The sequence below is a fragment of the Limosilactobacillus ingluviei str. Autruche 4 genome, assembly GCF_000312405.1.
Taxonomy (GTDB): Bacteria; Bacillota; Bacilli; order Lactobacillales; family Lactobacillaceae; genus Limosilactobacillus; species Limosilactobacillus ingluviei.
On the sequence record NZ_HE997173.1, the window covers coordinates 459,762 to 500,601 of the forward strand.

Below are 40,840 nucleotides of genomic sequence, written 5' to 3' on the forward strand. Positions count from 1 at the left end.
GCGTGGGCCGGGGCCATCGTTGGTGCATAATGCTGCCCCAGTTTGCTTAACTGCGCTAATTCAGCCGGGCTGGACCAAAAATCCACGGCTAAGCCGGCCAAGTAGGCCGCCCCTAAGGCGGTGGTTTCTTCAATTGCCGCCCGGACCACGGGCGTTTGCAATAAGTCCGCCTGGAATTGCATCAGGTAATTATTGCGACTGGCGCCCCCATCAACGGCCAGCTGGGCTAACGGCAATTGCGTGTCCTTGACCATTGTGTCCACCACATCCCGGGTCTGGTAAGCAATCGCCTGCAACGTCGCCCGGATAATGTTGCCCCGGTCGCTGCCGCGCGTAAGCCCAAACATCGCCCCGCGCACTTCTTGATCCCAATACGGGGCCCCTAAACCGGTAAAGGCCGGCACGACATATACCCCGCCGGTTGTTTCCGCGGCAACGGCCATTGCCTCCGATTCACTGGCCGACTTAAAGAACTGCAAGCCATCGCGCAGCCATTGAATTGCCGAGCCAGCCACAAAAATGCTGCCTTCCAAGGCATAGTTGACCTGACCATCGAGGCCATAGGCCACCGTCGTCAGCAAACCATTTTGCGACAAAACGGGTTCAGTCCCGGTATTCATCATAATAAAGGCCCCGGTCCCGTACGTATTTTTAACACTCCCCTTTTCAAAGGCCGCTTGCCCAAACAGCGCCGCCTGCTGGTCACCAGCCATCCCAGCAATCGGCACCTGGACACCAAAGAAGTGATAGTCATTGGTGTAGCCAAAAATCGAGGAGGACGGCTTAACGGCTGGCAACATGGCCCGCGGAATGTCCAACCGGTCTAAAATCGATTGATCCCAATCCAAGGTGTGAATGTTAAACAGCATCGTCCGCGAAGCGTTTGAAACATCCGTGGCGTGAACCCGGTGACTGGTCAAATTCCACAATAACCAGGTATCAATCGTCCCAAACAATAAATCCCCCGCGGCTGCTTTTTCCCGCGCGCCAGGGACATGATCCAAGAGCCACTTGATTTTGGTGGCCGAGAAGTATGAATCAATCACCAACCCAGTCTTTTGGTGAATTTCGGCCGTCAAGCCCGCTGCCACCAGCTCTTCGGCAATCGGCGCGGTCTGCTTAGATTGCCAAACAATCGCCCGGTGAATCGGCTGACCGGTGTGCTTATCCCAAATCACCGTCGTTTCGCGTTGGTTGGTAATCCCAATGGAAGCGATCTTGTAGGGCTGAATCTGGGCCTTGATCATGACATCGGCAATCACGGCTTGGACCGCATCCCAAATCTCTAAGGCATCGTGCTCCACCCAACCCGGCTGCGGAAAATACTGGGTAAACTCCCGCTGCGCAATCGCTACGACTTGGCCCGCGTGATTAAAAATCATCGCCCGGGCACTGGTGGTTCCTTCATCAATGGCCATTACATATTGTTCTTCATTCACGTCCCTCAGTCCTTTCTTCCATCAAAAAATCCCTCCCCAACCGGGAGGGATTCCAGCAGACTAGCCTTCGCTCTTCAGCGTCCCGCCCACTGCGTAGTGATCGGGCTTCATTTCACTTAACACAATGTGGATTCGTTCTTCGGGCACGTTCGCGTTCTTGGCGATCGCAGCCGTAACATCTTGAACTAAGCCCTTGAGTTGTTCGGGTGTCCGCCCTTCCAATAATTCAATGTGTACCAGTGGCATGGTTTCTTCCTCCTTATGGCCATTGTTTAATAAGCGTATTTTACCATATTTCCGCTTACAACGAAAAGCATCCGCCGAAAAATTACGGTTTGCCCCCGAAAAAAAGGAAAAATCGGCCAGCCCGGGTGGGCCCACCGATTCCAACGTTAATTTTGCTTCCGCAGCTGGCGCCGAATTTCAGCTACGTCGTCACGTTTTCCGGTAAAGATCAACCGGTCGTTGTATTCCAAAATCGTCGACCCGTGGGGGGTAATCCAATGGTTGCGCCGCCGAATTCGACTGACGGTAATTTTGTCGATAAATGGCAATTCCATCAGTTGGCGGCCGGTAAAGCGGTGGTTGACCACCCGGACTTCGTACAACCCAGCCTCCGTGTCGGTCAGCATCCCCATTACGGATGGCGACTCAATTAAGGCACGCAAGACACTGGTTTGCACGTTAAAGGCATTAAAAATTTCAACGCCTTCGCCGATTAAATGATCGACCCGGTCGTTATCCACCGCCCGATTATTTTGAAAGGCGATGATCCGTGGCACCCCGGCTTCTAAGGCCACGTGGGCATGGTCAAAGTTGGCTTGGTCATCCAGGTAGCTGGCCACGAAGATGTCCACGTCCAGCAAGCCGGCTGCTTGCATCGTCGCCGTCGTGATCTCGGGCAGGAAGGTCAAATTGTCGACCTCACTGTCGTAGGTCTCATAATTGGTTTGCTGCGTGGTAACCACATGCACATCGTACCACTCCTTGGATAATTGCTGGGCAATCGGAATCGTTAACATATTGGCCCCCACCAACACAACCCGTTGCTTGAGCAGGTCCTCTTTGGACAGCCGGTACACCGAATTAAAGAGGGTTGGCGCAAGGACACAGACCAAAACGGCCGCCAGGATAAAGGCGTCGGACTGACTGCTGGAAATGACGTGCAGCCCCCGTGCCACGGCTAAGGTCGGCAGCACCAAGGTAATCGTCGTCGCCGTCAAAAAGCCCCCGGCAATTGCATTGCGCGTGGAGAAACGGCGCCGGTACACCAGAATCGGGACCAGCTTGGCCAGGAAGAAGCAGGCCATCAAAATCGGGATCAAGACCAAGGCAGCTGGATTGGCAAACAATTCTCGTAAATTCAGTTTTACCCCGGTCATGATAAAGAAGATCGGGATAAAGAAGCCATAGCCGATGGAAGTCAGCTTTTCCGCGGTGGATTCATGCGGCTCTAACAGCTTCATCACCATGCCGGCTAAAAAGCCCCCTAAGATCGTTTCGGCCCCCACCTGTTCGGCAATAATGACCAAAGTGAAGATCAAAAAGAAGGCCAAGCGAATATCCAACTGGGTCGTCGCTTTGGTGACCTTATTAAACCAAATAAAGGGTTGTTTGAACCGGTACAGCAACACCAAGGCCGCCAGCAGCAACAACACCAACAACCAGAGCTGGCTAGCGTTGCCCCCATTGATCGAAGCATACACCGTCAAGCCAAACATCGGGACGATTTCGCCCAACACCGCCGTCAGCAGGATCGTTTGCCCCATCGGTTTGCTTAATATCTCCTTTTCCTTGAGAGTCGCGATCACCACTCCTAACGCAACGGTCGAAAACAGAATCGTTGCCAACAGGGGATCACTGAATAGGCCGGCCACCTTCAAGGCATAGCTCAACAACGCCGCCATGGCCAAGACGCCCGCAAAGGCCACCGAGGCCAAGCGCACGGGCGAGGCGGTTGCTTGTTCATCATTGCTGCCGGGCTTAAAGAGGCCAAAATCAATTTCCATCCCGGATAAGAACATCAATAAGATGACCCCGAGGTCTGAAAGCAACGTCAGGGTATCAGTTTGGTGGACCAAATTCAGGCCCGACTGCCCCAGAATAATCCCGACCACGATTTCGGCCACGGCCGTGGGCACGCTGGTGATTTTAAAGCGGGCCATCATAATCGGAATTACTAGGGCGGCTAACATGACGATAAACATCGATAACTGAGTCATGTTTTCCCTCCATCATCGTTTAGTTTGCAAGGTTAAAAGTTTTCTGACCTAGGTTAGCGCAAATTGGCGCAAAATACCACCCTTTCGCTTGCACTTCATTCACGAAAGATAGAAAAATTGACAAAAAGTCCAAATTTACGGACATTTTCGGGCGAATATTATACAATAAAAGGAAACGAAACCACTTTCAAGGAGGCAATCCTGATGATCAAAAAATTATCAGCCTGCACAAGTATCCTAATCGGTAAAGCCGCTTCGATTGACGGCACGATCATGATTGGCCGCAATGAAGATGCCAAAGCCGCCTGGCCGAAACGCTTTGTCGTACATCCCCGTGGTAGTGTCGGGAGGCGTTTTACCTCGAAAGACACCGGCTTAGTTCTTGATTTGCCCAAGGATAGCTTCAAGTACACCGCCACGCCCGAATGGACTGATCGCTACGGTTTGTTTGAAGAAGCCGGGATCAATGAGTATCACGTGGCCATGAGCGCCACCGAAAGCGCCTATACCAACGAACGGGTCTTAGGCTTTGATCCGCTGGTGGAAAACGGCTTGAACGAAGAAGCGATGGTCACCGTGGTGCTCCCCTTTGTCAAAAGTGCCAAGGAAGGGGTTAAGCGCTTGGGCAACCTGATTGCCAAGTACGGGACCGGGGAAACCAACGGGGTCTTATTTGCTGACGACGATGAAGCTTGGTACTTTGAATCTGGGGCGGGGCACTACTGGGTAGCTCAGCGGATTCCCGATGATGCCTATGCTGTAGTTGGTAACCAGTTGGCAATTGAAGAAATTGATTTTGATGACCAGGCTAACTTCTTATACCACCCCCAAATTCGTGAATTTGTGGCTGATCACCATTTAAATCCCGCCACCAGTGGCTTTAACTTCCGCCAGATTTTCGGAACCCAGACGCGCTCGGATGCCATTTATTCCACCCCGCGGGTCTGGTATGGTCACCAAATGTTCAGCCCGAAGGCCGCAGCCTTGGAAACACCCGAAAGCCAAGCCCTGCCCTTTATCATGAAGCCTGAGCGTAAGCTTTCCATTTTTGATGCCCAAGACTACCTGGCCAGCCACTACCAAGGCACCCCGTACGACCCGATTGGCGCTTTGGGAACGGAAGAAGAAAAGCACCGCTACCGGCCGATCAGCTTGGCGAAGACCCAGGAATCACACGTCTTGCAAATGAATCGACCGGAAGGTAACGACATACACTGGCTAGCGATGGGGGTTGCCAACCAAAGTACCTTCGTGCCCTTCTTTGCCGACATCACTGAAGTACCAGCTGCCTACAAACGGGGTAAATTACCGGCCCAATTAAACGCCGCCTACTGGATCTTTAAACACGCCAGCGTCTTAGTTGACAGCCATTTACACGACTTCTTGCCACTCTTGCGCGACGTGCAAAAGGAACAGCGGATCAAAGCGACGGAAATGGTGGAAAAAACTGACCAAGCCTTAGCCCTGTTAGACCCCAGCAAGCGGGCCGCTTATTTAACCCGGCAAAGTACCAATTTTGCCATTGATGTGCTTAATGCTTACAAACAGCTGAGCCTGGATTTAATCGTGAAAATGACCGATTACTCTGCGTTAAACTTTAATACGGACGAAAATCTCTAGACGAAAAGACAGCCACGGAGAACGAAGTAAACGTTCTACCGGGGCTGTCTTTTTCCGTTTTCTTCTCCCTTGCTATTCGCTTCCTTTCGTGAGGGTCGGTCGTTTGCCCCGCTTGAGGGGTTGCTTGGTTGAATCCATCAAATACTGTTCAATCAGCTTCACGATCTGCTTATTCTGCAGCAAGTTGGAGTGTTGCGCTTGCTCGCCAGTCACCGTCATGGAAGTATAGCTGTGAGCGCGTTTTTGATAGATATACTTCCCCGCTAAGACCGAATCAGCTGGGACCAAGCCATCAGAAGTATAGGAATCTTCGTTGCCGACCACGGCAATCACATCCAGGCTGCGCGGAATCTTGGTGCGGTGCTTGACAAAGTCGGTAAACATCTGGGTTTTATTTTTAATCGAAGTTTCGGCTAAATTAAAGGGCGAGGCCACCGTCATCAAGACCCGTAGCTTAATGTCATCTTTATAATCATCGTAATAAGTCTCAATCCAGCGAGTCCAAATCAGCCCCCCGTTGGAGTGCCCAAAGGCCTTAAAGTTGTTGAATTGGTATTCTTCACTTAACTGGGCAAAGGCGGCATCAAACATGGTGGCTTGCTTCTTGATGTTGTCGTAGCCATCGTGATTATTCTGAAAACCGACGACAATAAAGGGTTCGCGATCTCCTTTATTGATTTTACCGCTGTACGTGATTTTGCCATTATTGTAAACTTCAACTTTTAGCAAGCTATGCTTTTGGTGGGTATCGCGATTCAACAGGTTGACTAAGCGATTAAACCGTTCCTTGGTAGCCGATGAACCAGGAATCATGATGATTGGTGACATTGTAGCCCGTTGCCGTTGCGCCCGCAGTTGGTTCGAACTGTGCATCTGAAAATAGGCAGGAATCGTCAGCAAAATAATGACCAGTAAGGCCGCCAAGGCAAAACGCCAGGTCCGCTTTTGCTGGGGATCCATGAATTTAAGCTTCATCCGTTTTCCCTCCCTTGATCAGTTGCTGGCAGCTGGTCGTTAAGCCGCAAGGCCAACTTGACAAACGGCAAGTAGCCCACAACATCAACGGCCAAGAGGACCAATGAAGTCAACAGGGCCCACCAGTTGCCATTGGTCCCAAAAAAGGCATAGAGAATGCCCGGCGTACCAGTTGGGACTGGGTAAACCGGGGTCGGAAACAGGTGCAAAGCCAACAAGCCACTGGCTACCGCCAGATTAAGCAAAGGCAACCCTAAAAAGGGAATCAAGTACAAGGGATTCAGCAACACCGGTAAGCCCACCGCCAGGCCATAATCACTGTTAAAGAGCACCGGGACTAGGTTGGTCCGCACTAGCCGGTGGTAATCCCGCTGGTTGGTGGCTAAAATCAGGGCAATCAACAGGGCCAGGGTCAGGCCCGGGCCACCGAAATTGGCGAAGGCTTTTTGCAAAACCGAAGCCAAATACGGGTACGGTAAGTCACCTTGCCCGTGATGGGTCAGTAAGTAATTTAAATCCGCCGCAACTTGGCTGCCGTCCAAGTCCAGCTGGCCATTGTAGTATGGCCCATTTAAACCACCCCAGGCCAAGATATTGGTCAAACAAATTACCGCAAATTTCAGCCAGACCGGCTGGTTGCCATTGCCGATCCCCTGCAATGAGCCGTAAAATTGCGAAAGTAAACTGTAGTAAGAAGCCAAATTTAACAAGCCTTGGCACACTAAACTGATGGTTAAGACAATCAAGATCGGCCGTAACGCCGCAAACATCCGGTAAAAGATTTCGCTTAAAGCCACTTCCCGGGGCAGATAGGCGGGCTGCCCCCACCGGCGAAAGGCCCGGCCAACCAAATAGCCAACCAGAAGCGCTAATAATAAGGTCCCATACGAGGTCAGCATCCAATCGAGGTTAAAGCGCCCATTGTTGCCATGCCGCAACGCCAATAAGAGATAGGCGCTCAATGCCGTCAGCCCCGCCATCTGCTCATCGCGCTGGTAGCTTCTGGCCGTGTATTTAGCCATGGCAAACGCCGCCGCTAATCCAACCATCCCTAAGGTCACCGCGCGTAAAGCCATTAAATTGCTGCTCAAAACTTGCATCACGCCAGGTGTCGTCCACGCATCTAAGGCCAGAACCCCGTATAAAAAGCCACTGGGATTGAGCAAGCTGTCCTGCAGCCATTGACTAACGGCCCCGACTAAAACAAAGGGAAAAATGACCACTAAGGTCCGCCGCAGTGCGCGGGTAAAGGTGCGGTGGTGCAGGGCTGCCACTCGCGCTCCCAACCAATTTTGCATCTTGGTCCCCTTCTTTCTGATTTTTCCTTATTGTCGCGTGCTAACCACTGATTTGCAAGCCCTTTTCCAAAATAAAACCACCCCTTTTCCGCGCGAAAAAGGGTGGTTCGGACTTACCAACTAGCTTTTTTGACGCCCGGCAGCTTGCCTTCATGGGCTAAGCGCCGGAAAGTTAACCGCGACATCCCAAATTGCCGCAAATAGCCCCGCGGTCGACCATCATATTGATCCCGGTTGCGCAGCCGAACTGGGCTGGCATCACGGGGCAGCTGAGCTAACCCAGCATAATCATGGGCGGCCTTAAGCGCTGCCCGCTTGGCCGCATACTTGGCCACCATTGCTGCTTGGCGTTGGGCCTTGGCAATTTTTGCTTTCTTTGCCATAAAAACTCCTTATCAGCCTACTCAAGTTGTCCCCAGGTGAGGAGAGTCAATTCACTGATGTTAGTGTAGCGAACGGGGTCCCAAAAAGCAATTAATTTAGCTCACAAAAAGTAAGTTATTTATTGTGGGCGAATTGGGCTTGGTACTGTTGGCATTCGGCGACGTAGTTATACTTTGCATTCGCCGCAGCCAGCATTTCTTGGTTGTGCGTATACACCCGCCCCGTCTTTAAGTGACGGTGATAAATCGCCAAGTAAGGCAGTTCGGCCGCTTGCGCCGCTCGCCACTCGGCCTTACGATCATAAGCCACGTGCCGGAAGTTCAGGCCCGCCAAGCCCTGCTCATCGACTTGCAAGATGAGGTACTGAGCGCGGGTATCCGCTTGCAGTTTTGCCTGCCCATTAAAGGGTTCTCCCACCGAACCGGGATTTAAGATAATCCGCTCATCTGACCCATAGCGCAATAATTGGTGATGCACGTGGGCGTATAAGGCCACGTCCGTTTCTGGTAAGAAGAGCTGGTCAAACTTGCGACTGGAATTGGTCGGAAAGAGGGCCTGGCCCATGTTGAGCTTGGGTAAATTATGCGACAAACTGAAATTCAGCTTGCCAACGGTTACGGTTTGCCGTAAGGGCCAGGCTGCCATCGTCGCCAAGGCCGATTTGGGCAGCCGTTCGGCGACAAACTGGGCCAGGCGGGCAAAGTAAACGTGGGAAGGCTTTTTTAAATCAATTTCGCCCCGCGCACCGTGAATTACTAAATCATCCCAATTGCCCCGGACGAGCTGACTGGGGTGGATGGCTTCCAGCAGGTCCCAAATTTCGGCCACTCCCGGGCCGGGCATCAAGAGGTCCCCTAAGAACCAGTAATCCGTCGCCCCTTGAGCCTTAGCATCTGCGAGCATCGCTTTGAAGGCGGTCGCATTTCCGTGAATATCTGAAAAAATGGCAATTGTTTGCATCGCACCGTTCCCTGCTTTCCACAAAAGTTAAGTTAATCTTACCCCACTGAACCGAATTTAAAAAGTCAAGCGCCCGCAATTATGGTATTCTAATTACTATTAGTAAAAAGAAGGAGTATTTTTCAATGTCTCAAATCGCAACTGACGAACCTTTCCCCGCGGGCTGGCGCCGCGCCTTCATCGTCTTATGGCTGGGCTGCTTTATCACCGGGATGGGCTATTCGATGACGATGCCCTTTATTTCTTTGTTTATTAACGAGTTGGGAACCTTCACCCATTTCCAGTTAAACCTCTTTTCAGGCCTGGCCTTTGCGATGACCTTCATCTCGCAAGCTTTGGTCTCCCCCTTTTGGGGCAGCCTAGCTGACACCAAGGGGCGGAAATTAATGTGTTTGCGGGCCAGTGGCGTAATGGCCATCACGATCTTCGTGACGGGGCTGGCCACCAACGTCTGGATGATTATTTTCATGCGTTTCTTACAGGGGGCCTTTTCGGGCTACATTAACAACGCTACAGCCCTGATCGCTGGTGAAACACCTCATCGCAAGTCCGGCTGGGTGATGTCAACGATGATGACGGCCGGCGTCTCGGGCAACCTGGTTGGGCCCTTGCTGGGCGGCGCGTTGTCGGATTGGTGCGGCTACCGGATCCCCTTCTTTATTACCGGGGGTTTGATGTTATTAACCTTTCTGCTGACCTTAACCTTAGTGGACGAACACTTTACCCCAATTCAGCCGACAGAACTCAAGCCGATGCGGGAGCTGTTGCATTTGATTCCAAATGTCAAGCTAATCTATGCCATGTTTGTCACGACTTTGATTGTCCAAGCCTCGGTCATGAGCATTGACCCGATCGTTTCCCTGTATGTGCGGGACATGATTGGCAACCACCGCAATTTAGCCTTAATTGCCGGAATTGTGGCCGCCGCCCCGGGGCTGGGCAATCTCTTATCCGCCTCTAAAGTCGGCCACTTGATGGATCACGTCGGCCCCGAGCGGATCTTGCAACTTGGCCTGGCCATTGCGACCCTGCTCTTTATTCCGATGGCCCTCACCCATTCGCCCGCTTGGCTGGCCGGGTGGCGCTTTATCCTGGGGTTGGCCAGCGCGGGCTTAATGCCAGCGGCTCAAACGATCCTCACTTTGGACGTTCCCCACGAAGCCTTTGGCCGGATCTTTTCTTATAACCAGTCCTTTCAAGCCGCCGGTTCCGTCTTGGGCTCGCTGATGGGGTCCTTAGTTTCCGGCCTTTTTTCTTACCCGGCCGTCTTTTGGCTGACTGGCGCAACCCTCTTAATCAACCTGTTGATTGTCATGGTCACCCGAACGCGAACTGCTAAATAGACTAAGTAATTAATGCTTGGCACCCCTAATTATGGGGGTGCTTTTTTGTCACGGGAGCCCTTCGGTAAGTTGCTTGAGCGTTAACGTAAGGGGCATTTTAAGTCACGCACTCCGTTACAGAGTGCGATTGGGAGACAGTCTCAGCTGTTCTTTTACGCCTGCAGTCAGGGAAAAGGCATAATAAAAACGGCTACCGCATTGGTAACCGTTAAAGTTTGATTAAGTGTTTCTTGATCTCAGCGATTAAACGCTGTTTGTCTGCTGGAGTTAACATTGGTGGGACTAGTTCGTCGATTGAATCGACGTAACAACAACCATCGTTTGGCTCGAATCCGATCGTTTGATGATCTATATCGTAACCTAATGGGAAGTCAGCCCAGTTTGACCAAAAAGTTGAAATAATCTCCATTTCGTCTTGAGAATATTTGCCTTTAACGATTTTACTCGTAAAGCAAAATTCATAATGAACAGAATCTATCTTGAACTTTTTAGCCATTCGACTACCTCCAAATTAAGGACATTTAGTGTCGCTCCCATTTTAATAATATCATATCCACTTAAAATGCCTACGATTTCATGATTGTAATCCATTACTGAATTTTTGTCAGTAATATTTTCAAGATTTGCAAGCATTTTTGATGAATCGATAATATCAAGTACTTTAGCTTTAGAATTAATTCCCCATTCCGTAACCTTAGAATTTGCGCCGCGCAACGAATGCATTTGCGCTTGAAAATCATCTTCAGAAAAATAAGCTCCTCGGCCTTTCGAAGAACTATCTGCTCCCGAAATCATTAATGATGTGGTTTTAAGCTTCTCAATAAATTCATCGGCTGTTACCCCGTCGCTATCGTGAACCCCACGGTAAACAATTTGCCCACTATACTGATCAACCGGCGTTGGAATCGTATTATACCCGTTCCGAACCACCAGCCACTTAACAAATTTTACTTTCTCATCATCGTATAGATTACTCTCATCGATGAATTTTCCGGCGCCATCAGCTTAACTACATCAATACCAGTCTCTTTACGATATTGCGAAATAGCATGATCATAACGGGCTTGAATTACTTTAATATCAGTAGTAGGTTTGGACCGATCATTTCAATCCACGCACTCCGTTGCAGAGTGCGATATGATCACTACTATGCCCATTTACACGTCCGCGTATTTCAATCCACGCACTCCGTTACAAAGTGCGATTCGTTAAATAGACTTACATACCGGGCTGTAAATATTTCAATCCACGCACTCCGTTACAGAGTGCGATGATAAGCTGCCAGCCGACTACAAGGTCACAAAGACCATTTCAATCCACGCACTCCGTTACAGAGTGCGATAACCAAGCGGCGATTGTCCATGCTAAAATGGTATTAATTTCAATCCACGCACTCCGTTACAGAGTGCGATGTACTGGATGGACATATTTTTGTTTATCCTAAAGATATTTCAATCCACGCACTCCGTTACAGAGTGCGATGGTACGTTAGCGATATTTCAACCGATTCAAAATTATTTCAATCCACGCACTCCGTTACAGAGTGCGATCGGATTATAAGACTTTGCTTAAACTACGCACTAATTTCAATCCACGCACTCCGTTACAGAGTGCGATGTGGTTGGAGCGCTTGAGGCTCTAGGAATTGTGGGTATTTCAATCCACGCACTCCGTTACAGAGTGCGATTGGTTTGATGGCTCCAAAGATCCGTTCCTGGTTAATTTCAATCCACGCACTCCGTTACAGAGTGCGATCATTGAGTACGTTAAGTCATTACAGAAAGGGACGATTTCAATCCACGCACTCCGTTACAGAGTGCGATCCAAATCAAGGGCGTGCGCCGAGATCTGTACAGCACGATATTTCAATCCACGCACTCCGTTACAGAGTGCGATGATGTAGGCGTCTTTCTTTTGCATTTCATTCAGCATTTCAATCCACGCACTCCGTTACAGAGTGCGATCCCAAGGCCGTGGCGGTAAAGGCTTCGTTGTTAGATTTCAATCCACGCACTCCGTTACAGAGTGCGATAGTGGCCTAGTTCATGCGCCACAACTTCATTTTCACATTTCAATCCACGCACTCCGTTACAGAGTGCGATCATCCGGTTGTGGTTCCGCCAATCTGGCTAACCGCATTTCAATCCACGCACTCCGTTACAGAGTGCGATACCCGCAAGAGCTGCGTGGTGGCCACGTATGGATTATTTCAATCCACGCACTCCGTTACAGAGTGCGATCCAAGCCCACTCTTGTTGAGTGAAATGACCATTAGTATTTCAATCCACGCACTCCGTTACAGAGTGCGATCGCAAGATATTGTGGTTCAAGTCTAAAATACAGCTTTTCTATGTAATCTTGCGACTAAAAATGACAAACCACGCAAGCCAAATGTCTCCCAATGAGACTTAATCGCATGTTTTGTTGGTGCGAATCTTCCGGGCAAAATATGTTTACCTAAGGTTCGCACCTCTTTTCTAAGGAAGCAGCAGAGTATCTACGAGGGAAGCCTAACATTTACTTAATAGTTGGCTTAACAATTCTTTTCTAGTCCCTACTAACTTAGTTTAAATTATTGTTAACTAGCCCCACTTACTTAGTTTCCTCACACATTAGCAGATATTATCTTAATCGATTCAATTCACGTTTCTAATGCTTTAATTGCTAATAAGTGATGAGATAACTTGGCCAGCAACCTTGATTACTCAAACCCCAAGATTGCTTTTACCAGTTGATCCACCTCTACCGGCACATCAGTATGTTCAAGGAAACTATAGTAACGATGGACAACATCAAGCGTTGTCAATTGATCGCAAAGTAAAGTTCCATATGTTTGGGTTCCCCGCTCTGCTGCTAACCACTCATAGACAAGCGGGTATGATCGATCTGTTGTCGTAAACGGAACTGCCCAAACAAACGGCGATACTTCATTCAAAGCCTGCTCACTTAGAACCAACCATGGTCGCAGCCCTTTTTGCTCCCGATTGTGATGTGGCTTTGGATCATTTGAAACCAGGATAATGTCGCCTTTAGCCAGCGGCTTTTGTACACTCACATGGACACCTCCATAAATTTATTATTCGTATTAAAGCGCATTGGCGCAGCTTATCAGAACCCATCATTTAATAAAGTTCTTCACCCACTGCGCCCCCTTTGTCAACCACTTCCATTGGGTATGGCTGACTACGGTCATATCCAGCTAGAAGCTTATCAATCGCTTTCGTTTCTTTGACTGGCTTCAAAATAATCTCATTATCAGTAGCCTTAAACTCAAACTTATCATTTTGTTCCAGCCCAAATTGATTTAATAACTTTTGTGGTAAACGAATCGACAAACTATTCCCCCACTTGCTAAGCGTTAACTCCCCTTGGTTCATCTTGTCGCCCTCCTTTGGTAAATCATAACATTTTGCTAGTACCATAGTAACATTTGTATCAACTAGTATCAACGTAAAAGGGAATGGTCTGACTATTTTAAACCGCGCACTCCGTTACAGAGTGCGATTACTACATATTAATTTCCGTTTTCTGGCACGCCATTTCAATCCACGCACTCCATTACAGAGTGCGATGATCCGGCAAAATATATCCGATGCCTGCGAGCCATTTCAATCCACGCACTCCATTACAGAGTGCGATGATTTTATCGATCGGGTCAAAGCAGACGCTCGCAAGATTTCAATCCACGCACTCCATTACAGAGTGCGATCAGAACGCCGACCGTCTTGCGATGGTGCCACGCCTGGATTTCAATCCACGCACTCCATTACAGAGTGCGATTTGCAAGATGAGCGATATTGCCTATTACGCTCCGATATTTCAATCCACGCACTCCATTACAGAGTGCGATGATTAGCATCATATTAGGAGGTAAAAATGGCAGATATTTCAATCCACGCACTCCATTACAGAGTGCGATAAGCGACCAGTATCTAAATTAAGCTGCATTTGTATTTCAATCCACGCACTCCATTACAGAGTGCGATGATAGAGAGAATGTACATAGAGGGCCATATTGTAATTTCAATCCACGCACTCCATTACAGAGTGCGATCTCATTGCGAAATCCTGTGTGAGTATCGATGGGTATTTCAATCCACGCACTCCATTACAGAGTGCGATACCTACAGAGTTAGTGTGTGGTGATTGCTTAGTAATATTTCAATCCACGCACTCCATTACAGAGTGCGATATTAGGTAAGTCTTACCCTGACCACGGGCCACTGAGAATTTCAATCCACGCACTCCATTACAGAGTGCGATGAGCTGGTAAGCGGCCGACCCATCATCCCAAGCCGTATTTCAATCCACGCACTCCATTACAGAGTGCGATTCCTTCTAGTTTCGATTTTCTAAATTTTAAGGGTAATTTCAATCCACGCACTCCATTACAGAGTGCGATGTGGTCCAAACCGGACGGCTGGACCTTCTACTATATTTCAATCCACGCACTCCATTACAGAGTGCGATATGGATTTCGAGGTCCTCAAGCTCGTAGGCTTCGGCATTTCAATCCACGCACTCCATTACAGAGTGCGATTATTAACTCCTAACCGATATATTGAAATGAAACAAATTTCAATCCACGCACTCCATTACAGAGTGCGATTGTTAAAAGTAGGCTCAATGCCATAGTTTTTATAGATTTCAATCCACGCACTCCATTACAGAGTGCGATTGTTTATTGTTTTCAATTAGGGGATCGCTAGAGTTATTTCAATCCACGCACTCCATTACAGAGTGCGATGCGTAGGCTTGACGATATTGAGATACATGCCCCGATTTCAATCCACGCACTCCATTACAGAGTGCGATAAGGTTCTCGTTATCGCGCCAGCCGAATAGTTGGCATTTCAATCCACGCACTCCATTACAGAGTGCGATTTCTTGGACATAGCCTTGGCCTTTGTAAGAATCTTATTTCAATCCACGCACTCCATTACAGAGTGCGATGTTAAGGTTGACTTGGGACTCGTTAAAATCACCGTATTTCAATCCACGCACTCCATTACAGAGTGCGATGCGACACAGTATGTTCTGATAGAGTTGCGCCCGGTGATTTCAATCCACGCACTCCATTACAGAGTGCGATAATTCTTCTGCGATGGAAGATTCAACATCATATAAATTTCAATCCACGCACTCCATTACAGAGTGCGATTAAGTTGGCCCACGACTTTAAAGTCCAGGCCGAAATTTCAATCCACGCACTCCATTACAGAGTGCGATGGGCTTTGAGGTTTGGTCACCGCAAGAGGATAAGATTTCAATCCACGCACTCCATTACAGAGTGCGATATAATCGACTTTTGTATTTACATAACCAGCTTTTTATTTCAATCCACGCACTCCATTACAGAGTGCGATTGCTCGTTATACATCAGTGGCCGATGCACAAAATATTTCAATCCACGCACTCCATTACAGAGTGCGATGTTAATTTCTTGAAAGCCAAGTACATTGACAATAATTTCAATCCACGCACTCCATTACAGAGTGCGATCGCAAGATATGGTGTTTTGGACCCCAAAATCCACATCTTGCGACTAAAAAATACATAAAGCGCAGAACGAACGTCTTGAAAGAAGACACTCCTGCGCTGTTTATCGGTGCGAACCCCCTAGGGAAAACATGTGCACTAAGGGTTCGCACCAAGTCTCAAATAATCAACGGCTCATCTAGAGCCAAGGTTTGCTTTGCTCCGTATACCTCAATTTTACCTTGATAATGGTTACCAAGTCGATAAAAGCGCAAGCTGTCCTGCTCCTCATTAATAATTGCCAACAGTTCTAATTTAAGTTTTTGGAAATTTGTTTCATCAATTAAACACTCAAAGACGGAATTTTGCGCGCGTTGCCCATAATTTAAGCATTGCTTAGCCACCCGTCGTAAACGGCGTGCCCCCTGGGGATCACTGGTTTTTACATCGTAGGCTACTACCACCATCATCATTGATCCCTCCTACTTCCATAAAAACGGCGGATACATATCTAAATCACCACGAAGATAGGCAGTCAGCAGTTTGGCCTGAACAAAAGGCACTAAGCCCCATTCAATCTTTTCTTTTAAGTAAGGGTGGACAATTTTGACACTCTTGCGTTCCTGCCAATTGCGCAAAAAGGTCCGCCGCCCATCATCGGTTAACAATACCGACCCATCTTCTTTAATGATGAAATCGCTCGCCTTGATTTGTTGGCGATTAATCATTGTTAAAACGGTGCGTTCCGCAACGGCCCCACGCAACTCTTCCATTAAGTCCAAGGCCAACGATGTACGGCCAGGCCGATCTTGGTGGAAAAAGCCCACGTAAGAATCCAAGCCGTTACTCTCTAAAGCCGTTACACATTCATTTTTCAACAGTGTATATGCGAATGAAAGCATCGCGTTGACACGATCAAGTGGTGGGCGGCGATTCCGTCCATGAAAGGGAAAATCAGCCTGATCTTGTAAAATCAACTGGTCAAAAACGGTAAAATACCGCTTAGCCAAGTTACCTTCTAAACCAAGGAGCGTTTCCAGATCCGTACAGGCTAATAAATTTTCTAACTGACCATTTAGCTCAGTTGAGACAGCTTTTACTTGTGGTACGTCAATTTTGAGAGCGTGATCCCGTATCGCGCGCTCTAACAGCCAACGTTGGTTATAAACTTTCCCAAAGATGAAATTCCGTGCAATTTCGGTCGCTGCTGCTTCATCATCCGCAATGCGATACTGTTTGCGCCGAAGCAGAACGTTGCCATTCTGCTTGCCGATGATGCGGCCTTTAAAATTTCCACGCATCGAAAGAAAAGTAACCGGAATATTGTTGTATAGGCACTTTTCCAGCAAGTTAGGACTGATCCCCTGGTGTCCAAAGGTAACAATCGCTTCTAAATTTACCAGCGGGATTCGTTTCACCCGTTCATGATTTTTCAAGATCTCGACATTATTGCCATCAGCCGCCAAATAAAGATCCGGCTCGGTTACGTACAACGTATTTAATAATCGTTTCATTCTGCCAACATCCTCTTAAGGTACGTCGCTACTGATTCCCGCTTTAACATTTCGGGCAGACAAATATCCTTTAGCGAGCAACGGTTGCAACGCGCGTTTACTTTGACCCGTGGTACATAACGACGCTGCCAAAGTTGGTGCATCTCATTGCAAACTCCTTTTAAACGGTCCCGCAAGGGCTCATCGAAAGTAACGTGTTCCCGCCGCTTTGTCTTAAGATAATACAGCTCACCACTGGCAATCTTGATCCCCAGCATCTCTTCTAAGCACCATGCTTCCGCTAAGAGTTGCAACTTATCCGACAGATCGGCTTTCGGTTGCCCATGTTTGTATTCAACTGGCACCGGCCGATACTTGCCCGCATGTCCATGTAAGGTCGTTCCAGCGGGATCCTTGATCATTTCCACCACATCACAAATCCCGACCAAGCCCAGTTCGCGCGAATGAATTGGCATGGCACGCACAATCAATTTGTTTCCCCGCGATTCCTTCAGTTCAGGTTGGTCAGCCTTTTGGTGCAAAGCTTGGCCGGCCAACGTCAGCTCATTATCTTGCCACTGAGCCTCGTTTTGAATTAAAGCCCACTGCCGACGGCAAAAGACAAAGTGCTGAATGCCAGAAACCCAGAGAAAGTCGTCCTCAGCGTATTCCATGATTACAACCCGGAATAAATTTCAACATCGACATCATTATATTTATGGAATTCATCAAACTCAACATCAGCAACACTGCGCATAACCTGGTCGCCAGTCTTGGACAAGACCTTGATCGAACGGTGCATTTGAGCTGGTGAGTGTTGACCAGCTTTACTGTTGTGTTCCCACCAGTAAACCTTTAATACTTCCATCGAACCGGCTGGTCGAGCGGCTGAAGAATCATTATCAAACATGTGAATCAGTGCTTGGTGCAAGGCTTCGGCGTCTTCTGCCGAAAAGCCCGTCTTTTCTGCTAATTGGGGGCTGATACTCCCGTTAAAGACGTAAACCCCATAGTTAACGGTAAATTTCATCCCCATCGTGTCTGAGGACTTCTTGTCACCAGGTTCAGAGTTAACCGACTTCGTGATTTGCATTTCATTGATTTCAATCGGGGTGATCGACTTAGCCATTTGAATCGAGACCGGACCACGAACCCCAACCGAAAGTCCGCTACCCGCCCCTTTCTTAAAGGCAAAGACTGACCCAAAGGCCCGCACATCAAACCATTCTTGGCACGCAATCCGCGCGTAAGCTGCCGTATCCTTCTTCTTTTGCGCTTCTTTTAACCCATCGATTGCTCCAGCACGGTCTTTCAAGCTCTTAAAACCATCCGTTGCCCGGTCATCGGACTGCACAAAAATCTTTTGCCCCTGGTCCTGCAGCGCGTTCCGTAACTTCCGCTTGATTGCAACATCGGAAATTTCTCCGTAACCTTCCATTGTTTGACGTGGCCGGTTCCCGTTCAGCGGGTCCCCGTTCGGGTTGGCATCCTTAACTGAAATCACAACTTTAAAGTCAATCTTGTGTTCTAAACTCATTATTTTTCCTCCTCGCTTTCAGTGGCTTTCTTGAACCAAGCGTTGCGTTGGTGACTGAACCCTAATAAGAACGTGCCATCGAGTGGCTGGTCAACATACTTGTCACTGTCCAGCAACTCCATGATTTGATCAAACTCCTTTTGGGCTTTAAATTGAAACTTGCTTTGCGGTAAATACGCCTTCTGTAATTGTTGGTAAATATGTTTCCACGTCGTTACCGGTCGTTGTGAGAATGTGGACATGTAACGTCGCGCATTAGTAAGCCGACGTTTACTACCCCGCATGTGATCAGCCGACGTTTGGCCTCCTTCTTTTTCTTTAGCATCTAACACGCCTTGTTCTACAATATCAGCAACAGCTAAAAGCCGACCAAACAAGTAGCTACGATCTGTTTCCTGTCGATCTAATCCCATCTTAAATCTTCCTTTCGCTTTGTGTTTCCAAACGGCCGCCGTAGTTAGGCAAACCGTTTGCCAATTTGGAGAACTATCCGCTTTAAAACTTGTTGGATGACTAGCCCGGATGTACAGTTGACGCTGCATATCTTTGGGTAGTTCTCGCCCATCAAACATCGCTTGGATCACCCGCGACAGGGCACTTTTACGGATCTTATCGCTGCCCTTTGTACCATAGACTGATTCAATTAACTGTTTGAGTGATGGGTTCCAAGCATGATCTGACTGTTGATAGTAGCGAGTCAGTCGCATCCCCTCATACCAATCAATAATCCGATTAAAATAAGTCTGAACATCCATCGAACGATAGTTAAGAATCCCTAAACGGCCGGGGGTCGCAGCATCCAGTTCCATTACGTACACCTGATCATGAGCTTGAATCTCTTTACCTTTCCAAAAGGATTTCTTAAATTCAGTTGCCAAACCTAAATTAGTATTCGGTTCGTTTGGATCACCAGATTCGTATTCACCAAGCCCAAAATATAGATCTTCAATTGTGACACTTTCTTCAACACCCCAAATCAAAAAAATGCGACCATCAATATTGATGCTTTGGAGTTCGATCAACCACTTAAGCGCCAAATGAGCTTTTTGTGAGTCACAGTAACTTAATCCAACTACTTCATCTGGTGTCAAAAAGCGTCCTCGGTATGTGTAATTCTGCGAATCATTGCTAGAAATGAGTTTAGCCTTATCACCGGGATATCGAATTGCCCCCGGATGGCGATTTGTTAATACTTGGTTAAACATACCGGTCACGTAGCTAAGGCCGTGAGTTTCATCCTGGTTTAGATGCTCTTGGTAATAATGATCCCAATTATTAAAGGCTATTGGATCATTCCAAAATGGTTTTCTTCTCGCTACTCGAAAACGTACAAATACCGCCAAATCCTTTTTTTCAGGTCGCTCACTTTTAATTCCAGCTGCGGTAAAAGTTCCTTGTTCAATTAGGTCATGAATTAGATCATGATGTTTCAGATACTGATAAACTGGCCTAAACTCCTGACCATCCGGTGAATCAACAAAATCCCTCAATTGCTGCAAATAACTATGGTAAGCGTCATTTTGTGCAGTTTTCAATGAAACATAATCTTGATAGTCACGAGCCACATACTGAAACTTATCATGAACTGGATAAGGTACCGCTTTACTAGTTCGGGAGTTGGCATCGATCGTCGCTGGAATTATAGTCGTTTTTCCCCGTGGGCCAAGTGCATCCGCTCTAACCAATTCCCCAGCTTCATCTACAGTAACTTCATACTGGGCTTTTACGGTTGTATGAGACAATGGCAACAAGTAAGCATTTTGTTCGGAAATTTCTTTAGACGGATTCGATAATCTTATCGGCTTAGGTTTACCGACCCAATCCTTATTTCGATCGTAAATCTCAATTAAGTCATTAATCCAAGTCATCAGATACACCCCCAAACAACGCAGCATATTCTTCCTCCACGCCACGAATAGTTGTCATCGTAAAATCTTTGGCCGATAAGTCATGCAACGGCCGAACGATCGAACATTCTTCGGGACGCGGAAAGGAAATAATTCCTCCCGTCATTTTGGCATTCCACAGTCGAATTGCAAGTTGGTCGTGACCTGTTTCATCTGGATAGTTAATACCGTGCTCCATAATTCCGAAGGTTTGATCTCGTTGATCATAATAGCCTTTGCCAACACCAAACTCACAGGGTTCTACGTAGCCTTGACATTCTCTAGTCCCCAGAAAAATATCACGTCGCCCACCCCGTTTAATTGAACGCTTCATGATTGCCAAATGCTTGTTAATATTTCGATCCCGAGCGAGATCCGGACGATTTAAATTAAATTCAAAATGAGCTAGAACTTGATATTCTACATCGCGAAGATAAGTATAATGAGCTAAATCCGGCGTCCGAGTATCATTATACTTCAACAAACGAATTGCCTTGGTTTCTTCTTCAATTGGTTTCATGATTCGGACCTTATCGATATATATTACAATCGTCGGTTTCCAATAAATACTCTCCGCAATTCCTTTTAACGCCTGATACGTTGGAACTTGATAGGAAAACTTCTCGCCTCCCAACTTGGTAATCGGATCCGTAAATAAAGCATAATCACCACTCACTGTAAATGAGAAAGTAGTCGTTTCTTTTTTCACAAATAGTTCCCCCTTTCATAAGATATACTTGTCCACCGTCAACGATTCGGTTGGGGTCGTGATTAACCCTAGTTTAGGATCATAATACCGTTCATCAGTAACCGCATAGATAAACATTTCAGAAGTTGATAACAGAGGCAGCGGTACGACGATCCCATTTTTAATTAAATCATCTAAATTGTCACGATAAGCATTTATCAAGTAAGGTTGAGCTCGATGAAACATCGCTTTCAAATCACGTAAGCGTAGTTTCGCTCTGTCGCCATTAAAATCTTCAATCAAAGTTTTACCGTCCTGATATGGGACCATAACCCCTATAGTATCGCCTTCAATCACTTCAAAGTGACGGGCAATTGTTTCAGCATCAGACGCCCATATTATCGATTTCCTCAGGTTTGGCGTTAAAGTATCCAGAACTTTCTTCCCAGTTAACAGCTCATATAATTTCAATCTTTGGAGACCCTCATCACACGGATAATCAAGATAAGGTATTCGCTCGCGATAGTATTCATCAAAATAATGTTTTACCCAAGTTGGATTTAGTAATTCCGTCGCATCCTGTCCTAGTTCATCTAAAATGTCTTTTGTTACATTTCGAGCGATTGCGATTTCATCTAAATTTTTCAAATTTTCTATTTCGGGTTCTGGTTGAACTAAGTAAACTTTGCCAATTGGCAACTCACCATTCCTATTGCACCGCCCAGCAGCTTGGAAAATGGAGTCTACCCCAGCCAAAGAACGAACTACCGCTTTAAAACTGATATCTACTCCAGCTTCAATTAGTTGTGTACTAATGCAAATCGTCGGTTGGCCCTCTTTTAACCGCTGTTTGATCTCAGCTAATGTCTTCTTTCGATGAGCCGCACACATGCTAGTTGATAAATGGTACGCTCCTGGCAAAGATTGTAATCCTTCATAAACTTTACGAGCCGCTTTTTTAGTGTTAAATATTGCAAGGACTGAGCTTGTCTTCGTATAAACCCTTTGGAGTAGTTCGACTAGCTCAGCACATGACGCAGGCTTCTCAGATTTGTTAACTATTTTAACGCGACGAAATTGTTTAGAGGTTTCTGCTAAGTTGGAAATTATCTCTGGGTTTTTACTAAATCTAATTCCATCCGTTACCCCCTCTAAGGAAGGTTGGGTTGCCGTACATAACAAAATATCACTGTTACCAAACGTCGCTAGATAATTAATTACCGCGTTAAACATCTTAATAGTCTTAGGAGGGATATTTTGGATTTCATCAAATACCAACACTGAATTAAGCAAATTATGAAAACGCCGTGCATTACGGGTCCCCTTGGCAAAAATTGCATTTTGGAACTGTACCATGGTTGTTATAATGATCGGACTATCCCAACTACTTTCCGCTAGGTCCAGGTGATCCAGTTCCTTCGCCTCTTTTTCATTTTTCTCCTCGTTGGACGCCTTAACTCTATCAGTAACATTAGAGTGAAACTCTAAAATACTAGTATCATCGTCAGGATTACCATTCAACAGCTCTCGAAAAACCTGACTGTTTTGCTCAATGATACTTGTATAAGGGATTATATAAATGATATGGCGCTTATTAGTTTTAACCGCCTCATGTAAAGCATAACGCAAACTAGCAATGGTTTTCCCTGCCCCCGTTGGGCTCGAAAGAGTGTAGATTCCGTCTCCGCGTTCAGCGAAAGCATCACATTGATCACTTAACTGATTCCGTAATTTATTAAGTTTCGTGGTTGGTTCACCGAAAGCACGTAATCGTGCTAACAATTTGGTACGGTAATCCACAAATAGTTGGGATCGCTCCTCTAAAAGCGCAGGTTTTCCCTCTTCAAACTCCATCGTATTGGTACGATCAGCATCTATTAAAATACTGCTCAATGTTTTTTGTGTAAAAAAGATTATTCGTCGATATTCTTCATACCGCTTAGGTATATCAACGTTAAGTTTCTTAACGATCCCTAATACTTTCCCAAAATATTGGCGTAGCTCTACCGTTGCTTTAGCAATCAGCCTCTGAAAAGACGTTTCGTCCATAACCTCATTATAGAAACGCTCTTTAATAAGTTTTAAATCATTTTTCGTTTCTTTAATACGCAGCAAAAATGGTGAGCAACGTACTGAAAACTGTGAGTACTTATAATTATTTGGCAAAAGATAGTCTTTCACACCTAATGTATTGTGATGCGAAATAAGAACGTTGCTAATGAATTGTCCAAAATTAGGATAATCTTTGAAGACTTCCATTAAAATTTGGCCACCGGCCGTTGCGTGATCTACGCTACCGCGTTTAACGGACTTTGGGTCTTGTTTGGCCTTATGAATATAATCTTGGAATTCATTACTATATTTACCAACATCATGTAGCAAGGCAATTAATCCCGCCGTTGTTTCCAACCCGGTACCAGTAGCAAAACGTTTCGCCAACATTTGACTTTGATGAAGATGGTCCTTCAATAGTTGATCCTTCTTAGCGGGATCCGTTGCTGTATGAGCAATGTACTCTACGTTATATTCCCCTTCCCTTAACAATTTCGTTAATTCGAATCCACGTTTAAATGATATCGCTTTCTAGAGCTTTGAGTCAAACTATTTTTTGGTGATAATTAAAAAAACACGGAATGTATGATCGTAACACTAAAATAAAAGAAGCCGTATAATTGCTAGTCTCTTCTAGACACACTATACGACTTCTCAAGTTCGACTGTTATCCACCACTTAAAAATAATAATTTCAATCCACACATCTATAATAGACGTGATCTTAAGTTTAACATGTATTCTCAAAAAAATGAAATTTATGAGCATATATTTTACGTCGTTTGTAAAACTAAGTTAAAAAAGAAAACAACTTGCGGTAGTTTCCTGAGTACCCCTAAGCAAAAAAGGAAAATCATAAATAGCTTATATTTATCCTACCACAAGCAAGTTGCCAATCATCGCATTTTTTCGTGCAAAATTTTAAAGCTTATCGGATGGCGTAATGATTAATCGCAGTGCCGAAATGGTTTATCAGTTCTATTATCATCTGGCAATCAGAGGCTTACGTTGCTGAATGATACGAAAAACAGCCAAACACGTAGGCACTGGTCCTATAATCGCGTATACAAAGAGGAAAGCCGACTCTTGGCACCATTATTAGCTGCGTAAAGCACCCAATTAGTTGTAATCGACGGCCTCCCTTTACCGTATGTTTGAATGGGCACAATGTCTACGTTTCGAGGCAAGAGTCATCCAAATGGCTATATTAACACCGCGAGAAGATGGAAAAATTGAGAAACAGTATTCATAACCTCACTAAGGACTTCCCACACTACGTTACTGAATTCAGTCATCTTAAAGCGGATACCATCCAAGACAAAAATTCTTAAGACTCGGTAACAACCCTTACAAAATGTCAATCGAAGATAAAAATTATGATCAATAGGAGGGTAATTCACTGTAGCAAACGATATTACCAATCAATTTGGCATTCACACTCGCTTTGCCAAGATCGGCCTACGAATCAACACGAGCTTAACAAAACAGTTAGCTTTTCAAAATGAATTAGTCATCTAACTGATGAGGAACTACTTTCTAACTCACTAACTCAAATCGATATTTCGGGTTATCAAAATCCCATCTCATTTTAGTTCTATTACTTTTATAGAAAACAGTTGAAAAGAACAGGGATCTTCTGTATAGTAAAAGACAGCAAAGTTAGGAGGTGATTTAAATGCACAAAACGATTTTAGATGTGCTTTTCGCTTACGCACCCGTGGCTGCTCAAATCAGCGTAATTGCAAATGTTATTGTAAAATATTACTTTTCTGGTAAGAATTAAGCTAAAAGGCAAAGATGATGGCGTTTTGGATGTAAAAGGCAGGTCATCCAATTTCTCCTTGGTGAACCTAAATCTAACATACCAAGGTTGTAAACGGTTACTAATTATCTCAAAAAATAAAGCTCGAATAAAGAATCTTTTAACGATTCCTTTATTCGAGCTTTAAAGGTTAATTAAGAAGGAACACAAGGATTGATACCACCCCAGCTAACATGCAGATTCACTCCCACATGAAGTGGCGTGTTCCGTTGCCACTCCATGTTGCCTGCTATCAATATCTTAGTTCCAAAACGCCGGTCGAATTGGCTAATTCTGACTATTTTCGCGATCATTTACCGGCGCGGCGGCCGATAGGTTTGATAATGTTGTCCCTTCTTTTCCAACTCCGCTGATATTTTTTGAATTACCGCCTGCTTACTACCAACTGGTTTCAGCTGGATAAAATCAGCAAGCACCGCCAAGTCAGCCGCAGCCAAAGCCCTAATTACTAATTCATCTTGGCGGTTAAAGCGTAACTCCTGCCCATGATTCGCAGCTAATAGCTGGATAAAAGCCTTAGTCGCACGTCCGTTACCTTCCCGAAACGGATGAAGGTAGTTCAAACTATCCAACAATTGTGCATAATCCATTGCGGTTGGCTTAGTTTGCTTGTTTATTTGCGCCAACAGGTGATTAACGTGGTCAATTCCCTTTGCGATCGCTGGCGACAACATAAAATCTGTGTCACCCTTCGATAATTCGTAATCCCTCACTTCACCAGCCCAAGCATAGATTGGCGTAAATAGGAACTGATGAATCTTAACCAACTCTGAAAACGACTGAATGGTTAGTTGATCGTGATGGTTTAGCAACCAAACCAAACGTTGATTGACAACCTTATATTCAATAAACCGTAATTTTGCCGCATCCGTTTCATGGTATTTATTTTTTAGGGTGCCATTAGCATATTTAAAGCGCTTAATCAGCGCATCATCACTTATCACCATGATCGTCCCCAAAAATTTGCTTAAAATCCCGTTCCAGTTCTGGCTGAGGTTCCGTAATTACCCGATAAGTATCCATAATATCCGCTTTTGTGGGCTGCCAACCTTCCATTACCGAATTGTGCACCGCAGCTTCGACGACCCAAAACAAATGTGGGTCTTCAATATGAAAGCCTTGAATCGTTTGCTTATCATCATCAACCACATACTTAAACGGTCGCGGTTGTAATTCCGTTAAGACTTGGGCCGGATCATCAAAGGTTGTTGCAGCGAGACCATTTAAAATGCGAATACTCCAATTGGCAACGGGCTTCTTAAAGGCATTACTCAACGTTGAAATACTAATCCCAGAAGCCTTCGCTATGTCAGTGATCGTAATCCCTTTATTCTTCATATAATTGTCAACAACCGAAATCATATTTCCACCCTCTTTCTGTCTCACTATCATTTTACCATATGTCGTATTACCATCCCATATATTAAAACGAGCTTTTGGAATTGCTTTCAGATAAAAAACAATTTCTATCCGATGAAAACGTCACGCCACCTAATAACACACCATAGTTAGTAAGTATCTCCTTCAACCTTCTAACCATAAAAGACGTGTCTGTAATCATTGTTCACCCGTCATTTCAATCCGCGCACCCGAGGATCTGGATGCGACGCTGTCTAGCAACGCTAATATCGGTGCAGAGACTGCCATTTCAATTCACGCACCCGATGATCCGGATGCGACTTGATGGCAACCGTTGCTCCCCACGCGTCATAGCCATTTCAATCCACGCACCCGATGATCCGGGTGCGACAACTAGCGTTGCAGATAGCGGATACCCATGACGGAATTTCAATCCACGCACCCGAAGATCCGGATGCGACTTTAGTTTAGTTCGCAATGGGATTATGATCGCGATATTTCAATCCACGCACCCGAAGATCCGGATGCGACCGCAAACAGTGGCCTGGTAAAGCCACTTCAAAAATTTACGGCTAAAACTAAGTGTTTCGAATTTACTAAAGTGTCTCTAAATAAGACATTTACTCGAATTAGTTGGTGCGAAACCCCCGTAACTTTTATGTGCAATTCCGGTTCGCACGCTTTCCTACGCCAACAATTCAGTTCCAAGGATCATAGCAAAACTGCTTTACCGTTACTGTACTGTCCAATTTGAAATTAATCAAGCAATGTCCTCAATTGATCTTCCCAACCTCTCAACCAGTACCAGCCACTAATCCCGCTCAGAATCATCCAACCGATCATACAGCTGGTAATAGCGTCGGTTCACAGCGTTTGTTACATCGTCAAAATATCCACTACCGCCTCTTGAAACAATTGCCAGCATAGTCGAATTTTGCCAGCTGAACAGTCGTACACGATTATTTGGTGGCTAACCTCATCGCCGGCAAGTCGAGCTGCCAACACTTCATTGATCAAAGTCTTCAGGTAATAGTCACTGTCGTTGGCCACAACCTGCTTGACTCCCTAAGGAAACGTTAAGTGAGGCCTTGCCATTGCAGAATACTTATGACTTTTTGGATACCCCCGCAGCCATCGAAGCAAGAGAAGAAGCGGAACTGGGGCAAACACACTTAATTGGCGACCTAGCTGACTTTAACGAATGGATAGATACGATTGATTCCGCAAGCACGACATCAATCCATTCTTAACGTAACAGTCTTCTGCTGAGACGGCTCTCAATTAATGCTTAATCGTTGCCTCAGCAACTGGCATTTGTGAGTTCTCCCACCGCCAAAATCATACAATTTTATTCCGCCATTTTACGACAATTTTAAACCGCCCTTGACATATTCTTTCCTAACCCTTAATTTCAGTCGATAAAAAGCAACCCACAATCATTAAACCATCCGATTTAATGCTTATGGGTTGCTTCTGTTTTAATAAGTTAGTTATCTAATAAGTGTCAAAATTTAATTAACGTACTTTCTTGATCATCATGATTAACGCAGCGCCGACAAAACACATAATGCCGGCTGCCGGAAACATCATTCGGTAACCAGCGGCTCCAATAATTGAAGCCGCAACGATCGGACCAAAAACTTGCCCCAATGAATTAGCCAGATTGACAATCCCTAAATCCTTAGCTGAATTATCTGGATTAGGAAGGACAGCAACATTTAACGCTTGGTCAACTGAGTTGTACATCCCCATTGCGCAACCACTAAGGGCTGCATAAACAAACATTGTCCACGGAGCCGGATCAATCGCCGGTGCAGCTACCCCCAGTCCCATAACAACCGTTGAAACAGCAACCAACAACTTTAAACTATGGAAGCGATCCGCCAACGGCCCGCTGATCGCCGCAAAGGTAACACCCGTGACCAGCAAGATCGTAGACATTATTGACAGACTATGTGCGGCAGTTGCTGAAGACTGCTTCATATAGTCAACGAAAATGTATAGTTGATACCCAGTAATAACAAATTGAGCGGAAACAAACAACAATTTACCAAAAACTGCTAGATAAAAGTCTCGAATATCACCATGAATTGGGAAAATGAAAGCTTCTAACAACTCTGCGCCATGCAGTTTTTTAACACTTTCACCCTTGTTGCTGCCATCCCCTACAAGAAAAATACCGATAAGGGTAAAGATCACTTCAAAGACCATAAAGAAATATATCCCGGCGTTAATATTGGTAATGTAACGTGAAGCGATCATCGTACCAACTGGCGTCCCAATGTTCATACCAATACCATAAAAAGCCGATACCCCACCACGATATTTCTTGGGGGCCTTGTCTGCAATGAAAGCGACTATCGGTGCAACCATCATGTTAAGCGCAACTTGAAATAGCGACCAGTTTATGATGATGCCACGAACCGTTGTCACCTTTGTTAGGCAAAGAAACGTTATCAAGGTGGTGATTAAGCCCAAAATAATCCATGGATTACGTTTCCCGATCCGACTAACCGTTCGATCTGAAAGAGCGCCTTCAATAATATTGGCAATCGTCGCCACGATCATAGCAATCGTTGCTAATGTTGCAACAATTTGAACTTTTTGCCCAGGTGCAATTTGCTGAATCTTAGCAGGAAGCAAGGTTGAGTTAACTCCCAAATAAGGGACCAACCACCCAAGCAGTCCAAACAGCAAACCAAAGCCTAAGCGGTAGGGAAACTTTTGCTTACTTACCTCGTTAGTATTTGCGTTCATATTTTATCACCCTATGTCCGTTAGCAAGATAGTATCATTTCAGTCTTTCCAAAGCGTCTTTTCTGCATTTTCCTTAGATGCAAATGGACCTGGAATTGTTGAAACGCCACGATGATTTCCAAAGTAGTCTTCGCTAATTTGAATTTCACTGCCATCAGGAGCTTCGAAGCGTTGCTCTGGTTCAAAGGCCTTGCCAAGGACGTTTGTGTCAATAATGTTATTCTTAAATTCACCAATCAAATCATAAAGATTGGTCTTTAAGACTGGCTTGCCATCTTTTTCTGCAAGTTCAACTTCTACACGATCGGTCGTGTTAATAAGATTATTGGTTTCTTTTTTCCATGCCTTAGCACCATTCAGGTAAACATTTCCGCTCGCCCAAACCGGTAAGTGACCAAAGTGATAAGGTTGTAAATCTGCCATATCATTTTGTTGAGCATAGGTACCTTCTAAGTTTTTGAATGGCTTATACCATTCATCATAGGTTGGGTAATCATCAAAGACAAAGGTCCCAACTTCTTCATTGGCTTCAGGATCTTTTTCCGGTAGCCATTTTTGAACAAAAATGTTGTTGTAGAAACGGTCGTCTCCATGCAGAATGGTGGCAAAACCAGCAACTTCGGTTCGGTGAGGAATATGATATGGTGTGTAACGTGGAACAACTTTCCCCTTACCTGGGTAGTCAGTTCCGGAGCCAACGAGGGTAAACGAACCCAGAATCAAATTATTGACGACTGCAAGACCTTGGGTTGGAATCTTAAGTGAGTCTTTTGAAAGCAGTAGGTTGTTGTCAATCAACGTTGGTCCATGACTAACTTCCACCCAAATATCTTGGCTTTCCATTGCCCCTTCAAGCCGGTGGGCCGTTCCAGCAGGAGCGTAGTTGTGGTCAAACAGGTTTTGCGTAATTCTGGTTCCCTGTGCTTCCCAATCACACCACAACCCCATAGTGCAGTGATCAAAGTGATTCCGCCGGTAAGTAACATCGATTGCAGCATGCATCTTGATCCCCGCAATCTCAGCTCCGGCTAATTCTTGCATGTTATTAATGTGGTGAATATGGTTATCTTCAATAAGGCTGAAGACCCCACCTTGCCGACCAACAATACCATCTTGCTCACAGTCATGAATATTGCAACGACGGATAATGTGGTGACCAATATTTTCCTTTAGCCAACCGTCGTATTGCCCCCGACAAACAGCTTCACGTTCCATTTGAGTAGGACTTTTAACGTGCTTATAAGTAAAGTAATGGTCGTTGTTAGGATCTTTGTACTTACCGAGTGAAATACCAGCACACCGACTCAAGCTAATGTCACAGTCTTCAATGATCCACCCCTTAGCCCAGTGCGGACCAACCATCCCGTCTTGGAATGCTGCCGGGGGTGCCCAAGTAGTCGCCGCCTTGTTTACGGTAAAGCCCGAAAAGGTAATATAGTTGACGTTAGTTGCTTGGGGCCAGAAGCATTCCCGTCGAACATTAATATCAACATCTTCTTCATTCGGATTTTTGCCTTGGAAGTTAGCATAAATAACCGTTTCGTTCCGTTCTTCGTCTTGTTCTGTATACCATTTATAAACAGAGTTAGCTTGATCCCAAGAACGGGCGTAAACCTCGCCACGCAAACATTCATCAAGGGATTCCGTTTCATAGAAGTGAATGTTGTTCATATACACTGCACCAGTGTGCTTATTAACGGGACCAAAGTACCAGTCACCTACGACGAAGGTAGTATATGGATTGTATGAACCAAACACGGAATTGTTGATCCGCACCAGCCAAACATTATCTTTATATTTTTTCCAGCTCTTTACTGTTTCAGCACCAGTAATAATAGCTTGTAAAGGCTCTACACTTCGATAAGTAATTCGGGCATCTTTTTCCCCAGAGTGGATCGGATTTACATTTTCACGATAAATGCCTGGGTAAACTAAGACTTCGTCACCCGGCATTGCGACTTGAGCTGCTTCGTTAATTAGCTTATATGGACGTTCGGCTGTCCCCGTCCCATCAAAAGGAGCATTGGCATCAACGTATATCTTCATAAAGTAGCATCTCCTTAAAATAAAAGCCTGTGATTACTAAGACTCATTTTTGTAAACGCTTACGTTTTGTATTGTATAATTAGTAAAGAATGCTGTCTTGCAAAATAATACGCTTTTTTGTGATAATTTAAGGAGCTCAAATTAATGAATCAGTTACATAATTATTTAAAAATAAGCAAACTCCCCTGTGCAATATTCAACGCGCACCATTGCCAAGTCTTAAACTATCAATACCTTAAAGATTCAATCGATATTGAACAAATCTTTAGGGAAAATAAGTCTAATAAATTACTGACTCTTTTAAGTGATCAAACCAAAAGATTAGTCATCGTGCAATTACACCTTAAAAATACTCATTATCTAATCGGTCCCGTAGCATTGAACAGCAACCCCTTAGGACAAGAGATCGATTTTCGCTCTAACCAATTAATATCTATCAGAAATTTACACGTTCCTTTTCTGAGCTATGACGAACTTTATGGTAAGGTTCAACTCATTCTTTATCTCGCACACAGATACTATCGTTACAAAAAGCTCCGCCGCCAATTCAAACATCGAAAAAGCTCTGCGTTTGAGCTTGTTAATGATGCTTACGTTCGCGTTTCAAATCACGGCGCCCATATTAATTATGCTTTTGAACAAGAACTAAATAGAGCAATTGTCAGCGCCGATGCTTCCAGCATAAAGAAATCCCTTGCATCACTATACCAATCTGGCAGAATCGGCGTTCTTGCTGACAAGGGACCGTTAAGGAATATTCTTAACTTTGGGATTATCGCTATCTCTACAAACATTCGCGTTGCATTAAGACATGGTATGGATTTCGAAATCGCCTATAGTCTTAACGATCGTTATGTATATTATTTAGAAAAGCAAGAAACATTTAATGATGTTGTCAATTGTATTGAAAATGAGTTGATTGATTTAAGTAGCCAGATTCAAAAATATCGGGTATTACAAGCTTCTCCAGCTGTCGTGAGAGCTTACCACGAATTACTGACCAACCCATGTGCTAATGAAACGATGAAAGAAATCGCAGCGCGAGTCAATATGTCACAAAATTATTTTTCCAGCTTGTTTAAAAAGGAAATTGGCGTGTCATTTTCCCAATTTAAAATGCTGTCAAAAATAAATCGGGCCCTAACCCTTTTGGCAGCAACAGATAAGACAATTTTTGATATTGGAAATGAATTGGGCTTTTCAGATCAGGCATATTTCACCAACACTTTCAAACGTTACACAGGGACTACCCCCAATCAATTCCGTGAAGATCCTTTATTACTACAAGATTGGAGTATTCAAAAGTTCATGAACTGAGATTAGCCATACTCCGTACCTTTCGCCATTTTATGACAATTTTAAACCACCTTTGATAACTTTGGCTAACTATTTCTTGCAGGATATCTATTATTATATCGATATTATTAAAATGACCTACTAATCATAAAACACTATGATTAGTAGGTCATTTACACATGGATTAATAATTATCTTTGCGCTTAACTAATTTATCCAATACTACTGGATTAAATCTAAACAGATAAATCAATATCACTTCAATAATTTTTTCTAAAATGTAGGTAACTAGGCCAATAGTAATTAGTAATGCAATTATTTCAGGGTCTATGATTTTAAAGTAATAATGATCTATTAAAAATGATGTTAAACTATATACGAAGGCAACATTCGCATTGACAAAATTTATTATTTTAAACAATTCTTTACTAAATTGAGATTGCTCATAACTCACATGATCAATATTTTCTTGCTTTTCAATAATTCTTTTGATTTCTGGTAGTAAATTCTGACCCAAATGTCGAAACATGAATACTGAAAACGCTGAAAAAATAGCCGTTACTTCAAAATTTTTAACCGTGATTAATAAGTATGGAGTACATATCATAAAACCGAAGATAATATTAGAATTTAGCAGAGTCCTGTCTTTTATCAAATTCAATTTTTTTATTTTTAGAATCTCGCAAATTACTATTGAAATAGCTATAAATGCTATTACATATAACCATTTCTTGGCCCAAATTTCTTTTGCGTCGCACTTTAATATCATTGAAAGAAATGCAATACAAAATAGTGACCATACTAAAGAATTTGTCGCTCTTCCTACCGATTTATAAAAATTGTAATCATTAAATAACATTTTAAAATACAACAAAGACAGCACTACAACAATCGGGAAATATAAAATTAAGTGTGATCGGAGATTATAATACCCAAATACACTAACAAGAACAATTAAATATCCTACTACGTCATTAATTGATATTACATTAAATTTATTATTCATTTTGTACGGATTTTTTATTTAAGGCAGACTAATCTTTAAAGTTGCTGAACACAGACAAATCAGAAGCAAGTATTCCTAATTTATTTAATATACTCATCATCTTTTCTTCAGATCCAATTTTTTCCAGATAGCCATTATTACTTCTATACCACACAGTTCCCGTTACATCTTTGAAAAAAACAACTAATTCATCCGTCTTGTTCATGCCACTTCCCCAACCATGCACGATACCTTCTTCTGAACCAGGGGGAAGAATTCTACTATACGTATAATGTTTTTCTTCTGGCATATCTATAGGTCTATCTCTACCATATCCTTCTATTAGTTTATCCACGGTTACACCATTAAGATCCGTGACAACACTTATCACCACAACGTCATATACCGGTAAGTTGGACTTATTAACAATTTTAAAGGGAACTGCTAACATATGCGAATCAGCATACTTGTTTTCCAGTTCTTTTAAATCTGTACTTCCATCTAATTTCCAAAGTGCTACTTTATTCGCTTGTGACCTTTCCTTACTGATCTTTTCACTTTTATTAAGTTCATAAGTCTGCCTATTTAATTTTTCAGATAACTTATTCATGTGTAAGGTTTCAAAACCTAAACAAATTGTCAAGCAAAGACTGATAACTCCGAACAGACTTACCAAAATTCGACAACCTTTTTTCACAAGCAGCCAAGTTTTTTTGAATATAGGCCCAAGTTTTAACTTCATGAATTGAAATTTACTCAAATTACTTCTCCGATCCAAGATAATAACCAATAACTATTGTAAACATTGGCATTAAGTCCTTACATAACATTCCAACTCCAGCAAAAATTCCTGTTGTTGGCGTTATATCAGTTATGAAAGAATAAAGGCACCCATAAGCAGTCATCAGTGCAAACAGAACGACTACTGTATACATTTCTAATCCATTACGTTTGGCATTACGAATTCGATCCTTAATCTTTTTCATTTTTACAGACCTCCAATCATTCCCACTCGATCTCTTGTTCAGCCTGGTTGTAAATCTCAACACGTTGCTGGATATCAATCCGGTCGACCATCCATCCCCGGATACTGAACTGTTGGATAAAGTCCTCAATCCGGTTTTCACCATTCATTTCCTTTAGCGTCACTACTAAACCAAAGGTCAGCGGCTTTCTTTCGCCATTACCGAGGCGATCTTTTGACTTAATGCTGATTCCCCAAAGCTTACTTCCGTATACCTTCTTCGGGCGTGCACTCTTTTTCAACGGCTGTGCAATATGCTTAACCGTATCCCATTTTCGGAAATGATCGCGAGCATCTTCTTCGTTGATGTAGTCCGGGTGGTCGTCAACCTGTTTGTTCTTATCAATCGAATCAATCGTACCGCTATCCTTCACCCGACCAAAGTACAGATCCAATTCGGTATTTGTGTAGTCAACCCCTTGATTCCGTTCGCAATCTGGAAAGTAGCACAGGGTGGCTCTAGCAAAGAAGGTGTAGTGATTACCCGTCAGCGGAATTGGCAACCCATAATTATACGTATCCCAACTTTCCGACGTTCCTTGCAAGACAAAACGGATTTCATCACTCGAGGTTTCCAAAATATCGCTAATCTTCCGTGGCACCACACCATTGCCAATTCGATCAGGATCGGTTGGCTTATCCTGCCAACCATAAGCTACATCCACTAAGAGCGCCTTGGCTACTTCCCGACTCAACCCCATCACTTGAATTAAGTAAGCTAATTTCCGCGCAATCCAAGGCGCCGCAAAGGAAGTTCCCTCAACTTCAGCTATGTCCTTACCATTCACAGCTTTGATCCGTTGATCTTTATCACCACCATAGTAACTAAGGTCAGGTTTGATAAAGAACGACAATACTCCCCCCTTACGCGCATACGAAGCCGCTTGATTCTTTTGGTTCACTGACCCCACTACCAGGGCATTAATTGAATCGGCCGGCGCCCCAATCCGCTTCTCTTCGTCTTCTCTTTGCCGTCTATTGGTTGCGCTAATAACAAAGGTCACATTGTTTTCAACTTGGATCTGATCCAACAGCGCTGCTTCCGGCGAGATAAAGTTTTCATCGATTTCCAAGTCTGATCCCAAAGAAAGGTTCCAAACCTTAATTTCAGGATTAGTTTTCACTGCCCGTTGAATGGCTTGAATGAGTAAGAACGTACTGTTCTTTCCGTTTACTGCCACCCCGAAGTGCTTAACTTGAAACCGACCGCAACCATCATCTAATTCCGGATTTAGGCTCGGGCCATCAACAATAATGGAGGTAACCTCGGTGCCATGCTTAAAGTCATCATCGGATGCAAACTGAATAAGTCCAGGGTCATTTTCGACCGTCACCCACTCTTTGAAGTACACATCGTTTTTAAACAAAGTGTCAATTACCCCAATCGTAGGTTCATTTTGGGGTGACGGAATAGTCAGCTGCTCATTAGAACCAATCCCAAAATCCTGGGGATGGAACTCGCTCAAGTCGGTTACGCTCATCGCAATTAAATAAGGCGCCTTTTGGTATAGCAACGCATATTCTGCGGGCGTTAGTTTTACCGTCCGCTCGTTTAAAAATTCCGTTGAGGTTACGGCAATCCCTAGCCCCCGCAAGAGCTCTTCACTATTAACCCCAACATCATAAAGGGTCACCAGTTGCTCGTTCTTTGTACTTTTTGCGACCGGCACATCGAACTTTTCGACGTACCAGGCATCAACAATCACCTTTTGAAACATCGACTTGGCAAGCTGATAATTTTTGAAGTTAATCTTTTTAATTTGTTCACCCTTATTAAAGACGTCCGTCGTGACCTGGCCCCCAAACTCTTTTTGTAAGACCTCAATTGTGCCCTGAGCATGTCTGATAGATACATCAACGTCACGTTCATCTACAAGATAAGTAATAACATGCCGATTTTTGCCCTGTCGTTTATCAAACTTGGCTCCAACAATTTTCTGATTGGGTTGCTTACCAGTACTCAGAAAACCGGCAATTCGATTTGATTTCGCCGCGATCTTAATATAGTACGCACTGATCAACCATTTGGTAGTAAACTGTCTCAGTTCACTTTGCTTTTTCCAATACTCCTTAAGTGCTGTTAATTCTCTAATCAGACTTTCTAACTTTACTACCGTGACAGTCGCATTTTTAGGCAAATTTGGTGCACCTGGCCGACCGCGATTCTTGCGGTGTTCAAAGTGCCCCTTTAAACTCAGTACTTGATTCATTCGGTTTCAGCTCCTTTCAATTCGCGGGCAACTGTGCTCTTGGACATTCCAGTCAAGATCCCGATTTCCCGAATCGTAAAACCTTGATCACGCAATTCCGTTAGCTTTAGATCACCCACACCCATCAGATCCTTGTATAGTAGAGCCAAATATTCATAAGGCTTCTGCGGATCACTAAAGCCAATAGCTACCTTAATACTGTTACGAAGTTCACCTGGGTTCGGAATCTTCGGCGCCACGGTTAAAATTTTTCTAAATAATTTAATGTCATGACCAGCACTTTTAAAGGCCGCCAAGTTAGCATTTAGCATAACTTCGCCAGCCGCCACCAGGTCTTCGGTTTGGTAGCGATTAAAGTCGACCACTTTATCAAAGCGTCGCTTAAAGGCGGCATCCAATTGATCATAGAGGTTAGTAGTGGCAATAATAAGGGCCTCCGGATTAACGTTATCCAGTTCCTTCAAGACACTCGATGTCGCCCGTCCCATTTCACGAACGTCATGGACATCTAAACGATCAAGGGCTAAGGCATCGATCTCATCAAAGAGGATTATAACCCGTGATAGATTTGGCATCTGATTGATTTCGTTAAAAACGGCTGCAATATTTTTAGCCGTTTGGCCCAGTTTGCTGTCGATCACCTGGTTAAAATCGACCATCAATAAGGTCCGGTCAAGAATTCGAGCCAGTTGCTTCACTGAAGCCGTTTTCCCCGTACCTGGCGCTCCCTGGAAAAGAAAGCGACCTAGCCCTAATTGCTGGTGACTAACCGCGTTAATAATTCCTTTTAAATCATTAGCAATCACATTAGGAAGCGGGAGCGGACTATCATCAGTCCCAATTTGCGTCAAAAACTTAGTGTCGTACGTTACTGATTGGGGAACAAAGGAATTTACTTCCGACGTCTGCATCATAATGTAGCTTGCTAATTGCTGGTCGCCTTGCTGCTCAAATTCACTGGCAACTCGCTGAGCAATCAACCGAAATTGACTGTCATCATGATCATAGTGGGCCCTAATCAAGTCCACGATATCTCTCTTTTTCATTTCATTCACCTCCCTATTATGATAACACGGCCTGGGACAGTTTTGGGACACTTTTTCTATTTTTTAGTTGCTTTTAATCAAAATAGATTGTATGATATAACCAAATAATTATTCGAAAGGAGGTGCGAGCATGAATTTCAAGGTCGAATTTCTTGATTGTGAAACCATTTCAATCGATATCAGTACTAAAATTAAAACTTGACGGTCATTAGTCCCAAGCAAAGAGGAAAACTTGTTTTACCTCGCAATGTGTTTTGAAGGTTTCAATCAAGACGGTAAACTGATTGGAACCTGTGACCCCGTTGTAGGAATACAAGGCCTGATTGGAACAACCGATCGGCTTCAATTTGGCAATGAAAAACGATACATTAAGACTTCTAAGCGTAACGTTAGTAAAGTCATGTGGTAATAAGTCAAGAGAAAACTTGAACTAAGAATGAGGTGATGACTATGCTTTGACCAGATTTTGGGTGCACTTAAATAAGCCTTCTAATCAGACCAATTTTTGGCTAAGCATCGGACAACTAATTATTCACCTATACCAATTTCTCCTTTACTTGATAGAGTTGGCGATTCGTGAGTAGGAAGAAAATCACCCTGATTAATTTTCTAGCGGTAAGAATGAGTGCTCGTTTAATTGGATTCGTAATTTAGACGATTAGCTGGGCGGCAGACTCTATAAGCAATTAAAACCGCAAGTAGGAATAACCTATACCAGTTGACCAAAGCCAACGACAATTAGAGGTTATTACAGAGCAACCAAGAAATAAATAGTTACACAAAAACAATTAGATTTAATTTTTATAATACGAAGAGGAACTTTCATGATTAAAAAAGTTATTAAAAATATTCCTGGTGAAAAAATCGCAGCTTCACGTTACAGAGCAAAAATTATTTTAAAAGATGGTCGTGATATTACTTTTGGCACTGCTGACGACGGTGTTGCGACTTATGCTGATGCTTTCGAAAAAATTTCTAGCGATTTTGCCTTACAGGAAAAGCAAATCGATAAAGCTAGCGAAATTGATGAGATTGTAATCAAGTTACTGTAAATGCTAAGCGTAAGGTAAGCACAGCATAACGAACCGTCAACAGAATAGCGCTCAGATGTATCCTTGAAGGAAGGACAACTTCTGAGCGCTATTTGCGTCTATTGAGTTCCAAATTTACGTTGAATTCCTGGAGTCCACGGTAAATAGGCCTCCCAGACTAGTCTTTCAGTCCTTGCGAAAGCTGATAGAAGTGTTCTAAGTACTCACGTACCTTAAGGTGTGATTTAGCTTAGCCGTCCGAATGAACATATACCAAATGGCATTAGCTTCGACCTGCTCCATTGGTGTTGAAAGCTTCCCAAATAAGCTAACGCTCTCTGCCAGTCATCACTAACGCACTAAAGCGGCCACCACGAACCTAAGCTCGTAGTGGCCGCTTTCCGTATTCTATTCACTTGCCTGCTCTTTCAACCACTGGATCAACCGTGCATAGCTCTCCTTCAAGCCGACCGTAGGCTGCCAGCCGAGGCGTTGGAGCTTTTGGCTGCTCAGCCAGAGCTTGACGTCCGGGGCATACCCCATGTTTTCCGTTGGAATATCGATGACCACCTTTGCATCCGGGGCACCAAATTCCTGCTGCACCATTTCAGCCATTGTCTTAATCGTCAGATGACTGGCCTCATTGGCAACATTGTAGGCCTGCTTGGCCTCCCCCTTTTGCAGCAAGAGTAAGATCGCTTTAACTGCATCCATGGCATAAACGTAATTGCCTTCTGACTGGCCGGTGGTATGCAAGACAATATCCTCACCTTGCATGGCACTACGGGCAAACTGGGCGAAGACCCGATTCTCGCTTGGCAAGACACCATTACCAAAGACCTAAGCAAGCGCGCCGTCACGACCCGTAAGTTGTACTGCTCAGCATAGCAGTTACACAATAGCTCACTTTCAATTTAGCGGCCGAAAGCCTCTCTTAGTATTCATCAATGTAAAAATGAACCCCTTGATTCAAATAGCCTTCCCATGTTTCCAATAGTTTTTTGTAAAGAGATCCTAGATCTGACAAATCTGCATACTTACCAACGTTCACTGTTCTGGGACCCCACTGCTCAACACTAATTGGAAATGTCGAGCCACTGTACTCGTTATTCACTATAATTCGAGCATAACCATTTTCATCTATCACTAATTGATTTGTATCTCGGTCATCTGCGTCTCGCATTACTTTTCGTACTTCCTCTAACGTAAATCGATGCTTAGGTTCACCATTCTTTGTTATGCGAATTGTTCCAAGACTACCAGTTAGCTTCATTCCCCGTTCATAAGCTTTCTCTTGTATTCGCTGGTTAACCTCTTTTTCTAACTCTTGTGCCATTGCCCGACTATTGACATAAAAAGGAGGCCCGTTCTTTCTGATTTTTCCGTCTTTACACAGTATGAAGTTGTTTTTAATTGGATTCTCCGCGATAATTTCTAGCCAATTATATTCAACATATGAAGCATAATGATATTTTAAGTTTGTTGTTTCTCCGCTTTTCTTAGCGATACGCTTGATAATATCTTCAAAATTCAGTTCTAATACTAATTGTTTCACTGCATTATCATTAATACCGAAATCCCTTTCATAATCAACAGATTCTACCATCGAGCTTGAATCCTTGTTTAATTTCTTTATTGCACATTTTTTAGCAAATGCTTTAGGGAATCCACATGCTAATAAATCATGTTCCAAGGTTACGATTTTCTCTAATTGTTCTTTAAATTCACCATGAGTTACATTTGCATGACGAGCATCATAGGTACTGTCGGCTAAATTATAGGCAGAGTGCTTCATAACAATTAGAAAGTTACCCTTATAATATCTTCTTAAATCCTCGTAATCCGAAGGTAAAGGAGTTTCCTTATCATAATCAAGAACTCCATATGTCA

General features: G+C 44.2%; 35 protein-coding genes and 3 CRISPR repeat arrays (1 of these 38 running past the window's edge). Of the genes, 5 read left to right on the forward strand and 30 right to left on the reverse strand.

Annotated features, from left to right (window positions below; translation table 11 throughout):
- From glpK to BN54_RS02305, 3 genes are all read right to left on the reverse strand, one after another.
- A protein-coding gene (gene glpK / locus BN54_RS02295) for a glycerol kinase GlpK (RefSeq protein ID WP_019205518.1) crosses the window boundary here: on the reverse strand, window positions 1–1,439 show its 5' portion. The gene continues 64 nt to the left of window position 1, outside the view; only the first 1,439 of its 1,503 coding nucleotides appear in the window; it begins with the start codon at window positions 1,437–1,439; its stop codon lies off the left edge, out of view.
- A 60-nt stretch (window positions 1,440–1,499) separates the two neighbouring features.
- Window positions 1,500–1,724 carry a 2-hydroxymuconate tautomerase gene (gene thmT, locus BN54_RS02300; protein WP_235807621.1) on the reverse strand — a complete coding sequence of 75 codons (225 nt, stop codon included), beginning with the start codon at window positions 1,722–1,724 and terminating at the stop codon, window positions 1,500–1,502.
- Between the two features lie 107 nt (window positions 1,725–1,831).
- Window positions 1,832–3,661, reverse strand: coding sequence for a monovalent cation:proton antiporter family protein (locus BN54_RS02305; RefSeq protein ID WP_019205520.1), 1,830 nt, complete (start codon window positions 3,659–3,661; stop codon window positions 1,832–1,834).
- 204 nt (window positions 3,662–3,865) lie between these two features.
- On the opposite strand from BN54_RS02305, the gene BN54_RS02310 reads away from it, so the two are divergent.
- Window positions 3,866–5,281 (forward strand): C69 family dipeptidase, encoded by a 1,416-nt coding sequence (locus tag BN54_RS02310; RefSeq protein ID WP_019205521.1) that lies wholly within the window; start codon window positions 3,866–3,868, stop codon window positions 5,279–5,281.
- Between the two features lie 72 nt (window positions 5,282–5,353).
- Here the strand turns inward: BN54_RS02310 and BN54_RS02315 are convergent, their stop codons facing one another.
- The 4 genes from BN54_RS02315 to BN54_RS02330 all read right to left on the reverse strand — a co-directional run bounded on the left by BN54_RS02315 (window position 5,354) and on the right by BN54_RS02330 (window position 8,898).
- Window positions 5,354–6,256, reverse strand: coding sequence for an alpha/beta hydrolase (locus BN54_RS02315; RefSeq protein ID WP_019205522.1), 903 nt, complete (start codon window positions 6,254–6,256; stop codon window positions 5,354–5,356).
- The gene (locus BN54_RS02320) at window positions 6,253–7,554 is read right to left on the reverse strand and encodes a PTS transporter subunit EIIC (RefSeq protein WP_019205523.1); all 1,302 of its coding nucleotides are present in this window, start codon (window positions 7,552–7,554) and stop codon (window positions 6,253–6,255) included. Before BN54_RS02320 ends, BN54_RS02315 begins: the two co-directional genes overlap by 4 nt.
- A 113-nt stretch (window positions 7,555–7,667) precedes the next feature.
- The gene (gene rpsN / locus BN54_RS02325; protein WP_019205524.1) at window positions 7,668–7,937 is read right to left on the reverse strand and encodes a 30S ribosomal protein S14; all 270 of its coding nucleotides are present in this window, start codon (window positions 7,935–7,937) and stop codon (window positions 7,668–7,670) included.
- Between the two features lie 115 nt (window positions 7,938–8,052).
- Window positions 8,053–8,898 (reverse strand): metallophosphoesterase family protein, encoded by an 846-nt coding sequence (locus tag BN54_RS02330; RefSeq protein ID WP_019205525.1) that lies wholly within the window; start codon window positions 8,896–8,898, stop codon window positions 8,053–8,055.
- Between the two features lie 125 nt (window positions 8,899–9,023).
- On the opposite strand from BN54_RS02330, the gene BN54_RS02335 reads away from it, so the two are divergent.
- A complete protein-coding gene (locus tag BN54_RS02335; protein ID WP_019205526.1) occupies window positions 9,024–10,241 on the forward strand; it encodes an MFS transporter in 1,218 nt (405 codons plus the stop codon).
- A 208-nt stretch (window positions 10,242–10,449) separates the two neighbouring features.
- Here the strand turns inward: BN54_RS02335 and BN54_RS02340 are convergent, their stop codons facing one another.
- From BN54_RS02340 to BN54_RS10175, 14 genes are all read right to left on the reverse strand, one after another.
- Complete coding sequence (locus BN54_RS02340; protein WP_019205527.1) at window positions 10,450–10,737, reverse strand: hypothetical protein; 288 nt, start codon at window positions 10,735–10,737, stop codon at window positions 10,450–10,452.
- On the reverse strand, window positions 10,716–11,171 hold the full coding sequence (locus tag BN54_RS02345) for a hypothetical protein (protein WP_019205528.1): 456 nt from the start codon (window positions 11,169–11,171) through the stop codon (window positions 10,716–10,718). Before BN54_RS02345 ends, BN54_RS02340 begins: the two co-directional genes overlap by 22 nt.
- A 173-nt stretch (window positions 11,172–11,344) precedes the next feature.
- Window positions 11,345–12,552: a CRISPR direct-repeat array (repeat unit 34 nt).
- Between the two features lie 390 nt (window positions 12,553–12,942).
- Window positions 12,943–13,296 carry a type II toxin-antitoxin system PemK/MazF family toxin gene (locus BN54_RS02350; RefSeq protein WP_019205529.1) on the reverse strand — a complete coding sequence of 118 codons (354 nt, stop codon included), beginning with the start codon at window positions 13,294–13,296 and terminating at the stop codon, window positions 12,943–12,945.
- Window positions 13,297–13,363: 67 nt separating this feature from the next.
- The gene (locus tag BN54_RS02355; protein WP_019205530.1) at window positions 13,364–13,618 is read right to left on the reverse strand and encodes an AbrB/MazE/SpoVT family DNA-binding domain-containing protein; all 255 of its coding nucleotides are present in this window, start codon (window positions 13,616–13,618) and stop codon (window positions 13,364–13,366) included.
- Window positions 13,619–13,712: 94 nt separating this feature from the next.
- Window positions 13,713–15,743: a CRISPR direct-repeat array (repeat unit 34 nt; unit sequence ATTTCAATCCACGCACTCCATTACAGAGTGCGAT).
- A gap of 155 nt (window positions 15,744–15,898) precedes the next feature.
- Entirely contained in the window at window positions 15,899–16,192 is a 294-nt protein-coding gene (cas2, locus tag BN54_RS02360; RefSeq protein ID WP_367587261.1) for a CRISPR-associated endonuclease Cas2, read from the reverse strand.
- A gap of 9 nt (window positions 16,193–16,201) precedes the next feature.
- Entirely contained in the window at window positions 16,202–17,233 is a 1,032-nt protein-coding gene (gene cas1c / locus BN54_RS02365; RefSeq protein WP_019205532.1) for a type I-C CRISPR-associated endonuclease Cas1c, read from the reverse strand.
- Window positions 17,230–17,886 (reverse strand): CRISPR-associated protein Cas4, encoded by a 657-nt coding sequence (gene cas4 / locus BN54_RS02370; RefSeq protein ID WP_019205533.1) that lies wholly within the window; start codon window positions 17,884–17,886, stop codon window positions 17,230–17,232. The genes cas1c and cas4 overlap by 4 nt, the downstream gene beginning before the upstream one ends.
- Before the next feature lie 2 nt (window positions 17,887–17,888).
- Window positions 17,889–18,749: a type I-C CRISPR-associated protein Cas7/Csd2 gene (gene cas7c / locus BN54_RS02375; RefSeq protein ID WP_019205534.1), complete on the reverse strand. Its 861-nt coding sequence runs from the start codon at window positions 18,747–18,749 to the stop codon at window positions 17,889–17,891.
- Window positions 18,749–20,617, reverse strand: coding sequence for a type I-C CRISPR-associated protein Cas8c/Csd1 (gene cas8c, locus BN54_RS02380; RefSeq protein ID WP_019205535.1), 1,869 nt, complete (start codon window positions 20,615–20,617; stop codon window positions 18,749–18,751). The genes cas7c and cas8c overlap by 1 nt, the downstream gene beginning before the upstream one ends.
- Window positions 20,604–21,344 (reverse strand): type I-C CRISPR-associated protein Cas5c, encoded by a 741-nt coding sequence (gene cas5c, locus BN54_RS02385; RefSeq protein WP_019205536.1) that lies wholly within the window; start codon window positions 21,342–21,344, stop codon window positions 20,604–20,606. Before cas5c ends, cas8c begins: the two co-directional genes overlap by 14 nt.
- A gap of 15 nt (window positions 21,345–21,359) precedes the next feature.
- Window positions 21,360–23,792, reverse strand: coding sequence for a CRISPR-associated helicase/endonuclease Cas3 (locus BN54_RS02390; protein ID WP_019205537.1), 2,433 nt, complete (start codon window positions 23,790–23,792; stop codon window positions 21,360–21,362).
- A 1,697-nt stretch (window positions 23,793–25,489) separates the two neighbouring features.
- Window positions 25,490–26,140, reverse strand: a complete 651-nt coding sequence (locus BN54_RS02395; RefSeq protein ID WP_191976433.1) for a Fic/DOC family protein — start codon at window positions 26,138–26,140, stop codon at window positions 25,490–25,492.
- Window positions 26,130–26,558 carry a helix-turn-helix domain-containing protein gene (locus BN54_RS02400; protein ID WP_019205540.1) on the reverse strand — a complete coding sequence of 143 codons (429 nt, stop codon included), beginning with the start codon at window positions 26,556–26,558 and terminating at the stop codon, window positions 26,130–26,132. The genes BN54_RS02395 and BN54_RS02400 overlap by 11 nt, the downstream gene beginning before the upstream one ends.
- A 211-nt stretch (window positions 26,559–26,769) precedes the next feature.
- Window positions 26,770–27,086: a CRISPR direct-repeat array (repeat unit 35 nt; unit sequence ATTTCAATCCACGCACCCGAAGATCCGGATGCGAC).
- 345 nt (window positions 27,087–27,431) lie between these two features.
- Entirely contained in the window at window positions 27,432–27,605 is a 174-nt protein-coding gene (locus BN54_RS10175) for a hypothetical protein (RefSeq protein WP_019205541.1), read from the reverse strand.
- Window positions 27,606–27,649: 44 nt separating this feature from the next.
- Here BN54_RS10175 and BN54_RS10180 point away from each other — a divergent pair, with 44 nt between their 5' ends.
- Window positions 27,650–27,805 carry a hypothetical protein gene (locus tag BN54_RS10180; protein WP_155818236.1) on the forward strand — a complete coding sequence of 52 codons (156 nt, stop codon included), beginning with the start codon at window positions 27,650–27,652 and terminating at the stop codon, window positions 27,803–27,805.
- Between the two features lie 265 nt (window positions 27,806–28,070).
- Here BN54_RS10180 and BN54_RS02405 read toward each other — a convergent pair whose 3' ends face one another.
- Both BN54_RS02405 and BN54_RS02410 read right to left on the reverse strand, forming a co-directional pair.
- Window positions 28,071–29,312 (reverse strand): MFS transporter, encoded by a 1,242-nt coding sequence (locus BN54_RS02405; protein WP_019205542.1) that lies wholly within the window; start codon window positions 29,310–29,312, stop codon window positions 28,071–28,073.
- Between the two features lie 39 nt (window positions 29,313–29,351).
- Complete coding sequence (locus BN54_RS02410) at window positions 29,352–31,358, reverse strand: right-handed parallel beta-helix repeat-containing protein (protein ID WP_019205543.1); 2,007 nt, start codon at window positions 31,356–31,358, stop codon at window positions 29,352–29,354.
- 144 nt (window positions 31,359–31,502) lie between these two features.
- Here BN54_RS02410 and BN54_RS09785 point away from each other — a divergent pair, with 144 nt between their 5' ends.
- Entirely contained in the window at window positions 31,503–32,675 is a 1,173-nt protein-coding gene (locus BN54_RS09785) for a helix-turn-helix domain-containing protein (protein ID WP_019205544.1), read from the forward strand.
- A gap of 163 nt (window positions 32,676–32,838) precedes the next feature.
- On the opposite strand, the gene BN54_RS02420 is transcribed toward BN54_RS09785, so the two are convergent.
- Genes BN54_RS02420 through BN54_RS02440 form a run of 5 tightly spaced genes read right to left on the reverse strand, consistent with a single transcriptional unit; the run spans window position 32,839 to window position 37,919 of the window.
- Window positions 32,839–33,660 carry a hypothetical protein gene (locus BN54_RS02420; protein ID WP_019205545.1) on the reverse strand — a complete coding sequence of 274 codons (822 nt, stop codon included), beginning with the start codon at window positions 33,658–33,660 and terminating at the stop codon, window positions 32,839–32,841.
- A 28-nt stretch (window positions 33,661–33,688) separates the two neighbouring features.
- Window positions 33,689–34,399: a hypothetical protein gene (locus tag BN54_RS02425; protein ID WP_019205546.1), complete on the reverse strand. Its 711-nt coding sequence runs from the start codon at window positions 34,397–34,399 to the stop codon at window positions 33,689–33,691.
- A gap of 1 nt (window position 34,400) precedes the next feature.
- A complete protein-coding gene (locus BN54_RS02430; RefSeq protein ID WP_019205547.1) occupies window positions 34,401–34,625 on the reverse strand; it encodes a hypothetical protein in 225 nt (74 codons plus the stop codon).
- A gap of 16 nt (window positions 34,626–34,641) precedes the next feature.
- Window positions 34,642–36,873, reverse strand: coding sequence for a S8 family peptidase (locus tag BN54_RS02435; protein ID WP_019205548.1), 2,232 nt, complete (start codon window positions 36,871–36,873; stop codon window positions 34,642–34,644).
- Entirely contained in the window at window positions 36,870–37,919 is a 1,050-nt protein-coding gene (locus BN54_RS02440) for an AAA family ATPase (RefSeq protein WP_019205549.1), read from the reverse strand. Before BN54_RS02440 ends, BN54_RS02435 begins: the two co-directional genes overlap by 4 nt.
- 824 nt (window positions 37,920–38,743) lie before the next feature.
- Between BN54_RS02440 and BN54_RS02445 the strand changes: the two genes are divergently transcribed.
- Window positions 38,744–38,971 carry a hypothetical protein gene (locus tag BN54_RS02445; protein WP_019205551.1) on the forward strand — a complete coding sequence of 76 codons (228 nt, stop codon included), beginning with the start codon at window positions 38,744–38,746 and terminating at the stop codon, window positions 38,969–38,971.
- 387 nt (window positions 38,972–39,358) lie between these two features.
- Here BN54_RS02445 and BN54_RS02450 read toward each other — a convergent pair whose 3' ends face one another.
- Together BN54_RS02450 and BN54_RS10295 are read right to left on the reverse strand one after the other, a co-directional pair.
- A complete protein-coding gene (locus BN54_RS02450) occupies window positions 39,359–39,772 on the reverse strand; it encodes an NAD-dependent epimerase/dehydratase family protein (protein ID WP_204365250.1) in 414 nt (137 codons plus the stop codon).
- 112 nt (window positions 39,773–39,884) lie between these two features.
- Window positions 39,885–40,840, reverse strand: a 956-nt coding sequence (locus BN54_RS10295) for a hypothetical protein (RefSeq protein WP_019205553.1), incomplete at its 5' end; no start/stop codon positions are given.

Coding starts and splice junctions, on each gene's coding strand:
- BN54_RS02305 (WP_019205520.1), bottom strand. CDS start 3,661: ATGACTCAGTTATCGATGTTTATCGTCATGTTAGCCGCCCTAGTAATT.
- BN54_RS02310 (WP_019205521.1), top strand. CDS start 3,866: ATGATCAAAAAATTATCAGCCTGCACAAGTATCCTAATCGGTAAAGCC.
- BN54_RS02315 (WP_019205522.1), bottom strand. CDS start 6,256: ATGAAGCTTAAATTCATGGATCCCCAGCAAAAGCGGACCTGGCGTTTT.
- BN54_RS02320 (WP_019205523.1), bottom strand. CDS start 7,554: ATGCAAAATTGGTTGGGAGCGCGAGTGGCAGCCCTGCACCACCGCACC.
- rpsN (WP_019205524.1), bottom strand. CDS start 7,937: ATGGCAAAGAAAGCAAAAATTGCCAAGGCCCAACGCCAAGCAGCAATG.
- BN54_RS02330 (WP_019205525.1), bottom strand. CDS start 8,898: ATGCAAACAATTGCCATTTTTTCAGATATTCACGGAAATGCGACCGCC.
- BN54_RS02335 (WP_019205526.1), top strand. CDS start 9,024: ATGTCTCAAATCGCAACTGACGAACCTTTCCCCGCGGGCTGGCGCCGC.
- BN54_RS02340 (WP_019205527.1), bottom strand. CDS start 10,737: ATGGCTAAAAAGTTCAAGATAGATTCTGTTCATTATGAATTTTGCTTT.
- BN54_RS02355 (WP_019205530.1), bottom strand. CDS start 13,618: ATGAACCAAGGGGAGTTAACGCTTAGCAAGTGGGGGAATAGTTTGTCG.
- cas2 (WP_367587261.1), bottom strand. CDS start 16,192: ATGATGATGGTGGTAGTAGCCTACGATGTAAAAACCAGTGATCCCCAG.
- cas1c (WP_019205532.1), bottom strand. CDS start 17,233: ATGAAACGATTATTAAATACGTTGTACGTAACCGAGCCGGATCTTTAT.
- cas4 (WP_019205533.1), bottom strand. CDS start 17,886: ATGGAATACGCTGAGGACGACTTTCTCTGGGTTTCTGGCATTCAGCAC.
- cas7c (WP_019205534.1), bottom strand. CDS start 18,749: ATGAGTTTAGAACACAAGATTGACTTTAAAGTTGTGATTTCAGTTAAG.
- cas8c (WP_019205535.1), bottom strand. CDS start 20,617: ATGACTTGGATTAATGACTTAATTGAGATTTACGATCGAAATAAGGAT.
- BN54_RS02400 (WP_019205540.1), bottom strand. CDS start 26,558: ATGATTTCGGTTGTTGACAATTATATGAAGAATAAAGGGATTACGATC.
- BN54_RS02405 (WP_019205542.1), bottom strand. CDS start 29,312: ATGAACGCAAATACTAACGAGGTAAGTAAGCAAAAGTTTCCCTACCGC.
- BN54_RS02410 (WP_019205543.1), bottom strand. CDS start 31,358: ATGAAGATATACGTTGATGCCAATGCTCCTTTTGATGGGACGGGGACA.
- BN54_RS09785 (WP_019205544.1), top strand. CDS start 31,503: ATGAATCAGTTACATAATTATTTAAAAATAAGCAAACTCCCCTGTGCA.
- BN54_RS02420 (WP_019205545.1), bottom strand. CDS start 33,660: ATGAATAATAAATTTAATGTAATATCAATTAATGACGTAGTAGGATAT.
- BN54_RS02430 (WP_019205547.1), bottom strand. CDS start 34,625: ATGAAAAAGATTAAGGATCGAATTCGTAATGCCAAACGTAATGGATTA.
- BN54_RS02435 (WP_019205548.1), bottom strand. CDS start 36,873: ATGAATCAAGTACTGAGTTTAAAGGGGCACTTTGAACACCGCAAGAAT.
- BN54_RS02440 (WP_019205549.1), bottom strand. CDS start 37,919: ATGAAAAAGAGAGATATCGTGGACTTGATTAGGGCCCACTATGATCAT.
- BN54_RS02445 (WP_019205551.1), top strand. CDS start 38,744: ATGATTAAAAAAGTTATTAAAAATATTCCTGGTGAAAAAATCGCAGCT.